The organism is Pseudomonas sp. HP_01 (assembly GCF_055284355.1).
Window position 1 is genome coordinate 1 of the sequence record NZ_JBTOPV010000067.1, and the last position, 55,557, is coordinate 55,557.

General features: G+C 60.3%; 54 protein-coding genes and 1 pseudogene (1 of these 55 only partly in view). 28 read left to right on the forward strand and 27 right to left on the reverse strand.

Annotated elements, in window-relative coordinates:
- Window positions 1-185: 185 nt before the first annotated feature.
- Entirely contained in the window at window positions 186-539 is a 354-nt protein-coding gene (locus tag ACYAR8_RS22845; protein WP_463581141.1) for a RidA family protein, read from the reverse strand.
- Window positions 511-1,812 (reverse strand): D-amino acid dehydrogenase, encoded by a 1,302-nt coding sequence (gene dadA, locus ACYAR8_RS22850; RefSeq protein ID WP_074893129.1) that lies wholly within the window; start codon window positions 1,810-1,812, stop codon window positions 511-513. The genes ACYAR8_RS22845 and dadA overlap by 29 nt, the downstream gene beginning before the upstream one ends.
- A gap of 154 nt (window positions 1,813-1,966) precedes the next feature.
- Here dadA and dadR point away from each other — a divergent pair, with 154 nt between their 5' ends.
- Window positions 1,967-2,455 carry a transcriptional regulator DadR gene (gene dadR, locus ACYAR8_RS22855; protein ID WP_065988245.1) on the forward strand — a complete coding sequence of 163 codons (489 nt, stop codon included), beginning with the start codon at window positions 1,967-1,969 and terminating at the stop codon, window positions 2,453-2,455.
- A 34-nt stretch (window positions 2,456-2,489) separates the two neighbouring features.
- Here dadR and ACYAR8_RS22860 read toward each other — a convergent pair whose 3' ends face one another.
- On the reverse strand, window positions 2,490-2,843 hold the full coding sequence (locus tag ACYAR8_RS22860; protein ID WP_074893128.1) for a YkgJ family cysteine cluster protein: 354 nt from the start codon (window positions 2,841-2,843) through the stop codon (window positions 2,490-2,492).
- Window positions 2,844-2,996: 153 nt separating this feature from the next.
- On the opposite strand from ACYAR8_RS22860, the gene ACYAR8_RS22865 reads away from it, so the two are divergent.
- Entirely contained in the window at window positions 2,997-4,307 is a 1,311-nt protein-coding gene (locus ACYAR8_RS22865) for an NAD(P)/FAD-dependent oxidoreductase (RefSeq protein WP_463581142.1), read from the forward strand.
- A gap of 35 nt (window positions 4,308-4,342) precedes the next feature.
- Here ACYAR8_RS22865 and ACYAR8_RS22870 read toward each other — a convergent pair whose 3' ends face one another.
- Window positions 4,343-4,576: a DUF1127 domain-containing protein gene (locus ACYAR8_RS22870; protein WP_074893123.1), complete on the reverse strand. Its 234-nt coding sequence runs from the start codon at window positions 4,574-4,576 to the stop codon at window positions 4,343-4,345.
- A gap of 178 nt (window positions 4,577-4,754) precedes the next feature.
- Between ACYAR8_RS22870 and ACYAR8_RS22875 the strand changes: the two genes are divergently transcribed.
- The gene (locus ACYAR8_RS22875) at window positions 4,755-6,182 is read left to right on the forward strand and encodes an aminotransferase-like domain-containing protein (RefSeq protein ID WP_463581143.1); all 1,428 of its coding nucleotides are present in this window, start codon (window positions 4,755-4,757) and stop codon (window positions 6,180-6,182) included.
- Window positions 6,183-6,244: 62 nt separating this feature from the next.
- Window positions 6,245-7,834 (forward strand): phospholipase D family protein, encoded by a 1,590-nt coding sequence (locus ACYAR8_RS22880; RefSeq protein WP_463581227.1) that lies wholly within the window; start codon window positions 6,245-6,247, stop codon window positions 7,832-7,834.
- On the opposite strand, the gene ACYAR8_RS22885 is transcribed toward ACYAR8_RS22880, so the two are convergent.
- Both ACYAR8_RS22885 and ACYAR8_RS22890 read right to left on the reverse strand, forming a co-directional pair.
- Window positions 7,831-8,976, reverse strand: coding sequence for an MFS transporter (locus tag ACYAR8_RS22885; RefSeq protein WP_463581144.1), 1,146 nt, complete (start codon window positions 8,974-8,976; stop codon window positions 7,831-7,833). The two genes, ACYAR8_RS22880 and ACYAR8_RS22885, sit on opposite strands and share 4 nt — an antisense overlap.
- Window positions 8,977-9,084: 108 nt before the next feature.
- On the reverse strand, window positions 9,085-10,578 hold the full coding sequence (locus ACYAR8_RS22890) for an aldehyde dehydrogenase (protein WP_463581145.1): 1,494 nt from the start codon (window positions 10,576-10,578) through the stop codon (window positions 9,085-9,087).
- 260 nt (window positions 10,579-10,838) lie between these two features.
- Here ACYAR8_RS22890 and ACYAR8_RS22895 point away from each other — a divergent pair, with 260 nt between their 5' ends.
- On the forward strand, window positions 10,839-11,201 hold the full coding sequence (locus tag ACYAR8_RS22895) for a cupin domain-containing protein (RefSeq protein WP_074893116.1): 363 nt from the start codon (window positions 10,839-10,841) through the stop codon (window positions 11,199-11,201).
- Window positions 11,202-11,279: 78 nt separating this feature from the next.
- Here the strand turns inward: ACYAR8_RS22895 and rpmG are convergent, their stop codons facing one another.
- Together rpmG and rpmB are read right to left on the reverse strand one after the other, a co-directional pair.
- The gene (gene rpmG, locus ACYAR8_RS22900) at window positions 11,280-11,435 is read right to left on the reverse strand and encodes a 50S ribosomal protein L33 (RefSeq protein ID WP_010225867.1); all 156 of its coding nucleotides are present in this window, start codon (window positions 11,433-11,435) and stop codon (window positions 11,280-11,282) included.
- Between the two features lie 11 nt (window positions 11,436-11,446).
- Window positions 11,447-11,683 (reverse strand): 50S ribosomal protein L28, encoded by a 237-nt coding sequence (rpmB, locus tag ACYAR8_RS22905; RefSeq protein WP_037016669.1) that lies wholly within the window; start codon window positions 11,681-11,683, stop codon window positions 11,447-11,449.
- A gap of 363 nt (window positions 11,684-12,046) precedes the next feature.
- On the opposite strand from rpmB, the gene ACYAR8_RS22910 reads away from it, so the two are divergent.
- Window positions 12,047-13,636 carry an ABC transporter substrate-binding protein gene (locus ACYAR8_RS22910; protein ID WP_463581146.1) on the forward strand — a complete coding sequence of 530 codons (1,590 nt, stop codon included), beginning with the start codon at window positions 12,047-12,049 and terminating at the stop codon, window positions 13,634-13,636.
- Window positions 13,637-13,888: 252 nt separating this feature from the next.
- Here ACYAR8_RS22910 and radC read toward each other — a convergent pair whose 3' ends face one another.
- Window positions 13,889-14,563: a RadC family protein gene (gene radC, locus ACYAR8_RS22915; RefSeq protein ID WP_108121199.1), complete on the reverse strand. Its 675-nt coding sequence runs from the start codon at window positions 14,561-14,563 to the stop codon at window positions 13,889-13,891.
- 132 nt (window positions 14,564-14,695) lie between these two features.
- Between radC and coaBC the strand changes: the two genes are divergently transcribed.
- The 4 genes from coaBC (at window position 14,696) to argB (ending at window position 19,996) form a co-directional block, all read left to right on the forward strand.
- The gene (gene coaBC / locus ACYAR8_RS22920; RefSeq protein WP_074885825.1) at window positions 14,696-15,904 is read left to right on the forward strand and encodes a bifunctional phosphopantothenoylcysteine decarboxylase/phosphopantothenate--cysteine ligase CoaBC; all 1,209 of its coding nucleotides are present in this window, start codon (window positions 14,696-14,698) and stop codon (window positions 15,902-15,904) included.
- A gap of 6 nt (window positions 15,905-15,910) precedes the next feature.
- Window positions 15,911-16,366, forward strand: a complete 456-nt coding sequence (dut, locus tag ACYAR8_RS22925; protein WP_463581147.1) for a dUTP diphosphatase — start codon at window positions 15,911-15,913, stop codon at window positions 16,364-16,366.
- Between the two features lie 1,304 nt (window positions 16,367-17,670).
- Window positions 17,671-19,068 (forward strand): phosphomannomutase/phosphoglucomutase, encoded by a 1,398-nt coding sequence (locus ACYAR8_RS22930; protein WP_463581228.1) that lies wholly within the window; start codon window positions 17,671-17,673, stop codon window positions 19,066-19,068.
- Between the two features lie 22 nt (window positions 19,069-19,090).
- Window positions 19,091-19,996: an acetylglutamate kinase gene (gene argB / locus ACYAR8_RS22935; protein WP_065988232.1), complete on the forward strand. Its 906-nt coding sequence runs from the start codon at window positions 19,091-19,093 to the stop codon at window positions 19,994-19,996.
- Between the two features lie 84 nt (window positions 19,997-20,080).
- Here argB and ACYAR8_RS22940 read toward each other — a convergent pair whose 3' ends face one another.
- The gene (locus ACYAR8_RS22940) at window positions 20,081-20,683 is read right to left on the reverse strand and encodes a DUF4124 domain-containing protein (protein ID WP_463581148.1); all 603 of its coding nucleotides are present in this window, start codon (window positions 20,681-20,683) and stop codon (window positions 20,081-20,083) included.
- 21 nt (window positions 20,684-20,704) lie between these two features.
- Window positions 20,705-21,346: an orotate phosphoribosyltransferase gene (gene pyrE, locus ACYAR8_RS22945; RefSeq protein ID WP_074885836.1), complete on the reverse strand. Its 642-nt coding sequence runs from the start codon at window positions 21,344-21,346 to the stop codon at window positions 20,705-20,707.
- A gap of 82 nt (window positions 21,347-21,428) precedes the next feature.
- On the opposite strand from pyrE, the gene ACYAR8_RS22950 reads away from it, so the two are divergent.
- The gene (locus ACYAR8_RS22950) at window positions 21,429-22,208 is read left to right on the forward strand and encodes an exodeoxyribonuclease III (RefSeq protein ID WP_065988229.1); all 780 of its coding nucleotides are present in this window, start codon (window positions 21,429-21,431) and stop codon (window positions 22,206-22,208) included.
- 84 nt (window positions 22,209-22,292) lie between these two features.
- Here the strand turns inward: ACYAR8_RS22950 and ACYAR8_RS22955 are convergent, their stop codons facing one another.
- A complete protein-coding gene (locus ACYAR8_RS22955; protein ID WP_463581149.1) occupies window positions 22,293-22,661 on the reverse strand; it encodes a DUF4870 domain-containing protein in 369 nt (122 codons plus the stop codon).
- Between the two features lie 47 nt (window positions 22,662-22,708).
- Window positions 22,709-23,431, reverse strand: a complete 723-nt coding sequence (gene rph, locus ACYAR8_RS22960) for a ribonuclease PH (protein ID WP_074885842.1) — start codon at window positions 23,429-23,431, stop codon at window positions 22,709-22,711.
- 290 nt (window positions 23,432-23,721) lie between these two features.
- On the opposite strand from rph, the gene ACYAR8_RS22965 reads away from it, so the two are divergent.
- The 6 genes from ACYAR8_RS22965 (at window position 23,722) to ACYAR8_RS22990 (ending at window position 28,982) form a co-directional block, all read left to right on the forward strand.
- Window positions 23,722-24,585, forward strand: coding sequence for a YicC/YloC family endoribonuclease (locus ACYAR8_RS22965; RefSeq protein ID WP_463581150.1), 864 nt, complete (start codon window positions 23,722-23,724; stop codon window positions 24,583-24,585).
- Window positions 24,586-24,598: 13 nt separating this feature from the next.
- The gene (gene gmk / locus ACYAR8_RS22970; RefSeq protein WP_463581229.1) at window positions 24,599-25,219 is read left to right on the forward strand and encodes a guanylate kinase; all 621 of its coding nucleotides are present in this window, start codon (window positions 24,599-24,601) and stop codon (window positions 25,217-25,219) included.
- Window positions 25,220-25,349: 130 nt separating this feature from the next.
- Window positions 25,350-25,613, forward strand: a complete 264-nt coding sequence (gene rpoZ, locus ACYAR8_RS22975) for a DNA-directed RNA polymerase subunit omega (RefSeq protein WP_025257879.1) — start codon at window positions 25,350-25,352, stop codon at window positions 25,611-25,613.
- A gap of 60 nt (window positions 25,614-25,673) precedes the next feature.
- The gene (gene spoT / locus ACYAR8_RS22980) at window positions 25,674-27,782 is read left to right on the forward strand and encodes a bifunctional GTP diphosphokinase/guanosine-3',5'-bis pyrophosphate 3'-pyrophosphohydrolase (protein ID WP_074885850.1); all 2,109 of its coding nucleotides are present in this window, start codon (window positions 25,674-25,676) and stop codon (window positions 27,780-27,782) included.
- Between the two features lie 24 nt (window positions 27,783-27,806).
- On the forward strand, window positions 27,807-28,187 hold the full coding sequence (locus tag ACYAR8_RS22985; protein ID WP_074885853.1) for a RidA family protein: 381 nt from the start codon (window positions 27,807-27,809) through the stop codon (window positions 28,185-28,187).
- A 57-nt stretch (window positions 28,188-28,244) separates the two neighbouring features.
- A complete protein-coding gene (locus ACYAR8_RS22990; RefSeq protein ID WP_463581151.1) occupies window positions 28,245-28,982 on the forward strand; it encodes a hypothetical protein in 738 nt (245 codons plus the stop codon).
- 128 nt (window positions 28,983-29,110) lie between these two features.
- Here the strand turns inward: ACYAR8_RS22990 and ACYAR8_RS22995 are convergent, their stop codons facing one another.
- Window positions 29,111-29,971: an SDR family oxidoreductase gene (locus ACYAR8_RS22995; RefSeq protein WP_463581152.1), complete on the reverse strand. Its 861-nt coding sequence runs from the start codon at window positions 29,969-29,971 to the stop codon at window positions 29,111-29,113.
- 211 nt (window positions 29,972-30,182) lie between these two features.
- Between ACYAR8_RS22995 and exbB the strand changes: the two genes are divergently transcribed.
- From exbB to ACYAR8_RS23025, 6 genes are all read left to right on the forward strand, one after another.
- The gene (gene exbB / locus ACYAR8_RS23000) at window positions 30,183-31,163 is read left to right on the forward strand and encodes a tonB-system energizer ExbB (RefSeq protein ID WP_074885862.1); all 981 of its coding nucleotides are present in this window, start codon (window positions 30,183-30,185) and stop codon (window positions 31,161-31,163) included.
- A 3-nt stretch (window positions 31,164-31,166) separates the two neighbouring features.
- A complete protein-coding gene (exbD, locus tag ACYAR8_RS23005) occupies window positions 31,167-31,592 on the forward strand; it encodes a TonB system transport protein ExbD (RefSeq protein WP_074885865.1) in 426 nt (141 codons plus the stop codon).
- Entirely contained in the window at window positions 31,589-32,332 is a 744-nt protein-coding gene (locus ACYAR8_RS23010; protein ID WP_074885868.1) for an energy transducer TonB, read from the forward strand. Before exbD ends, ACYAR8_RS23010 begins: the two co-directional genes overlap by 4 nt.
- A gap of 91 nt (window positions 32,333-32,423) precedes the next feature.
- The gene (locus ACYAR8_RS23015) at window positions 32,424-33,353 is read left to right on the forward strand and encodes a hydrogen peroxide-inducible genes activator (protein ID WP_065988216.1); all 930 of its coding nucleotides are present in this window, start codon (window positions 32,424-32,426) and stop codon (window positions 33,351-33,353) included.
- Window positions 33,354-33,361: 8 nt separating this feature from the next.
- Entirely contained in the window at window positions 33,362-35,437 is a 2,076-nt protein-coding gene (recG, locus tag ACYAR8_RS23020) for an ATP-dependent DNA helicase RecG (protein WP_463581153.1), read from the forward strand.
- A gap of 87 nt (window positions 35,438-35,524) precedes the next feature.
- Window positions 35,525-36,919, forward strand: a complete 1,395-nt coding sequence (locus ACYAR8_RS23025) for an aminoacyl-tRNA deacylase and HDOD domain-containing protein (protein WP_074885873.1) — start codon at window positions 35,525-35,527, stop codon at window positions 36,917-36,919.
- A gap of 21 nt (window positions 36,920-36,940) precedes the next feature.
- Here ACYAR8_RS23025 and ACYAR8_RS23030 read toward each other — a convergent pair whose 3' ends face one another.
- From ACYAR8_RS23030 to ACYAR8_RS23045, 4 genes and pseudogenes are all read right to left on the reverse strand, one after another.
- Window positions 36,941-37,315: a helicase gene (locus tag ACYAR8_RS23030; RefSeq protein ID WP_463581154.1), complete on the reverse strand. Its 375-nt coding sequence runs from the start codon at window positions 37,313-37,315 to the stop codon at window positions 36,941-36,943.
- Window positions 37,316-37,645: 330 nt separating this feature from the next.
- Window positions 37,646-37,915, reverse strand: a pseudogene (locus tag ACYAR8_RS23035) (HU family DNA-binding protein); the annotation flags it as partial.
- Between the two features lie 188 nt (window positions 37,916-38,103).
- Window positions 38,104-39,252, reverse strand: a complete 1,149-nt coding sequence (locus tag ACYAR8_RS23040; RefSeq protein WP_074885879.1) for an NAD(P)/FAD-dependent oxidoreductase — start codon at window positions 39,250-39,252, stop codon at window positions 38,104-38,106.
- Window positions 39,253-39,286: 34 nt separating this feature from the next.
- Window positions 39,287-39,454, reverse strand: coding sequence for a rubredoxin (locus tag ACYAR8_RS23045; RefSeq protein WP_032856748.1), 168 nt, complete (start codon window positions 39,452-39,454; stop codon window positions 39,287-39,289).
- A 406-nt stretch (window positions 39,455-39,860) separates the two neighbouring features.
- On the opposite strand from ACYAR8_RS23045, the gene ACYAR8_RS23050 reads away from it, so the two are divergent.
- Together ACYAR8_RS23050 and ubiA are read left to right on the forward strand one after the other, a co-directional pair.
- The gene (locus tag ACYAR8_RS23050; protein ID WP_463581155.1) at window positions 39,861-40,439 is read left to right on the forward strand and encodes a chorismate--pyruvate lyase family protein; all 579 of its coding nucleotides are present in this window, start codon (window positions 39,861-39,863) and stop codon (window positions 40,437-40,439) included.
- The gene (ubiA, locus tag ACYAR8_RS23055; RefSeq protein ID WP_463581156.1) at window positions 40,439-41,329 is read left to right on the forward strand and encodes a 4-hydroxybenzoate octaprenyltransferase; all 891 of its coding nucleotides are present in this window, start codon (window positions 40,439-40,441) and stop codon (window positions 41,327-41,329) included. The genes ACYAR8_RS23050 and ubiA overlap by 1 nt, the downstream gene beginning before the upstream one ends.
- Window positions 41,330-41,364: 35 nt before the next feature.
- On the opposite strand, the gene ACYAR8_RS23060 is transcribed toward ubiA, so the two are convergent.
- On the reverse strand, window positions 41,365-41,745 hold the full coding sequence (locus ACYAR8_RS23060; protein WP_074885888.1) for a COG4315 family predicted lipoprotein: 381 nt from the start codon (window positions 41,743-41,745) through the stop codon (window positions 41,365-41,367).
- Between the two features lie 170 nt (window positions 41,746-41,915).
- On the opposite strand from ACYAR8_RS23060, the gene phoB reads away from it, so the two are divergent.
- The 3 genes from phoB to ACYAR8_RS23075 all read left to right on the forward strand — a co-directional run bounded on the left by phoB (window position 41,916) and on the right by ACYAR8_RS23075 (window position 45,396).
- Entirely contained in the window at window positions 41,916-42,605 is a 690-nt protein-coding gene (phoB, locus tag ACYAR8_RS23065) for a phosphate regulon transcriptional regulator PhoB (RefSeq protein WP_065988205.1), read from the forward strand.
- A gap of 90 nt (window positions 42,606-42,695) precedes the next feature.
- On the forward strand, window positions 42,696-43,955 hold the full coding sequence (gene phoR / locus ACYAR8_RS23070; RefSeq protein WP_463581230.1) for a phosphate regulon sensor histidine kinase PhoR: 1,260 nt from the start codon (window positions 42,696-42,698) through the stop codon (window positions 43,953-43,955).
- A gap of 100 nt (window positions 43,956-44,055) precedes the next feature.
- Window positions 44,056-45,396, forward strand: coding sequence for a hemolysin family protein (locus tag ACYAR8_RS23075; protein ID WP_074885893.1), 1,341 nt, complete (start codon window positions 44,056-44,058; stop codon window positions 45,394-45,396).
- Between the two features lie 550 nt (window positions 45,397-45,946).
- Here the strand turns inward: ACYAR8_RS23075 and ACYAR8_RS23080 are convergent.
- The 8 genes from ACYAR8_RS23080 to ACYAR8_RS23115 form a co-directional block, all read right to left on the reverse strand.
- The gene (locus ACYAR8_RS23080; protein ID WP_463581157.1) at window positions 45,947-46,855 is read right to left on the reverse strand and encodes a peptidoglycan DD-metalloendopeptidase family protein; all 909 of its coding nucleotides are present in this window, start codon (window positions 46,853-46,855) and stop codon (window positions 45,947-45,949) included.
- Between the two features lie 243 nt (window positions 46,856-47,098).
- Entirely contained in the window at window positions 47,099-48,004 is a 906-nt protein-coding gene (locus ACYAR8_RS23085; protein WP_074885899.1) for a response regulator, read from the reverse strand.
- A 173-nt stretch (window positions 48,005-48,177) separates the two neighbouring features.
- Complete coding sequence (gene phoU, locus ACYAR8_RS23090) at window positions 48,178-48,936, reverse strand: phosphate signaling complex protein PhoU (RefSeq protein ID WP_037016764.1); 759 nt, start codon at window positions 48,934-48,936, stop codon at window positions 48,178-48,180.
- 49 nt (window positions 48,937-48,985) lie between these two features.
- Window positions 48,986-49,819 carry a phosphate ABC transporter ATP-binding protein PstB gene (gene pstB / locus ACYAR8_RS23095; RefSeq protein ID WP_463581158.1) on the reverse strand — a complete coding sequence of 278 codons (834 nt, stop codon included), beginning with the start codon at window positions 49,817-49,819 and terminating at the stop codon, window positions 48,986-48,988.
- Window positions 49,820-49,930: 111 nt separating this feature from the next.
- On the reverse strand, window positions 49,931-51,601 hold the full coding sequence (gene pstA, locus ACYAR8_RS23100; protein ID WP_463581159.1) for a phosphate ABC transporter permease PstA: 1,671 nt from the start codon (window positions 51,599-51,601) through the stop codon (window positions 49,931-49,933).
- A gap of 15 nt (window positions 51,602-51,616) precedes the next feature.
- On the reverse strand, window positions 51,617-53,902 hold the full coding sequence (locus tag ACYAR8_RS23105; RefSeq protein WP_463581160.1) for an ABC transporter permease subunit: 2,286 nt from the start codon (window positions 53,900-53,902) through the stop codon (window positions 51,617-51,619).
- Window positions 53,903-54,086: 184 nt separating this feature from the next.
- Complete coding sequence (locus ACYAR8_RS23110; RefSeq protein ID WP_463581161.1) at window positions 54,087-55,067, reverse strand: PstS family phosphate ABC transporter substrate-binding protein; 981 nt, start codon at window positions 55,065-55,067, stop codon at window positions 54,087-54,089.
- Between the two features lie 149 nt (window positions 55,068-55,216).
- Window positions 55,217-55,557, reverse strand: the 3' portion of a protein-coding gene (locus ACYAR8_RS23115; RefSeq protein ID WP_463581162.1) for an MFS transporter. Its footprint extends 958 nt past the window's final position; the window shows 341 of its 1,299 coding nt (coding positions 959-1,299); the start codon falls outside the window, past its right edge; the stop codon is at window positions 55,217-55,219.

Consider the following 55,557-nt stretch of genomic DNA (forward strand, 5'->3'; position numbering starts at 1 on the left):
GCGCGGGCCGCGGGGGGGGGGTGCGTGGGTGGGGGCGGGCCGTCTCGCGCGCGGCGCGGGCCGGGGTGGCGGGGCGCCCCGGGGCGGCCCCACAACCCCCCCCCTCCCCCCCCCCCCCCCCCGCTCCTACAAGAAGATGTTGCTTAAGGCTTTGGCGGCACACGGGCGTGCAACGTATAAGTGAGCTACGGCAGCGCCGCAATCACCGACAGTTCAACCAGAATCTCCGGCTCGCACAGCTTGGCTTCAACCGTCGCTCGGGCGGGGGCGAGGCCTTTCGGCAGCCACGTGTCCCAGACGCTGTTCATGCCGGCAAAGTGCGCATCGATGTCTTTCAGGTAGATCGTCACCGACAGAATGCGGCTCTTGTCCGTACCGGCAAGGTCCAGCAGTCGCTCGATGTTGTGAAGCGTCTCGCGGGTCTGTTGCTCGATCCCCGCTGCCATGTCGTCGGCCACTTGCCCGGCAAGGTAAACGGTGCCGTTATGGACGACCAACTGGCTCATGCGCTCATTGGTGAGCTGGCGCTGAATGGACATGTTTTGCGATCTCCCTGGAACTGCCATAACGAGAAATATCGAGGCCTTCAGCACTGATCTGTGGCGTTTTGCGAGCGATAAGGTCAGCCAGCAATCTGCCTGAACCGCAGGCCATCGTCCAACCCAACGTGCCGTGGCCGGTGTTGAGGAACAGATTGCGATACGGTGTTGCGCCCACGATGGGCGTCCCGTCCGGCGTCGTCGGGCGCAGACCGGTCCAGAAGCTGGCCTGCTGCAGGTCGCCGCCGTGAGGATAGAGGTCGTTGACGATCATCTCCAGGGTCTCGCGGCGACGGGGATTGAGGGACAGGTCGAAGCCAGCGATCTCGGCCATGCCGCCCACACGAATGCGGTTGTCGAAGCGGGTAATCGCGACCTTGTAGGTCTCGTCGAGAATGGTCGACGTCGGCGCCATCGCCGGGTTGGTGATCGGTACCGTCAGCGAGTAGCCCTTGAGCGGATAAACCGGCGCCTTGATGCCAAGCGGCTTGAGCAGTTGCGGCGAGTAGCTGCCGAGCGCCAGCACGTAGCGGTCGGCGGTCTCGAGCTTGCCGTTGATGCGCACGCCATTGATGGTGTCACCCGCAAAATCAATGGATTCGATGGACTGGCCGAAGCGAAACTCAACGCCCAGCTTCACGCACATCTCGGCCAGACGCGTGGTGAACAGCTGGCAGTCACCGGTCTGATCGTTCGGAAGGCGCAGCGCGCCACTGAGGATATTGCTGACACTGGCCAGGGCCGGCTCGACACGGGCAATGCCTTCACGGTCGAGCACTTCATACGGCACGCCAGCCTGTTCGAGCACCGCGATGTCCTTGGCGGCGTTATCCAGTTGCTCCTGAGTGCGAAACAACTGTGTCGTGCCCAAACTGCGGCCTTCGTAAGCAATGCCGGTCTCGGCACGTAGCTCATCCAGGCAGTCGCGGCTGTATTCGGAGAGGCGAACCATGCGCTCTTTGTTCACCGCATAGCGATTCTGGGTGCAGTTGCGCAGCATTTGCGCCATCCACAAGTACTGATCGATATCGCCCGTCGCCTTGATGGCAAGCGGCGCATGACGCTGCAGCAACCATTTAAGGGCCTTGAGCGGCACACCCGGCGCGGCCCATGGCGAGGCATAGCCCGGCGAGACCTGCCCGGCGTTGGCGAAACTGGTTTCCATGGCAGCGGCCGGTTGACGGTCCACGACAGTCACCTCGAAGCCCGCACGCGCCAGGTAATACGCACTGGTGGTACCGATTACGCCACTTCCAAGGACCAGAACGCGCATGTTGATTCCCTCATCGCGGATATCCGCTGACGTTTTCAAGTTTTAAGCAAGGATGTGCGCAGTATAAGAAGGCCCGAGCAGTGCTTTTAACTATATAAACGCCTATATTCGGCGTTTATTCTCGGCAACCGACGCTTTGGCAGAGGGCTTATTAATGCGCACCCAGCACCAGTCCAAACGAGAGCTGGACAAGATCGACCGCAACATCCTGCGCATCCTGCAAAACGACGGCCGGATCTCTTTCACCGAGCTGGGCGAACGGGTCGGGTTGTCTACTACGCCATGCACAGAACGGGTCCGGCGCCTGGAGCGTGAAGGCATCATCATGGGCTACAACGCCCGCCTCAATCCGCAGAACCTCAAGGCTAGCTTGTTGGTGTTTGTCGAGATCAGCCTGGACTACAAGTCCGGCGACACCTTTGAAGAATTCCGCCGCGCAGTCCTGAAACTGCCCCACGTGCTGGAGTGCCATCTGGTGTCAGGTGACTTCGACTATCTGGTGAAAGCCCGGATTTCCGAGATGGCGTCGTACCGAAAACTGCTGGGCGACATCCTGCTCAAGCTGCCCCATGTGCGAGAGTCCAAAAGCTACATCGTGATGGAAGAGGTGAAGGAGAGTCTGTGCCTGCCGATTCCAGAATAAGCACCCGAAGCAGGCTCACCGCGAATGGCTTCGGCTAAACCAACACCTGCCGCGTCGAGGCGATGAACTCATGCACCTGCTTCTCGGCACGAGGGTGAATCAGGACATCAGGGCGGCGCCCGTTGGGGCATGGCAGGGTTTTGGTGGTGCCAAACAGACGGCAGATCAGCGGACGCTCGTCGTAGACGGTGCAGCCATTGGGCCCCAGGTGCACGCAGTTCAACTCATTGAGCGCCGCTTCCTGCTCGGCCGGCGTCTTGCGCGGTAAACGCGACATTTCTTCGGACGACGTGGTCACCGGCCCACAGCAATCGTGGCACCCCGGCACGCATTCGAACGACGGAATCTGCCGCCGCAGATCGCGGATTTTCTCGCTGTTACAGCCCATGGCGGCAGTTTCTCCTGTGAAAGGTACTGATTGTGCCCCAGCGCCTCTGCGACTGACACCCGGATGATCATCCACCGGCATTTTCTTGCTCGGGCACCCTGACCCCGCTACCCTCCGTAAAATTTTCCAAACAGTGCTCTCGGGATATTCAACATGAATGCTCGGCCTCCCCAGCCCGGATTGTCTGATCACGCGGCCTCTTACTACGCCGCCACCCGCCATCCCCAGCCTGACTCCCCTGCCCTGCACGGCGAGGTCAAAACCGATGTCTGCATCATCGGCGGCGGGTTTTCCGGGCTGAACACGGCGATCGAGCTGGCTGAGCGCGGCTTGAAGGTGGTGCTGCTGGAGGCGCACAAGATCGGCTGGGGCGCGAGCGGGCGCAACGGCGGGCAACTGATCCGCGGCGTCGGCCATGATGTGGACCAGTTCAGCACTGTCATCGGCGAGGACGGCGTTCGTCAGCTCAAGCTGATGGGCCTCGAAGCGGTGGAAATCGTCCGTGAGCGCGTCAGCAAATACCAGATTGACTGCGACCTGACCTGGGGTTACTGCGATCTGGCGAACAAGCCCAAGGAGTTCGAGGGTTTTGCCAGAGACGCCGAAGAGCTGCGCAGCCTGGGTTACCGACACCCCCTTGAATTGATTGAAGCGGGCAACCTCGGCAGCGTCATCGGCTCACCCAACTATGCCGGCGCCATGCTGGACATGGGCTCGGGCCATCTGCATCCGCTGAACCTGGCGCTCGCAGAAGCCGCCATCGCCCGGTCGCTGGGTGTGCAGGTGTTCGAACACTCGGCAGCGACGCGGCTGGAATACGGTACAGAGGTCAACATTCATACAGCCCACGGGCGGGTGCGCGCCAGCACGCTGGTGCTGGGCTGTAATGCTTATCTCAATGATCTCGATAAGGAGTTGAGCGGCAAGGTTTTGCCCGCTGGCAGTTACGTCATTGCCACCGAGCCGCTGAGCGAAGCACTCGCCAGACAACTGATCCCGCGCAACACCGCGATGTGCGATCAGCGGGTGGCGGTCGACTATTTCAGGCTGTCGGCTGATCGGCGCCTGCTGTTCGGCGGCGCTTGTCACTACTCAGGCCGGGACCCGAGCGACATCGCTGCGTACATGCAGCCGAAGATGCTCAAGGTATTCCCTCAGCTCAAAGACGTGAAGATCGATTTTCAGTGGGGTGGAATGATCGGCATCGGCGCCAACCGCTTGCCGCAGATCGGGAGGCTGCACACGCATCCAAACGTGTTTTACGCCCAGGCGTATGCGGGGCACGGGCTGAACGCAACGCATCTGGCCGGCAAACTATTGGCTGAGGCCATCAGCGGCCAACACAGCGGCGGGTTCGAGCTCTTTGCCAAAGTCCCTCACATCACCTTCCCGGGCGGCAAACATTTACGCTCGCCGCTACTGGCGCTGGGGATGCTGTGGCACCGCTTCAAAGAGCTGGTGTAACCGGACTCGCCCTGTGAGGCCGACTGTCACAGCCCTCATTCGCGCCAGAAAGGCTTGAGCCCTTCGTAGCGCGCCTGCTCATCGCTCAAGCCAATATCCTTCAGCTGCTCGTCAGTCAGTTTCAGCAACGCGCGCCGACTGGCTCGGCGATGCTGAAAAAGCGCCCACATCCCTAGCCCTTCCGGCGCACTGATGCGCGAGCCCGCTTCATGCTCACGGACCAGCTCCCCTGCATACAGAGTCAACCGAACATCACTTATTCCGCTCATTTCCAGACACCCCATGGTGGGTTTCGAGTGAGTTCATGATGTATCTGTATGGGAAACCGTTACAGATCCAAAGAATTATTATTCTTTGCATACAGATCGGTTTCCTCTCGCGCTGAATGCTGTATTTTCCCAACATCTGTAACGGTTTGCCGATCGCATCACCTTGTGGGAGTACGCCATGACCCTCTACGTCAACCTTGCCGAATTACTCGGCACGCGCATCGAAAACGGCTTTTATCGCCCCGGCGACCGGCTACCCTCGGTGCGTGCGTTGAGTCTTGAGCATGGCGTCAGCCTGAGCACGGTGCAGCAGGCGTATCGATTGCTGGAAGACAACGGCCTCGCGCAGCCTCGGCCCAAGTCCGGTTATTTCGTACCTGCTGGCCGCAAGACGCCCGCCCTGCCTGCGATAGGCCGCCCGGCGCAGCGTCCGGTGGAAATCTCCCAGTGGGATCAGGTGCTGGAACTGGCCCGAGCCGCCCCCAGCCCTGACGTCGTTCAACTGGGTCGCGGCATGCCCGACGTCACCAGCCCGACACTGCGCCCACTGACCCAGGCGCTGGGCAGGATCAGCCGCCGCTCGGACATGCCCGGGCTGTATTACGACAACATCCACGGTCGGCGCTGCCTGAGGGAACAAGTGGCCCGGCTGCTGCTGGATTCCGGCACCAATATAGATCCGGACGATCTGGTGATCACCACCGGCGCCCAGGAAGCACTCGCCATCTGCATCCGTTCGGTCTGCGAGCCGGGCGACATCGTCGCAGTCGACTCGCCCAGCTTTCACGGCGCCATGCAGGCGCTCAAGGGGCTGGGCATGAAAGCCCTGGAAATCCCCACCGACCCGCTTACCGGCATCAGCCTCGACGCCCTGGAACTGGCCCTGGAACAGTGGCCGATAAAAGCCATACAGCTGACGCCGAGCTGCAACAACCCCCTGGGCTACATCATGCCGGAGGACCGCAAACGCGCACTGCTGACCCTGGCGCAACGCTTCGACGTGGCGATCATCGAAGACGATGTGTATGGCGACCTGGCCTACACCTACCCTCGCCCGCGCACGATCAAATCCTTCGACGAAGACGGCCGCGTCCTGCTCTGCAGCTCGTTTTCCAAGACGCTGGCGCCGGGTTTGCGCGTCGGTTGGGTCGCGCCCGGTCGATACCTTGATCGCGCCCTGCACATGAAATACATCAGCACCGGTTCGACCGCGACCCAGCCGCAGCTGGCGATTTCCGATTTTCTCAAGGCCGGGCACTACGAGCCGCACATGCGCCGAATGCGCGGCCAGTACCAGCGCAGTCGCGACCTGATGACCGGCTGGGTGACGCGCTACTTCCCGGAAGGTACCCGCGTGAGTCGTCCCCAGGGCGGATTCATGCTGTGGATCGAGCTGCCGGAAGATTTCGACTCCTTGCGCCTGAACCGAGTCTTGCAGGGACAAGGTGTACAGATTGCCGTTGGCAGCATCTTTTCAGCGTCGGGCAAATACAGAAACTGCCTGCGCATGAACTTTGCCGCCAAACCGACCACGCAAATCGAAGACGCGGTGCGCAAGGTGGGCGCGGCCACGGCACTGCTCATGCAGCGCGCGGACCCTGCATAACCTTTTTCAGCTTTTTAACCTTTTGAAGAAAAGGCGGTCATATCGCCATGACTGACTTTCGGATGATTGCGTTGACGAATTTACGGGCGGTGCCCCTCCTTCTGGCTCTCGCCCTCGGCCTCAGCGGTTGCGCACACACGCCCGCACCCGAAGGTCCGAGTCAGGCGCTGCCGGCGGCGCAATCTTCGTTCGGGCGCTCGATCATGGCCCAGGCTGCACCCCACGAAGGTCGCTCGGGTTTCCGCCTGCTGCCCAACAGCACCGAAGCCTTCATGGCCCGCGCCGAGCTGATTCGCAATGCGAAAACCAGCCTGGACCTGCAGTACTACATCGTTCACGACGGTCTCAGCACCCGGGCACTGGTTGAGGAGTTGCTCAAAGCCGCAGATCGCGGCGTCCGCGTGCGCATCCTGCTGGACGACACCACCAGCGACGGGCTGGATGAAGTCATCGCCACACTCGCGGCGCACCCGAACATTCAGATCCGCCTGTTCAATCCGCTCAATCTGGGTCGCAGCATGGGCGCCACCCGTAATCTGGGCCGACTGTTCAATCTCTCCCAACAGCATCGACGCATGCACAACAAACTGTGGCTGGCCGACGGCGCTGTGGCCATCGTTGGCGGGCGCAATCTGGGTGACGAGTATTTCGACGCCGAACCCAATCTGAACTTCACCGATATCGACATGCTGAGCGTGGGCCCGGTCGCCGAACAGCTGGGTCACAGTTTCGATCAGTACTGGAACAGCACGCTCAGCAAGCCGATCAACGATTTCCTCTACTGGCCGCCCGACCGCAAGGATCTGGCCAAGGCGCGGGTGAGTCTGGCCGAGTCGCTGGATCAGGCGCACGTGGACAAAAAGGCCCTGTATGAACGGCTGATGGACTATCGGGCTCACCCGCGCATGAAGACCTGGCTCAATGAGCTGATATGGGCGCACAACCAGGCCCTGTGGGACGCGCCCACCAAAGTGCTGTCACGGGGTGAGCCTGACCCGCACCTGCTGCTGGCGACCCAACTGAGCCCTGACCTCGGCAGCGTGCACAAGGAACTGATGCTGATCTCGGCCTACTTCGTGCCCGGGCAGGAAGGTCTGGTCTACCTGACCGGGCTCTCGGATAAAGGTGTGTCAGTGAACCTGTTGACGAACTCGCTGGAGGCCACCGATGTGCCAGCGGTGCATGGAGGTTACGCGCCTTACCGCCGAGCGCTGCTGGAGCACGGCGTGAAGCTGTTCGAACTGCGCCGCCAGCCAGGCGACCCGAGCAACGCCAAGGGCAGCGGACCTGCGTTTCTGCACACAAACCTGATCAAGGGCGGCTCGGAATCAAGCCTGCACAGCAAGGCGATGATCTTTGACCGGCAGAAGATGTTCGTGGGTTCGTTCAATTTCGACCCACGTTCAGTGCTGTGGAACACTGAAGTCGGCGTGCTGGTCGACAGCCCCGAGCTGACCGAGTACCTGCGTGAGCTGGCGCTTCAGGGTATGGCGCCGGCCATCAGTTATCAGGTCAAGCTGGAGAACGACCAACTGGTGTGGGTGACCGAGGACAACGGCAAAATCCACACGCTGTCCAAAGAGCCTGGCGACTGGTGGCGCCGGATGAACGCCTGGTTCAGCACGGCAGTCGGCCTGGAAAAGATGCTCTAAGCCGCTACCGTCTGCGTGCCAAATGCTTTGGGACGCTGGGACAGGATGACTAACCCCAGCGCCCCCGCTGCCATCAATAACGGCAGCGCCTGACCGCTGACCCATTGGCTGCCAGCGCCTGCCGCCAAGGGCCCGAGAAGGCAACCGATCCCCCACAGCTGAGCGACATGGGCATTGGCGCGCACCAGGGCGTCATCACGGTAGCGCTCGCCAATCAGGATCAGCGACAGCGTGAACAGTCCGCCCGCACTGGCGCCAAACAGAACCCACAGCGGCCAGATGGCGATTGTGTCGACCAGCACCGGGATCGCCAGGCTCGAGACCATCAGCACCAGCGCACACCCGGAGAACAGCCGCCGGCGGGACACCCTGTCAGCCAGCGCGCCAATCGGCAGTTGCAGAAGCGCATCACCCACCACCACGGTACTGACCATCGCCAGGGCGATTTCAGGCGTGAAACCCTGCTGCAGGCAATACACCGGTAGCAAGGTCAGAATCATCGCTTCAAACCCGGCGAATAACGCGATGGCCCATGCAATGGCCGGCAAACTCCGACAGAACCCGCCGAGATCGCGCAGCGTTACATGGCTGGATTCCGCGCTCGGCGCACCTGTTCTGCCCAGCAATAGAAACGGCGATACCGCCAGCAACAGGGTCCCGACCCAGAACCCGTAATCTGCTTCCGTGCCAATGAAGCCCAGCAGTACGGGCCCGCCGAGCTGACTCAGCGCATAGGAACTGCCGTACAGCGCCACCAGCTTGCCGCGCAGCCTTTCGATGACCAACTGGTTGATCCAGCTTTCGCCGAGCACGAACACAATCGTGAGGATAGTCCCGAGCATCAGGCGCAGGACCAGCCAGATCCAGTAATTGGGCAGTAATGCCAGCAATCCGACGGACACTGAGCCGGCCCACAGACACAGCCGCATCAGGTTGGCGGTGCCGAGTCTTGAAGCGAGTCGGCTGGCAAGGCTGGCACCCAGCAACACGCCGATCGCAGGCATCGCAGCCATGACGCCGATGGCAAACGCGCCGTAACCCCAGGCTTCCAGCCGCAGCGACACCAGCGGCATGCTCACGCCCAGCGCCAGGCCGACGCTCAATACCGACGCCAGCACAGCGAAATAAGTACCCCAACGCATCACCACGCTCCTGTGGCTCAAAAAGACGAAACAAAACAGCCGGGCTTTGAGGAGAGCCCGGCTGCGTTGGTTTTTTACAGCGACTGAGTGTTGAAGCGCGCGGCCTTTTTACAGCTTGATCCAGGTCGCCTTCAACTCGGTGTATTTATCGAACGCATGCAGCGACTTGTCACGCCCGTTGCCGGACTGTTTAAAGCCACCAAACGGCGCGGTCATGTCGCCGCCATCGTACTGATTGACCCACACGCTGCCCGCGCGCAACGCCTTCGCGGTCAGGTGCGCCTTGGACAAGTCAGCCGTCCACACCGCCGCGGCCAAGCCATAAGGCGTGTCGTTGGCGATCTGAATGGCTTCTTCAGCGGTATCGAAGGTCAGTACAGAAAGCACCGGGCCGAAGATCTCTTCCTGCGCGATCTTCATCGCGTTGGTCACGCCGTCGAAAATCGTCGGCTCAACGTAGGTGCCGCCGGTTTCCTGGAGAATGCGCTTGCCACCGACGACCAGCTTGGCGCCATCGGTGTGGCCGGCTTCGATGTACGACAGCACAGTGTTCATCTGCTGCGTGTCGACCAGCGCGCCAACGGTCGTTGCCGGATCAAGCGGGTTGCCCGGCTTCCACGCCTTCAGCGCGTCGATCACCATCGGCAGGAATTTATCCTTGATCGAGCGCTCGACCAAAAGACGGGAGCCAGCCGTGCAGACTTCGCCCTGGTTGAAAGCAATGGCGCTGGCCGCAGATTCGGCCGCAGCTTGCAGATCCGGCGCATCGGCGAAGACGATGTTCGGGCTCTTGCCGCCAGCTTCCAGCCAGACGCGCTTCATGTTCGATTCGCCCGAGTAGATCAGCAATTGCTTGGCAATCTTCGTCGAACCGGTGAATACCGCCGTGTCGACGTCCATGTGCAGCGCCAGTGCTTTACCCACCGTGTGGCCGTAACCCGGCAGCACGTTCAGCACGCCGGCCGGAATACCGGCCTCAATGGCTAGCTGAGCGACGCGGATGGCGGTCAGCGGGGATTTTTCCGACGGCTTGAGGATTACCGAGTTGCCACTCGACAGCGCAGGACCCAGTTTCCAGGAAGCCATCAACAGCGGGAAATTCCACGGCACAATGGCCGCCACCACGCCAATCGGCTCGCGAGTCACCAGGCCCAATTGATCATGCGGGGTCGGCGCCACTTCGTCGTACAGCTTGTCGATGGCCTCGCCGCTCCAGCTCAACGCTTGGGCGGAGCCGGGAATGTCGATGCCGTAGGAGTCGCTGATAGGCTTGCCCATGTCGAGGGTTTCGAGCAACGCCAGCTCTTCGACGTTCTCGTTGATCAGCGCGGCCAGACGAAGCATGGCGGCCTTGCGCTTGGCCGGCGCTAAACGCGACCAGACGCCGGAATTGAACGTAGCCCGGGCGTTTTCGACGGCGCGTTGCGCATCGGCAGCGTCACAACTGGCTACGTGGGCGAGGAAGCGGCCATCGACCGGACTGATGCAGTCGAACGTCGAGCCGGATGCGGCGTCTGTGTATTCACCGTTGATGAAAGCACGGCCTTCGATTTTCAAATCCTGGGCGCGTTTTTCCCAGTCAGCATGAGTCAGGGTGGTCATGAAACGTCCTCCTCTTATGAAATAGGCGCGTCTTCGCACTCGAATCGGGCTTCAGGACAGGGCCTGACGCGTCGTCGGATCGGCCGAAGGCATTCGCCACCCTAAACCAGCACTGGGCGGATTTCCAATATATTGGACATAAGCGGGCGAAATCTGGCCGGATCGTGCATTTTATTCAACAGTCGCCCGGGCTCGCATGCGCTTTCCATCCGGCCCTCGGCGAGCAACAATCACGCAGCGCCCACTTTCAGGAATCAAATATGAGCATCGAAAGCATCGTCGACTTCAGCGAAGCCACTACTGCAGCCGAGCGTTTCACGCCAGCTGCTGAAAAGATTCTCAAGGGCGAGCCGAACCAGACGGTTTACAACCATTACAACAGTCCGTGCGGGCAGCTGAATGCAGGCGTCTGGGAAGGGGAAGTCGGTCAGTGGAAAGTGAATTACACCGAGCATGAATACTGTGAAATCGTGCAGGGCGTCTCGGTCCTTCGTGACGAAGAGGGCAAGTCGAAAACCCTGCGTGCCGGTGACCGGTTCGTGATTCCCGCAGGCTTTAAGGGTACGTGGGAGGTGCTGGAGGCATGCCGCAAGATCTATGTGGTGTTCGAACAGAAGGCCTGAGGGTCAGGCGACCGACTTTATTGCACCCACAAAAAAGCCCGCATCACTGCGGGCTTTTTCGTAAGACGCAAAAATCAATTACTTGATTTTGGCTTCTTTGTAGATCACGTGCTTACGAACAACCGGATCGAATTTTTTAATTTCGATTTTGTCCGGAGTCGTGCGCTTGTTCTTGTCGGTGGTGTAGAAGTGGCCGGTGTTAGCGGTCGACACCAAACGGATCAATTCACGCATGATTTTCTCCCTTAGACCTTCGCGCCAGCACGGCGGATTTCGGCCAGAACAACCGTGATACCACGCTTGTCGATGATACGCATGCCTTTAGCAGATACGCGCAGACGTACGAAGCGTTTCTCTTCTTCAACCCAGAAGCGGTGATGCTGCAGGTTTGGCAGGAAACGACGACGGGTTTTGTTGTTTGCGTGGGAAATGTTATTCCCGGTTACCGGACCCTTACCGGTAACTTGACATACTCTCGACATGCCTCAGCCCTCTAAAACCACATGCCCAACCCGGCATGGGTTGGCCGCTTAATCTCTCAGTCATTTGGCGCCAGGCGCCGCGTTTCTTCAGGGGTCTTACCGGCCACACCTGCGGTGAAGGCAGCGGGCCCCTAGAAAAGAGCGCTGCTTTATACCAGAAAGCCCCCGGTGCAACAACACAAACCACGAATTGCCTGCCAGAAAGCACAGGCTTTGAACCCGACAAGGCCAGCGGCGTTAGGCGCGGCGGGAAATATACCACTCGTCGCGCCGCGGCGATTGTTCTGCACCAATCGATGGTCTAGGGTTACTGACTCTCCAGACTGCGCCGGCAGATGGGCTATCTCTGAAAGGAAAATCGCCATGCGCCTAGCCGTTCTACCCCTGTTGCTCGCGTCCCTGTCCACGCCATTGCTGGCCCACGCGGCAACGACGCTGAGCGTCTGCACGGAAGCCAGCCCTGAAGGCTTTGACGTGGTGCAGTACAACTCGCTGACCACCACCAATGCTTCGGCCGACGTACTGATGAATCGCCTGGTGGATTATGACGCCAAGGACGCAAAGCTGACGCCGAGCCTGGCGCAGAGCTGGAGTGTGTCGCCTGACGGGCTGACCTATGACTTCAAACTGCGCGCCGGCGTGAAATTCCATCACACCGATTACTTCACCCCGACGCGAGAACTCAACGCTGACGACGTGGTGTTCAGTTTCCAGCGCATGCTCGATCCGGCTAATCCCTGGAACAAGGTCGCTGCGCAGGGCTTCCCCCACGCGCAGTCGATGCAATGGCCATCGCTGATCAAGAAAGTCGAGGCGACCGACGCCAGCACAGTGCGCATCACCCTCGACCACCCGGACGCGACATTTCTGGCGACGCTCAGCATGGGCTTCGCTTCTATTTATTCCGCCGAGTACACCGCGCAGTTGTTGAAGGCCGGCACTCCGGAGAAACTCAACAGCCAACCAATCGGCACCGGTCCGTTCGTCTTCAAGCGTTTCCAGAAAGACTCGGTGGTGCGCTACGAGGGCAATCCGGATTACTTCGCCGGCAAGCCCGCCGTCGATACGCTGGTCTATGCGATTACCCCAGACGCCAACGTGCGCCTGCAACGTATTCGCCGCAATGAGTGCCAGGTTGCCCTGTCACCCAAGCCGCTGGATGTCGCTGAAGCCGAGAAAGACTCGAACCTGAAAGTCGAAAAAACGCCTGCCTTTATGACCGCTTTCCTGGCGATCAACAGCCAGCATCCACCGTTGGACAAGCCGCAAGTGCGTCAGGCAATCAACCTGGCATTCGACAAAGACACTTACCTGAAAGCGGTGTTCGAAGGCTCGGCGAGCCCGGCCAACGGTCCGTACCCGCCTACAACATGGGGTTACGCCAGCGACTTGCCCGGCTACAAACATGACGTGGCGAAGGCCAGGGAACTGCTGGCCAAGGCCGGCCTGAAAGACGGGTTCAAGACGACCATCTGGACTCGCCCGTCAGGTAGCTTGCTCAACCCTAATCCGAACGCCGGGGCGCAGTTGCTGCAGAGCGACCTGGCGGCGGTAGGTATCAAGGCGGAGATCAAAGTCATCGAATGGGGCGAGCTGATTCGTCGGGCCAAAACCGGCGAACACGACCTGCTGTTCATGGGCTGGGCGGGTGATAACGGCGATCCGGATAACTTCCTGACGCCGCAGTTTTCTTGCGCTGCGGTCAAATCCGGCACCAACTTCGCGCGCTACTGCGATGAAGGGCTGGACAAGCTGATCAGCCAAGGCAAGGCCGTGACCGATCAGGCGAAGCGCAGCAAGCTGTATCACCAGGCTCAGGAGCAGATCCAGAAGCAGGCATTGTGGTTGCCGCTCGCGCATCCAACAGCCTACGCGCTGACTCGCAAAAGTGTTGAGGGTTACAGCGTGAGCCCGTTTGGTCGGCAGGACTTCTCAAAGGTGACCGTGAAGTAATTCGCAAAAACCACAGGAGTGCGGCGTGACTGCCGACGCCTTCCCGGCTGAAGCCGGTCCCACTGTCGAGGTCACAGCCGATGCCGCTGGATGTACACGATGTTTTTAGCGGGACCGGCTTTAGCCGGGAAGAGACCAGCGTGTACACCGCCAACTCTGTGGCGTGACTGCTCACGCCTTCCCGGCTGAAGCCGGTCCTACAAGTCGGGGCATGGCCAGTCCACATGCGGCGACAACCCGCCGTCGCGGGCGCTACATCAACCCATACTCAACCATCGACAACGGATCGCCGTCACCGATGATCAAGTGATCCAACACCACCACGTCCACCAGCGCCAGCGCCTGCTTCAGATGCCGGGTCAGATCGATGTCGGCTTCGCTGGCGTCTTTGACGCCGGAAGGGTGGTTGTGACAGAGGATCAATCCTGCCGAGTTGTGGGCCAGTGCCCGTTTGACGACCTGCCGCGCGTGAACATGCGCCGTGTTGATCGTGCCGTGAAACAGCACTTCAAACGTCTGGACCCGGTTCTTGCTGTCCAGAAACAGGCAGCCAAAGACTTCATGGGGCTCGTGCCGTAACAGCGCCTTGAGGTAGCGACGCACCTGAGTCGGGTTTTCCAACACAGAATCGCGCTTCAAATCCTCGCCCATGTTGCGCCGGGCCATTTCCATGACCGCCTGCAACTGCGCGAATTTGGCGGGGCCAAGGCCCAGCTCGCTGCTGAACGCCGTCAGGTTTGCTTCGAGCAAAGCGCGAAGGCTGCCGAACTGATTCAAAAGGTGCCGGGCCAAGTCCACGGCACTTCTGCCCGAGACGCCCGTGCGCAAGAAAATCGCCAGTAATTCGGCGTCCGACAAACTCGACGCCCCCCGTTCCAGCAGCTTCTCCCGCGGACGCTCTGCCGCCGGCCAATCGCGAATACTCATAGCAGCTCCCTGTCTGTGGCGCCGCTGTTCCCGTGCGGTCGCTGTGCTATCTTAGCCGCTCTTTTTTGCGCGACAGTCAGGCCTGGGGAGGCGTAATGATTGCCGCGTGTTAACCGACCAAAAGGCAGGCCTATGCAGCGGCTGTATCGAAAACGCATCGTTCTCGGCGTCGGCGGTGGCATCGCGGCCTACAAGAGCGCGGAACTGGTCCGCCGTTTGCGCGACCACGGTGCAGAAGTCCGCGTCGTCATGACCAAAGGCGGCGCCGAGTTCATTACCCCGCTGACCATGCAGGCCTTGTCCGGCCATCCGGTTCACCTTGATTTGCTCGACCCCGCAGCCGAAGCCGCCATGGGCCATATCGAGCTGGCCAAGTGGGCCGACATGATCCTCATCGCGCCGGGCACCGCCGACCTCATGGCGCGTCTGGCCCAAGGCATTGCCAACGATTTGCTGACCACCGTGGTGCTGGCGACCGACGCCATCGTCGCCGTCGCGCCCGCGATGAATCAGGCAATGTGGCGCGACCCCTCCGTGCAGGCCAATCTGCAACTGCTCGAACAGCGCGGTCTGCGCATGTTCGGCCCGGCCAGCGGCAGCCAGGCCTGTGGCGACGTGGGCTACGGGCGCATGCTCGAACCCAATGATCTGGCGCAGTCTGCCGCCGATTGCTTCCAGCGCCTGACACTGACCGGCAAGCACGTGCTGATCACTGCCGGCCCGACTCAGGAAAACATCGATCCGGTTCGCTACATCACCAACCACAGCTCCGGAAAAATGGGCTTCGCCCTGGCCGAAGCCGCTGCCGAAGCGGGTGCGCGCGTCACCCTGATCACCGGCCCGGTGAACCTGCAGACGCCTGATCGGGTATCCCGCGTCGACGTCGTCAGTGCCCGTGACATGCTCGCCGCCTGCGAAGACGCCATGCCTTGCGATCTTTTCATCGCCTCGGCAGCCGTTGCGGACTACCGGCCGGAAGTCGTCGCCACGCAGAAATTGAAGAAAGATCCCACGACCGGTGATGGTCTTCTGCTGCAGATGGTCCGCAATCCGGACATTCTCGCCACCATCGCCCAGCGCCCGGATCGCCCGTTCAGCGTCGGCTTCGCGGCCGAAACCGAACACCTGCTCGACTACGCCGCTCGCAAGCTCAAGGACAAGAACCTTGATCTGATCGTCGCCAATGACGTCGCCAATCCCAGCATTGGCTTCAACAGCGAAGAAAACGCCTGCAGCGTAATCGACCGAGCGTTGCAAGCGACGCTCTTCGCCCAGACCAGCAAAGCCAAGATCGCGCGGCAGCTGGTGACTTTTATCGCCGATCGCATGAACCAGGTTTAATCACGAATGCACGCTCTACAAGCCAAGATCCTCGACCCTCGCATTGGCAGCGAATTCCCGCTTCCCGCTTATGCCACTTCAGGCTCGGCCGGCCTGGACCTGCGCGCCATGCTGAAAGAAGACACCTTGCTCGAACCCGGTCAGACCCTCCTGATTCCTACCGGACTGTCGATATACATCGCAGACCCTAGCCTGGCTGCGTTGATTCTGCCGCGCTCAGGCCTGGGCCATAAACACGGCATCGTGCTGGGCAACCTGGTGGGCTTGATCGACTCCGATTATCAAGGCGAGCTGATGGTCTCCTGCTGGAACCGCGGCCAGACCGCCTTCAAAATTTCCATCGGCGAGCGTATGGCCCAGCTTGTACTGGTGCCTGTGGTGCAGGCGCACTTTGAAATCGTCGAAGAATTCGATGAAAGTCAGCGCGGCGCTGGCGGCTTCGGTCACTCCGGCAGCCACTGATCCTGCAGCGAACACTCACTTTGGCTAGCGCATCGCTTGTGGCCTGACGGGCTTTGAGCGATGCGAGAACAACAAGAACGCGTCAGGACGACCCAGCAGGGAGAGTTAGTTTGAAAGGCATCAAACGCACAGCCAAAGCGACCCCCAACACGGAAACAACTGTCCCTGCTGGCAAAGACGCCAATCTTAGCCTGGCGAGCCCTGGTCTCATTCCTGCGCTCATCGGCCTGATCGCGGCAATGGTGCTGGTGTGGCTTGCCATTCAAAGCCAGCCGCAGCAACAGGAGCAACTGGTTCAGGCATGGGGAAGCGCGCAGGCAGGGGCCGTCAACAAGGCGCTGCGCCAGATCAACGCCGACACCCAGGCCGCGGCAATGGACGTCGGGCTAAGCCAGGCTCTGCTGAGTAACGATCCGTCGCTCATCGAAAACGCGCAGAATCAGCTGCGTTACCGAGACGGTGTGGTGGGCGCACGGCTCAATCCGGTGGGGTTCAACAACGTAGACACCCAAACCACGCTGCCGATCAGCTTCGCCACGCTGGACATGCTGGCCAAGGCCGCCAAGGGTGAAACGCCTGTGCCCGAAGCACGCAAGGTCGGCGAGAAATGGCTGATTTACAGCGCCGCGCCCCTGCGCACGGCGCCAGATGCGCCGATCACCGGCACATTGCTGCTGGCGTTCAATCCGCAGCGCCTGATCAACGCACTCCCCGAGACACCCGCCGATGTGGGCCAAGTGGTACTCGTTCAACAGTTTGGTACCGCCACTGCGCAGACTTTTCTCACCCGTGGCGAGGACGATGGTACCCGTGCGCAGGAATTCTCCACTGGCTACCCCAACTGGAAACTGACGTTTGCCGCCGGTCCCGCGCTGCAAGGCTCGACGCCCTGGTTGATGCTGCTGCTCGCCTTGATGGTCGCCGCCGGCGCAATGCTGTTGGGGTTGTATCTGAACGAGAGTGGGCTCAAGCGCCGGGTCGCGGCGGACGCGCGGCAGCTTGAGCAGCTGCTGCAAGAACTCTCCGGAGGCAAGGCCGTCAAAGCCTTCAGTTTGAGCCTGCCCGCGTTGAACGGGCTTGCCCAAAGCCTGGCGCGGTTCTCGCTGCGCAATAGCCCCACAGGCGCTGCGTCGGCTGATCACCCATCGACAAGCGGGGCACCGCTGCATGGTCCTGCACCGGGCCTTCAGGTCGTGTCGGAAGAAGACCACCTGACCGATCCGCTGTTCCAGGACACCGATATTCTTGACCTCGACTTGATCGATGATCCCCAGGAACTCACGCAGCCGGCGGCGTCCCGCGCCATGAGCAGCAGCACTTCCAGCGCCCCGCCCTTTCCCGAGACGATATTTCGCGCCTATGACATTCGCGGCATTGTTGGCGATACGCTGAGCGCTGAAACCGCCTACTGGATCGGCCGAGCCGTCGGCGCAGAAAGCCTGACACAGGGCGAGCCGCACGTGTCGGTGGGCCGTGACGGTCGACTGTCAGGCCCCGAACTGGTCGCGCACCTGATCAAGGGTCTGCACGACAGCGGCTGCCACGTCAGCGACATCGGCATGGTGCCCACTCCCGCGCTGTATTACGCCACCCACGTGCTGGCGGGCAAAACAGGTGTGATGCTCACGGGCAGCCACAACCCAAAGGATTACAACGGTTTCAAGATCGTCATCGCCGGCGACACGCTGGCAGACGAGCAGATTCAAGCGCTGCACGAACGCATCAAGGCCAATGACCTGCCATCCGCCAAAGGCAGCATCATCAAGGTCAATATTCTCGAACGTTATGCCAGCCAGATCATTGGCGATGTCGTGCTCGCGCGGCGCATGAAGGTGGTGGTGGACTGCGGCAACGGTGTTGGCGGCGTCGTCGCCCCGCAATTGATCGAAGCGCTGAATTGCGAAGTCATCCCGCTCTATTGCGAGGTCGACGGCAATTTCCCCAATCATCACCCTGACCCGGGCAAGCCGGAGAACCTTCAGGACCTGATCGCCAAGGTCCGGGAAACCGGTGCCGATCTGGGGCTGGCGTTCGACGGTGATGCCGATCGTGTCGGTGTCGTCACCAATACCGGCACCATCATCTACCCTGACCGCTTGCTGATGCTGTTCGCCCGCGATGTGGTCAAGCGCAATCCCGGGGCCGACGTGATTTTCGACGTCAAATGCACACGCCGCCTGATACCGTTGATCCAGGAATACGGCGGCCGCCCGGTTATGTGGAAAACTGGGCATTCGCTGATGAAGAAGAAGATGAAAGAAAACGGCGCGCTGCTGGCAGGCGAGATGAGCGGACACATCTTCTTCAAGGAGCGCTGGTTCGGTTTCGACGACGGCATCTACAGCGCAGCACGTCTGCTGGAAATCCTCAGCCAGGAAAAGCTCAGCGCCGAGGAGCTTTTCCAGACCTTTCCAAACGATCTATCAACGCCCGAGATCAACATCAAAGTCACCGAGACCCGAAAGTTCAGCATCATGGAAGCGCTGGAGCGCGACGCGCAGTGGGGCAACGCCAACCTCACCAGCATCGATGGTGTGCGGGTTGATTATCCGAAAGGCTGGGGCCTGGTCCGCGCGTCCAATACCACCCCGGTACTGGTATTGCGCTTCGAGGCCGAGACAGAGCTCGAGCTGCAACGGATCAAGGACGTCTTTCACACCCAGTTGAAACACGTAGCACCGGATCTAGAACTTCCTTTTTGACCCTATTTTGAGTGGAGCCCAAATGACCCTCGAACGTGATGCCGCAGCCAATGCCGCCAAGGTCCTCTCCGAAGCGTTGCCCTACATCCGACGCTTTGTCGGCAAGACGCTTGTTATCAAATACGGCGGCAACGCCATGGAGAGTGACGAGCTGAAAACCGGCTTCGCCCGCGACATCGTGCTAATGAAGGCGGTGGGTATCAACCCGGTCGTGGTTCACGGCGGCGGCCCTCAGATTGGAGACCTGCTCAAGCGTCTGTCCATCGAAAGCCACTTCGTCGACGGCATGCGCGTGACCGACGCAGAAACCATGGACGTGGTGGAAATGGTGCTCGGCGGCCAAGTCAACAAGGACATCGTCAACCTGATCAACCGCCACGGCGGCAGCGCGATAGGCCTGACCGGTAAAGACGCGCAGCTGATTCGCGCGAAAAAAATGAACGTCACGCGCCAGACCCCGGACATGCTCAAGCCGGAAATCATCGACATCGGCCATGTGGGTGAAGTCGTCGGCATCAACACCGACCTGCTGAACATGCTGGTGAAGGGCGATTTCATTCCGGTGATTGCGCCGATTGGCGTGGGCGCCGATGGCGAGTCCTACAACATCAACGCCGATCTGGTCGCAGGCAAAGTCGCTGAAGCCCTGAAGGCCGAAAAGCTGATGCTGCTGACCAACATCGCCGGCCTGATGGACAAGGAAGGCAAGGTGCTGACCGGCCTGACCACCGAGCAGGTGAACAGCCTGATCGCCGACGGCACTATCTACGGCGGGATGCTGCCGAAGATCCGCTGCGCACTGGAAGCGGTTCAGGGCGGAGTGAACACCTCGCACATCATCGACGGCCGTGTACCGAATGCCGTGCTGCTGGAGATCTTCACCGATACCGGCGTCGGCACGCTGATCAGCAACCGCAAGCGTCACTGATTGCTGCTGTAAAAAGCCCCGCTCGGCTCAATGCCAGGCGGGGCTTTTTTGTGGCCGGGTCTTAGCAACACCCGTGGGCGGTTATTACCTACCGAGAAGCTTCTGCAATCGCGCCCGATCTTGCGCAAACTCGGCCTCAGCCTGGGTTCGCGCCGTCTGGTACCGCAGGATGTCGACTTTCAGGTTTTGCTGCTGATCACGCAGATCATCCATCTGATCAAGCAGCGTCTTCGGCACCGGGTGCCCTGCCCGCTCCTGATCAGCCGCCTGTGTCTGGAGCGTGCCTTGCTGGGTAACGAGGTTCTGGATATTGCCTTGCGCCACGACGATCAGGCCGTCGAGTTCGGCGAGCCGACGATTCTTCGCCCGGTCGACGTCCTCAACGCTGCTGTAAAACCGCAGCAGATGCGCGTCGGCGTCAGACTGAAGCTTGGCGGCCTGAGCGTCGCGCAACTCATCGGCGGACGGTGCGGGCGGGACCGTCTGCACCACGCGACCGCGCTGATTGAGCACTTCATAACCCTTGCCGACGTACTCCGGAGGCACGCCCTGGCGATCGAGCACGGTCACGCCGCGACTGTCGACGTAGCGATAAAGCACGATGCCTGGGGTCTCGTCCGCATGAACGCTCGCAATGCAACCCAAACCCAGCCACAGACTAAAACCCAACGTGCCCAGCTTGAGCATAAACCGCATCCTTTTGGAGGCTCAGATTCCGTATTGGGCCCGGTACGCTTCGACGGCGGGCAAATGCTGCTTGAGCTGCGGATCGTCGGCGAGGAATTCCAGCACCTGATTCAACGAAACGATGCTCACCACCGGGATGCCGAAATCACGCTCGACTTCCTGAATGGCAGACAGCTCGCCGTTGCCACGCTCCTGGCGGTTCAGCGCAATCAGCACGCCGGCAGCGTTCGCGCCCTGGGCCTGAATGATCTGCATGACTTCGCGAATAGCGGTGCCTGCGGTGATGACGTCATCGATGATCAGCACGTTGCCGGTCAACGGCGCGCCCACCAGGCTGCCGCCTTCGCCATGGGCCTTCGCCTCTTTGCGGTTAAAGCACCAAGGGAGGTCGAGACTGTGATGCTCGGCAAGCGCTACGGCAGTCGCCGCTGCAAGGGGAATACCCTTGTAGGCCGGGCCGAACAGAACATCGAAGGAGATACCGCTTTCAACAACGGCGGCGGCGTAGAACTTACCCAGCTGGGCAAGGGCCGAACCACTGTTGAAAAGACCGGCATTGAAGAAGTAAGGGCTGGTGCGCCCAGACTTCAAAGTGAACTCACCGAAGCGCAAAACTCCGCGATCGATGGCAAAACGAATGAAATCGCGTTGATACGCCTGCATGAAAAAAGCCCCGAATACCACGGATTTAGCTAATTAGGTAGAGCTCGGGTATCATACACGCACGTGATTTTTGGGGCCATTTATGCGGATCATCAGTGTGAACGTTAATGGTATTCAGGCTGCAGTCGAGCGTGGTTTGCTCAGTTGGCTGCAAGCCCAGAATGCCGACGTCATCTGCCTTCAGGACACCCGCGCCTCCGCCTTTGAACTGGACGACCCAGCCTTCCAACTGGACGGCTACTTCCTATATGCCTGCGAAGCCGAAGTGCCTGCCCAGGGTGGCGTGGCGCTTTACTCGCGGCTGCAACCGAAGGCGGTCATCAACGGTCTTGGTTTCGAGACGGCCGACCGTTACGGGCGTTACCTGCAGGCAGATTTCGACAAAGTCAGTATCGCAACCTTGCTGCTCCCCTCCGGGATGAACGGCGATGAAGACTTGAATCAGAAGTTCAAGCTCATGGACGATTTCGGCAAGTACCTCGACAAGCAGCGACGCAAACGTCGCGAGTACATTTACTGTGGCTCGCTGTACGTGGCGCAACAGAAGCTGGACATCAAAAACTGGCGCGACAGTCAGCAATCTCCGGGCTTCCTCGCACCAGAGCGTGCTTGGATGGACGAGATCGTTGGCAATATGGGTTATGTCGATGCCCTGCGCGAAGTCAGCCGCGAAGGCGATCAGTACAGCTGGTGGCCGGATAACGAACAGGCCGAGATGCTCAATCTGGGCTGGCGCTTCGATTATCAGCTGCTGACCCCGGGCCTGCGCCGTTTCGTACGCAGTGCACGTCTTCCACGCCAGCCGCGCTTTTCGCAACACGCGCCACTGATCGTGGACTACGACTGGACGCTCACCATCTGACGTTCAGTTGCTCAAAAAAAAGCCGACGTGAAGTCGGCTTTTGTTTGTCCGCAGATCAGGCCATCGCCCGATCTCTGGAAGCGCTTACTTCAGCAACCGCCAAGTGAACGGATAGCGGTAGGCGACACCGTCATTGACCTTGACGCCCGCGATGATCGTCAGCACCAGCGCGCCGACGCCCACCAGCATCAACAGCGGAAAGCCAATGATCACCACCATCAGCAAAAAACAGATCATCGCGGCAATGGCCACCGTGATCTGAAAATTGAGGGCTTCCTTGCCCTGGGCATCGATGTACGGGTCGACTTCTTTCTTGAGCTGCCAGACGATCAGCGGCCCAAGCAAATTGCCGAACGGAAAGATCAGGCCGAAAAACGCTGCGAAGTGGCACAGCATTGCCCACTGACGGACTTCCTTGCTCGGCATTGGCAACGGCGACTGACTCTCGATCATCATGCTTTCCCTGTTTTGATGTAGTGCTCTGAGGTAATGGAAACCGCTCAGTCGGCCAGTGCCGCCTGTTGCAGTTCGAAGATTTCGTTCATGCCTTTTTGAGCCAGTGCCAGCATCGCGTTCAGGTCTTCAGGCTGGAATGGCGCGCCCTCGGCAGTACCCTGCACTTCGATGAAACCGCCCGCGTTGGTCATGACCACGTTGAGGTCGGTCTCGGCCGCAGAGTCTTCCAGGTAATCCAGGTCCAGGACCGGCTCGCCCTGATACATGCCCACCGAGACTGCAGCGATCATCTGCTTCAGCGGATCGCCGCCCTTGAGGCCGCCACGTTTTTTGATGGACTTGAGAGCATCGATAAGCGCGACCATGGAACCGGTGATCGACGCCGTGCGCGTCCCGCCGTCCGCCTGAATGACATCGCAGTCGACGTACAAGGTGATTTCACCCAGCTTGGACATGTCCAGTGCAGCGCGCAGAGAACGACCGATCAGGCGCTGGATTTCGAGGGTACGGCCGCCCTGTTTGCCACGGCTGGCTTCGCGCTGGTTACGCTCGCCGGTTGCGCGAGGCAGCATGCCGTATTCAGCCGTCAACCAGCCCTGGCCCTGCCCCTTGAGAAAACGCGGAACGCCGTTTTCAACGCTGACGGTGCAGATCACCTTGGTATCACCGAACTCAACCAGCACAGAACCCTCAGCGTGCTTGGTGTAATTGCGCGTGATATTGATCAGGCGAAGCTCATCGGCAGCGCGGCCACTTGGACGTTTCATCTGGAATACCTGTACTGGGAGACGGAAAACTGGCGTGCATTATAGAGGTGCAGGCACGGTTTGGGACATCTAATGACACATTGCTCACGGCGGGCGCCGCAGATTCACACTGCCAGGACGCAGGATCGCCGCACCGCGCATCGCTTGCGACAATGCCACATTTGGGCGCATGCCTTGCACTGAGCTACAATCCTGCGCCTTTATAGCCAGTCGTTTCCCCACGACACTTCGCCGGGCATGCGTCCCGGACCGGCTATCCGCAAATGCCTGAATTTATAGAGGTACTTCCCATGGTGCACAGCATGACGGCTTTTGCCCGCGCTGAACGAGCCGGCCCACAAGGCACGCTGAGCTGGGAAATGCGCTCGGTCAATCACCGTTACCTCGAACCCCATCTGCGCCTGCCGGAATCATTTCGCGACCTCGAAGGCGCCGTGCGTGAGGCGCTGCGCCAGGGACTTTCCCGGGGCAAAATCGAATGCACTCTGCGCTTCACCGAAGAAACCGCAGGCAAACCACTGCAGGTTGACCGCGAACGCGCCGGGCAACTGGTCGCGGCAGCGGAAATCGTCGCCAGCCTGATCAAGCAACCTGCTGCGCTCAACCCGCTTGAAGTGCTGGCCTGGCCCGGTGTTCTGGTTGCCGACGCTGCCGATCCGCAAGCGCTGAACAACCATGCACTGGCGCTGTTCAACGAGGCGCTCGAAGAGCTCAAGGCCGGTCGCGCCCGCGAAGGCGCCGATCTTGCCAGGCTTCTCGACGAACGGCTCACCTCAATCAAGACTGAAGTAGCGACCTTGCGTACCCTCGTGCCGCAGATGCTCGCCGCCCAGCGCCAGAAAGTGCTCGATCGTTTTGCCGACATGAAGGCCGAACTCGATCCGCAGCGTCTGGAACAGGAAATGGTCCTGCTGGCGCAAAAAAGCGACGTCGCCGAAGAACTCGACCGCCTGAGCACTCACGTCACCGAAGTGCGCCGCGTACTCAAGGCCGGCGGACAAGCCGGGCGCCGGCTGGATTTCCTGATGCAAGAGCTCAACCGCGAAGCCAACACACTGGGCTCCAAAGCCTTTGATCCTCGAAGCACGCAAGCCGCCGTCAACCTCAAAGTGTTGATCGAGCAGATGCGCGAACAAGTGCAGAACATTGAGTAAGGCCACCTCCGACATGACCCACAGCACCGGCACCCTGTACATCATTTCCGCCCCATCGGGCGCGGGCAAGACCAGTCTGGTCAACGCCTTGATCAACGCTCAGCCGCAAATCCGCGTGTCGGTGTCCCACACCACCCGGGCCATGCGTCCGGGCGAAGTGGACGGCGTGAACTACCACTTCGTCGATCGCGCCGAATTCGTGCACATGATCGAGCACGGTGACTTTCTCGAACAGGCGGAAGTCTTCGGCAACATGTACGGGACTTCACAGAGTCGTTTGCAGCAAACGCTGGACGAAGGCCATGACCTGATTCTGGAGATCGACTGGCAGGGTGCGGAGCAGGTTCGCAAACTGATGCCCCATGCGCGCTCGATCTTCATTCTGCCGCCGACGCAGCAGGCACTACGCCAGCGCCTGACCAATCGCGGCCAGGACAGCGACGAGATCATCGAAGGTCGCATGTGCGAAGCCGTCAGCGAGATGAGTCACTACGCCGAATACGATTACATTGTGATCAACGACGATTTCGCCACGGCGCTGGAAGACCTGAAAGCGATCTTCCGCGCCAATTTGCTGAGCCAGGAACATCAACAGCAGCGCCACACCGAGCTGTTGGCTCAACTGCTGGCCTGACCGGTTCTTACACGGCAAAACCTATCCATTCGAAATCAGCGCTTCCCTAAACGCTGGTGATTTTTTAGACTGTCGAGTCCGCTCGCCCATTCGGGCACCGCGCATATCGCATTTGCTACGAGGAATACCCATGGCTCGCGTGACCGTTGAAGACTGCCTGGAACATGTAGATAACCGTTTTGAGCTGGTCATGCTCGCCACCAAGCGCTCGCGTCAACTGGCGACCGGTGGCAAAGAGCCAAAGCTGGCATGGGAAAACGACAAGCCTACCGTAGTGGCCCTGCGTGAAATCGCTGCAGGCCTGATGGATTACGCTGTTATCGCAGAAGCCGAAATCGTTGAAGATGAACCACTGTTCGCCGCATTCGAGGACGAGTCCAGCGAGGCCGTCTAAGCCTATGCCTGGTCGACGTAGCAAGGCGCAGGGTCGAAGCCTTCGGCAAGGAGTTTTATCTTGCCGAGCATAGACGCCCTCGCCGATCGCCTGTCGACCTACCTCGGCGCAGACCAGGTCAATCTGGTCCGCCGGGCGTACTTCTACGCCGAACAAGCCCACGACGGCCAACGCCGTCGTAGCGGCGAAGCCTACGTCACGCATCCGCTGGCAGTGGCCAATATTCTTGCCGACATGCACATGGACCATCAGAGCCTGATGGCCGCCATGCTGCATGACGTGATCGAAGACACCGGCATCGCCAAAGAAGCGCTCTGCGCGCAGTTTGGCGAAACGGTGGCCGAACTCGTCGATGGGGTCAGCAAACTGACCCAGATGAACTTCGAGACCAAGGCCGAAGCTCAGGCCGAAAACTTCCAGAAGATGGCGATGGCCATGGCGCGGGACATCCGCGTGATTCTGGTCAAGCTCGCCGACCGCCTGCATAACATGCGCACCCTGGAAGTCCTTTCCGGAGAGAAGCGCCGTCGCATCGCCAAAGAAACCCTCGAAATCTACGCACCTATCGCCAACCGCCTAGGCATGCACAGCGTGCGTATCGAATTCGAAGACCTGGGCTTCAAGGCGATGTACCCGATGCGCTCTTCGCGCATCGGCCAGGCAGTAAAGCGCGCGCGCGGCAACCGCAAGGAACTGGTCAACAAGATCGAAGAGTCGCTGAGCCACTGCCTTGCGGTTGATGGCATCGAAGGCGAAGTCAGCGGCCGTCAGAAGCACTTGTATGGCATCTACAAAAAGATGCGCGGCAAGCGTCGGGCCTTCAACGAGATCATGGACGTCTACGCGTTCAGGATCATCGTCGACAAGGTTGACACCTGCTATCGCGTGCTCGGCGCTGTACATAATTTGTACAAGCCGCTGCCCGGCCGCTTCAAGGATTACATTGCGATTCCGAAAGCCAACGGCTATCAGTCGCTGCACACCACCTTGTTCGGAATGCACGGCGTGCCCATCGAGATCCAGATTCGTACCCGCGAAATGGAAGAGATGGCCAACAATGGCATCGCCGCGCACTGGCTGTACAAGTCATCTGGCGATGAACAGCCGAAAAGCACCCATGCGCGGGCCCGTCAGTGGGTCAAGGGCGTGCTGGAAATGCAGCAGCGCGCGGGCAATTCGCTGGAATTCATCGAGAGCGTGAAGATTGACCTGTTCCCGGACGAGGTCTACGTGTTCACGCCCAAGGGCCGGATCATGGAGCTGCCGAAAGGCTCCACGGCCGTCGATTTTGCTTATGCCGTACACACCGATGTCGGCAACAGCTGCATCGCCTGCCGCATCAATCGCCGGCTGGCACCGCTCTCCGAACCCCTGCAAAGCGGCTCAACCGTCGAGATCGTCAGTGCGCCCGGGGCGCGTCCGAATCCGGCATGGCTCAACTTTGTCGTCACCGGCAAGGCCCGCACGCACATCCGTCATGCGCTCAAGCTGCAGCGCCGGTCGGAGTCGATCAATCTCGGCGAGCGCCTGCTGAACAAAGTACTCAATGGCTTCGACAGCACGTTGGACAAGATTCCGACCGAACGCGTGCGCCTGATCCTTGCCGAGTACCGGGTCGAGGTCATCGAAGACCTGCTCGAAGACATCGGCCTGGGTAACCGCATGGCTTACGTGGTCGCTCGCCGCTTGCTGGCCAGTGAAGGCGATCAACTCCCGAACGCAGAAGGTCCTCTGGCTATTCGCGGTACCGAAGGCCTCGTTCTCAGTTATGCCAAGTGCTGCACGCCGATCCCGGGCGACCCGATCGTCGGGCATCTGTCCGCAGGTAAAGGCATGGTCGTGCACTTGGACAACTGTCGGAATATCGCGGAAATCCGTCACAACCCCGAGAAGTGCATTCAGCTGTCCTGGGCCAAAGACGTCACTGGCGAATTCAACGTCGAGCTGCGCGTCGAACTGGAACACCAGCGCGGCCTGATCGCCCTGCTCGCCAGCAGCGTCAACGCCGCAGACGGCAATATCGAAAAAATCAGTATGGATGAGCGCGATGGTCGTATCAGCGTGGTCCAACTGGTGGTCAGCGTGCACGATCGCGTGCACCTGGCCCGTGTGATCAAGAAACTGCGTGCCCTGGCCGGCGTGATCCGCATCACCCGTATGCGCGCGTAGTCCAACCGCAAACAGGAGTTTTTCATGAGCAAGACCGTCATCTCCAGCGACAAAGCCCCAGCCGCCATCGGCACTTATTCCCAGGCAATCAAGGCCGGCAACACTGTCTACATGTCCGGCCAGATTCCGCTGGACCCGAAGACCATGGAGCTGGTCGAAGGCTTCGAAGCACAGACCGTACAGGTCTTCGAGAACCTGAAAGCGGTGGCTGAAGCCGCAGGCGGTTCGTTCAAGGACATCGTCAAACTGAATATCTTCCTGACCGACCTCAGCCACTTCGCCAAGGTCAACGAGATCATGGGCAAGTATTTCGAGCAGCCGTACCCGGCCCGTGCCGCTATTGGCGTTGCTGCGCTGCCGCGTGGCGCGCAGGTCGAAATGGACGCCATTCTGGTCGTCGAGTAAATCCCGGTGCGGAGCTCAAGCACGCTCCGCCTCCTCAGAAAAGGAAGGACTCCACCCATGCGCGTTGCGTTTGCCCTCTCGCTGCTGGTCGCACTGCTCAGCGGCTGCGCCAGCCACTCCGACAAAAGCCCTGACGGCACCTGGATCAACCAGGCCGCCATCGATGCAGCAGCCCAGGGCGGCAATCTGCGTCAGGCGCTGCTGGCCTACGGCCCGAATCTGGAATGGAACATCAACACCAAGGCCGGACAGGCCACTGCCTCCAACGGCTTCGAGCTGAGTGAAGGCAAGATCGCCAGCAATGCCGACGGCAAGCTGCGGGTCGACTTCTACGGCAATGCGTCTGATGAGTTGACCATCAAGGGCGACGAGCTGGTGCAGCATGCCAGCGACACCGGGCCCGAGCAGCATTTCCGCTCGCCGAAAGAAGCACCTCCGACCGGCGCCCAACCCGGCACCAGCTTCGAGCGTGCGCTTTACACCGCCTACCTTGGCGGCAAGTGGACCATCGTCAGTGGCGAAGGCCAGGGCAGCGCGGTTGAGTTCCTGCCGGACGGTAGCGTCAGCGGCCTGCCGGGCAATGATCGCTATGCGCTGTGCCTCGCTGGCGACTGCGCGGCCATGAGCGGTGAATACGACAGCATGTGGCTGGAGAAGAACGAGCGCGGCAATCCGTGGATCTTCGTACGCAACGGCAAGCAGCTGGAGCTGTTCCAGGCGGTGAACAACGCCCAGGCAACCGAAATGCCGGACCTGCGCCCGGGTGAGAAGCGCTGGGTGCTTGAGAAGAACTGACTCTCGCGTACGCATGGTAGGACCGGCTTCAGCCGGGAAGAGGCCAGTACCTATAACCTCAATTTCCTGGCTGTAAGACTGACGCCTTCCCGGCTAAAGCCGGTCCTACGAATCGGCGGCAGAGCGACCTACTTCGGCTGGTCTGCCAACATCGCCTCATACCCTTCTTTATACGTCGCATAACGCGGCGTCCAGCCCAGCGACTTGGCGCGGGCGTTGCTGCAGCGCTTGCTGCCGGCCCGGCGCACGTTGTTCTCATCCGACCACTCTGTAACGCCCAGACGCTGACGCATCCAGTCGACCACTTCAGACAGCGGCGCGGGCGCATCGTCGACGCCGATATAGCAGTCTTCCAGCGCCACATCGTCGGATGCCGCTCGCAGCAAAAACGCCAGCAGGCCTGCTGCGTCATCAGCATGAATGCGGTTGCCGTAAAGCGGCGGATCGATCGCGACGCTGTAGCCCTGGCGCACCCGATTCATCAGATCACTGCGCCCCGGACCATAGAGTCCGGTCAACCTGACGATTGTCGCTGGCACCCCGCTGTCCAACGCCACTTGCTCCGCCTCGCGCATGATCTGGCCGGAGTACCCGGTGGCTTCGACAGGCGACGTTTCATCGACCCACTCGCCTTGCTGCTGACCATAAACGCTGCTGCTGGACACGAAAAATATCCGCTTCGGTCGCTGTCCGCTGCGCTCGCTCCAGCCCAATACGTGCCGGAGGCCTTCTACATAAGCCGCGCGATAACCCGCCTCATCCCGGTCAGTGGGTGTAGCGCAGTAAACCAGGTAATCCAGCCGGCCTTCCGGCCAGTGCGCAGGAATGCGGGCGTCGAACAAGTCGCCGCTGACGCCGAGCACACCGGCGGGCAATTTCTCGACGGAGCGGCGCAAGCCGTACACCGTCCAGTCGTCGGGCAACAGTTGGGAAGCCAGTCGGCTCCCGATGTCGCCACATCCAGCAATCAAAACGGATGGCGCTGACATGTCCAATCTCCACATCACTCATTGAATATCAGCCCGTCAAACGGACCATAAAACCGACCATTGGGAAGCATTCTCAAGAAAAAGAGACGCTCTTACTTTTGTTAACAAGAATTACTTGCAATAATGGCGACCCTTTGTTCTCCTCCGCTCGCCTAGCGCCAGCGTGACGCTCTCAGAACGAACACCTATTTTCATATCAGGTCGGGCCAGCATGACATCTATTCAAACCCCCGCTTCGTCACTCGCCAACCGAGGTCTGCCACGCGCAGGACGCGCCGTTGCCGCGCTGCTGTTCAGCCTGATGTTGACGCCTGTAGCGCTTGCCGACTCCAGCGCGCCTGTACAAAAACCTGCCGTACAGGCAGAGGCACCGGCCACCACACCGGTTGACCCTTCTACAGCGCCAGGCGTTCAAGAGCTTACCCCGGCATCTGCTCCGACTGATTCGCTCGACGCCGCCGCCGCGGAAGATAACAGCCTGGGGATGTCTCACGATCTCTCGCCTTGGGGCATGTACAAGAACGCGGACATCATCGTCAAAGCCGTAATGATCGGTCTGGCCATTGCATCGGTCATCACCTGGACCATCTGGATCGCCAAAGGCTTCGAACTGTTGGGCGCCAAACGTCGTCTGCGAAGCGAGATCGCTGCGCTGAAACGCGCACGCAATCTGGACGAAGCCAGCGCAGGTGCCAGGAAAGAAGGCACCCTTTCCCATTTGCTGGTGCACGACGCACTCGAAGAAATGCGCCTGTCGGTCAACACCCGCGAGCGTGAAGGCATCAAGGAGCGCGTTGCTTTCCGCCTTGAACGCCTGGTCGCCGCTTGCGGCCGCAACATGAGCATGGGCACCGGCGTGCTGGCCACCATTGGCTCTACTGCGCCGTTCGTAGGTCTGTTCGGCACCGTCTGGGGGATCATGAACAGCTTCATCGGCATCGCCAAAACCCAAACCACCAACCTTGCCGTTGTGGCACCGGGCATCGCCGAGGCCTTGCTGGCCACGGCACTGGGCCTGGTTGCGGCGATTCCAGCCGTGGTCATCTATAACGTCTTCGCCCGCTCCATCGCCGGCTACAAGGCGCAAGTGTCCGATGCTTCGGCGCAGGTTCTGCTGCTGGTCAGCCGCGATCTGGATCACCAGCCTGCGGCCGAGCGCAGCCAACCGCCGCACATGGTAAAGATGGGGTAAACCATGGGCCTGCATTTGAAAGAAGGCGATGACGATCTCGCCGAGAACCACGAAATCAACGTGACGCCGTTCATCGACGTCATGCTGGTACTGCTGATCATCTTCATGGTTGCCGCCCCGCTGGCAACCGTGGACATCAAGGTTGACCTGCCCGCTTCTACCGCCAAACCGGCGCCTCGCCCCGAGAAACCGATTTTCCTGAGCGTGAAAGCCGACCAGAGCCTGTACCTGGGCGATGAGAAAGTGGCCCGCGAACAGATCGGCCAGGTGCTGGATGCCAAAACCAAGGGCAAGAAAGACACCACGATCTTCTTTCAGGCTGACAAGGGGGTCGACTACGGCGACCTGATGGAGGTCATGAATGCCCTGCGCGGCGCCGGCTACCTGAAGGTGGGCCTGGTGGGTCTCGAGACGGTCGGCAAGAAATGATCAATACGCGCCAAAAGCTGACGCGCTATAGCGGTAGTCTGTTGTTGGTGCTGGCGGTCCATGCCGTGGCGATTGTCGTCGCATTGCGCTGGCCCTCCTCCCAGGCCATTGAGCTGCCGCCGGCCGCGATGATGGTCGAGCTGGCGCCCGTTCCCGAGCCTGCCCCGCCGCCTCCGCCAAAAGTCGTGCAACCGCCGCAGCCGCCTGCGCCTGAAGAGCAACTGCCCATTCCGCCAGTCGCCGAGGCGCCCAAGGCCGAAATCGCTGTGCCCAAGCCGGTCAAGCCCAAGCCCAAACCACAGCCGCCGAAACCTGTGAAGAAGGTCGAGCCACCGAAGGAAGAAAAGCCAGCCGACGACAAGCCGCTGGACGCACCGCCGTCTAACGCCAAACCGGAGAAGTCAGCGTCGCCGCAGCCGGCTCCGCCCACGCCGCCAAGCAATGCATTACCGACGTGGCAGGGTGAATTGCTGAGTCACCTCAGCAAGTTCAAGCGTTATCCGGAAGACGCCCGACGTCGGGGCATGCAGGGCACCAGTCGTCTGCGCTTCGTGGTCGATGGCGAAGGCCGCGTGTTGTCCTATGAACTGGCCGGAGGTTCAGGAAGCGCCTCACTGGATCGAGCGACGCTGGAAATGATCCGCCGCGCGCAGCCATTGCCCAAGCCGCCGCCGGAATTGCTGAAGAACGGGTCGCTGGAAGTGGTCGCTCCCTTCGTTTATTCCCTGGATAAACGCTGAAACCAGAATTTTGTCAGCCGCGACGGGTTGATAACGTGCGTCTATCGATTGCACCCGCTATGCTGGGGCCGCAACTTCATGGACGCACGTTATGACCCTCACAGAATTGCGCTACATCGTTACCCTCGCTCAAGAGCAGCACTTCGGCCATGCCGCTGAACGTTGTCACGTCAGCCAGCCGACCCTGTCGGTGGGCGTCAAAAAGCTGGAAGATGAACTCGGCGTGCTGATTTTCGAGCGCAGCAAGAGTGCTGTACGTCTGACACCGGTTGGCGAGGGCATCGTGGCCCAGGCGCAGAAAGTCCTCGAACAGGCCCAGGGCATTCGTGAACTGGCACAGACCGGCAAGAACCAACTGACCGCGCCGCTCAAAGTCGGCGCGATCTACACCGTCGGCCCGTACCTGTTTCCTCACCTGATTCCCCAACTGCACCGGGTCGCCCCGCAGATGCCGTTGTACATCGAGGAAAACTTCACCCACGTGCTGCGCGACAAGCTGCGCAATGGCGAGCTTGACGCGATCATCATCGCGCTGCCGTTCAACGAAGCCGATGTCCTGACGCTGTCGCTTTACGACGAGCCGTTCTACGTGCTGATGCCGGCCGATCATCCATGGACCCAGAAAAAGACCATCGATGCTTCGGCGCTGAACGACAAGAGCCTGTTGCTCCTGGGTGAAGGTCACTGCTTCCGCGATCAGGTGCTCGAAGCCTGTCCGACGCTGGTCAAGGGCGGCGACGCTGCCAAGCACACCACAGTGGAATCCAGCTCGCTGGAAACCATTCGGCACATGGTTGCGTCGGGGCTGGGTATTTCCATCCTGCCGATGTCCGCCGTCGACAGCCATCACTACGCGCCGGGCGTGATCGAAGTCCGTCCACTGTCGCCTCCGGTGCCGTTCCGCACCGTGGCAATCGCGTGGCGTGCCAGCTTTCCGCGTCCGAAAGCCATCGAAATCCTCGCTGACTCGATTCGTCTGTGTTCCGTCGCTCGCCCTAAAGCTCAGGCTGAAGCGAGTTAAGGGACGGTATGACGGAGCTGTCTCATGTCTCGGTCACGGCGCTAAAGGGCGTCGGTGAGGCAATGGCTGAAAAGCTGGCGAAAGTCGGTCTTGAGAATATTCAGGACGTACTGTTTCACCTGCCGTTGCGTTATCAGGACCGCACTCGCGTCGTGCCCATCGGCGAGCTGCGCCCGGGCCAGGACGCCGTAGTCGAAGGAGTGGTCAGCGGCGCCGACGTGGTCATGGGCAAGCGCCGCAGCTTGCTGGTCAGGATTGGCGACGGCACCGGTGTGTTGAGCCTGCGTTTTTACCACTTCAGCAATGCACAAAAGGACGGTCTCAAGCGCGGTACCCACGTGCGCTGTTATGGCGAAGCCCGGCCCGGCGCTTCGGGGCTTGAGATCTACCACCCGGAATACCGTGCGATCACCGGCGATGAGCCGGTGGCTGTAGAGCAGACGCTGACGCCGATCTACCCCACAACTGAAGGCCTCACCCAGCAGCGCCTTCGGCAATTGTGCCATCAGAGCCTGTCGATGCTCGGCCCCAAGAGCCTGCCTGACTGGCTGCCGGATGAGCTGGCGCGCGACTATCAACTCGCGCCCCTGGCTGACGCCATTCATTACCTGCACAACCCGCCTGCCGATGCTGACGTCGAAGAGCTCGCCCTGGGCCATCACTGGGCGCAGCACCGACTGGCATTTGAAGAGCTGCTGACGCATCAGCTTTCCCAGCAACGCCTGCGTGAAAGCCTGCGCTCGCAACGCGCGCCTGCACTGCCACCGGCGAAACGCCTGCCGAAGAAATTCCTCGCCAACCTTGGTTTCCCGCCCACGGGTGCGCAGCAGCGGGTCGGCAACGAGATCGCTTACGACCTCAGTCAACACGAGCCGATGCTGCGTTTGATTCAGGGTGATGTAGGCGCAGGCAAAACGGTCGTCGCAGCCCTCGCGGCCTTGCAGGCCCTCGAAGCGGGCTATCAGGTCGCACTGATGGCGCCCACCGAGATCCTCGCCGAACAGCATTTCATCAATTTCACCCGCTGGCTGGAGCCTCTCGGCATTGAGACGGCGTGGCTCGCGGGCAAACTCAAAGGTAAGGCGCGGGCGGCCTCACTGGCGCAGATCGCCGGTGGCACGCCCATGGTGGTCGGCACCCACGCGTTGTTTCAGGACGAGGTGCAGTTCAAGAACCTCGCGCTGGTCATCATCGATGAACAGCACCGTTTCGGCGTTCAGCAACGTCTGGCGCTGCGCAAGAAGGGCGTCGGCGGCTCGATGTGTCCGCATCAGTTGATCATGACCGCCACCCCCATCCCTCGCACCCTGGCGATGAGCGCCTACGCCGACCTCGACACGTCGATTCTCGACGAACTCCCTCCCGGGCGTACGCCGGTGAATACCGTGCTGGTGGTCGACAGCCGACGCATCGAAGTCGTCGAGCGCGTACGCAATGCATGCGCCGAAGGCCGGCAGGCGTACTGGGTCTGCACGCTGATCGAGGAGTCTGAGGAGCTGACGTGTCAGGCCGCTGAAACCACGTTCGAGGAGCTGACCAGCGCGCTGGACGAGCTCAAGGTCGGCTTGATTCACGGACGCATGAAGCCCGCCGAAAAAGCAGCCGTCATGGCCGAATTCAAGCAGGGCAACCTGAACCTGTTGATTGCCACGACGGTGATCGAGGTCGGTGTGGACGTCCCCAATGCCAGCTTGATGATCATTGAAAACCCGGAACGCCTGGGCCTGGCTCAGCTTCATCAATTACGCGGTCGGGTCGGCCGGGGCAGCGCGGCCAGTCATTGCGTGCTGCTGTATCACCCGCCGCTTTCGCAGATCGGTCGTCAGCGCCTGGGCATCATGCGTGAAACCAACGACGGCTTCGTGATCGCCGAAAAAGATCTGGAACTGCGTGGACCGGGCGAGATGCTTGGCACGCGCCAGACAGGGCTGCTTCAATTCAAGGTTGCTGACCTGATGCGCGATGCAGATTTGCTGCCGGCAGTCAGGGACGCGGCGCAGGCGCTGCTTGAGCGCTGGCCGCAACATGTCAGTCCTCTGCTGGAGCGCTGGCTGCGCCATGGCCAGCAATATGGCCAAGTGTGAAGCAGTCAACGCAATAACAGGGTGTCTCACCTCTATAACAACTAAGCTGGTTATACTTCAGCGATTGTAGGAATCTGGATTCAGGCCATGACAGAAGTTGCCCACATCGACGCAACCCCACACTGCCCTTCTATCATTCGGCAGTTGCTGGGCAAAGCTGCCATCAACTTCCGTGAAGTGACTGACGACGAGTCTCTTCCGCTTGATCGGAAAGTGCAGGCCATTCTGGTCGACGACTCAGTCGGCGCGCTGTTCATCCTGTTCCCGCAGAACCATTTGCTCGACCTCAATCGCATTACCGAGTTGACCGGCCGCAAGTTGAAAGCGGTTCCGAAAGAGTCGCTCGAACTCATGCTGCAAAAACATAAACTGGGCACGTTGCCCGGTCTGCCCTCGCTGACCAGCTCGCCTTGCCTGTATGAAGAGCGGATTCTGTCCGGCACTACTGTGCTGATCGATTCCGGTGAGCCCGGCCTCTTGCTGGAAATCAGCAGCGAGGACTTCAGGACGCTGTTGACCAAAGCCAGCGCTGCCCGCTTCGGCGAACCAGTGACGTCCGTCACGCCCAACCTCACGCGTCCCCATGACGACCGCGAGGAGATCACCAAGGCCGTACAGAATTTCACTGCCCGGCGCATCCAGCAGCGTCTGGAATCCACGGTGGAAATCCCGCCACTGGCCGACACGGCGCAGAAGATTATCAAGCTGCGTGTCGACCCCGACGCAACCATCGACGACATCACCGGCGTGGTTGAAACCGACCCGGCACTGGCGGCACAGGTAGTGAGCTGGGCGGCTTCGCCGTACTACGGTTCGGCCGGCAAAATCCGCTCAGTAGAAGATGCCATCGTCCGCGTGCTGGGTTTTGATCTGGTGATCAATCTGGCGCTGGGCCTCGCGCTGGGCAAAACCCTGGCGCTGCCGAAGGATCATCCGCAGCAGGCAACCCCTTACTGGCAGCAGTCTATCTACACAGCTGCGATCATCGAAGGCCTGACCCGCGCCATGCCCCGTGCCGAGCGCCCGGAAAGTGGCCTGACGTACCTCGCCGGCTTGCTGCACAACTTCGGCTATCTGTTGCTGGCGCATGTGTTTCCGCCGCACTTTTCGCTGATCTGCCGCCAGATTGAAGTCAATCCGCATCTGCATCACAGCTACGTCGAGCAGCACCTGCTGGGCATCAGCCGCGAGCAGATCGGCTCCTGGCTGATGCGCAACTGGGACATGCCGGAGGAGTTGGTCATTGCCCTGCGCTTCCAGCACGACCCGCACTACGCAGGTGAGCATTACAAGTATGCAAACCTGGTGTGCCTGGCGGTGAGACTGCTTCGCAAGGAAGGCATCGGCTCAGGCCCTATGGAAAGCATTCCAGACGAGCTGCTCGAGCGCCTGAAGCTGTCCCGCGAGAAAGCTCAGGATGTCGTGAAGAAAGTGCTGGAGGCCGAAGTGCTGTTGCGCGAACTGGCCGCGCAGTTCAGTTAATCTAGAAGTGTCCGGGGAGGACTACTTCTTCTTCCTCGGCTTCAAATACTTTGTCAGGCCCTGAAACCACATCACCAGACCCGCGTTGCCGGTAACGAGGATGTTCTTGTCCTGAATGCCCTGCATGAACGCGAGCTGCTTGTTCCGGGCCTGCATTGTGGCGAAGCCGTAATCGGCATCCTTGAAAGAAATTACGAAAGCCGGCGCCGCAAAGGTGCCGGCGCGGCTCTTGACGCGTTGATCGCGCACGATGAAATGCCGGGCGATCTTGCCGTCAGCCGTCTGCAACTGGAAAGCCAGATCCTTCCCCGCGAGTTGCTGCTGAAACGCAGGGTTATTGCGACTGGCACGGGCCATCAACAGGCCCAACATCCAGAGTAGAAAACGAAACTTCATGCGTGGGCCTCACAGGATCAGCGGCGGTCAGGGTGACCAGCCGCAGTGTAGCGAGCTTGATTGGCCGGTGAGCAAGCAGAACCGGCCGGTCGCAAAGTGGCGGGCTAGGCGGAAACGCGCAGGTTAGCGGGGCTCGATTCATCGCGCATAAAAAAATGGACATGCCGACTGATCGGCATGCCCATCTCCGTGCTGCTCGCCCTCCGCAGGGCGCTCAGCGAATTACTTTTTCTTTGCTGCGGGTGCCTTGGCGGCTGCCGCCTTGGCTGGCTTGGCCTCTTTCGCGGCTGCAGCCGGCTTGGCTGGTTTCGCTGCCTTGGCCGCGTCCGGATTAACGCTGTCTTTGAGAAACTTGCCCGGCTTGAATGCCACCGTGTTGCTGGCCTTGATCTTGACGGGCTCGCCGGTCTGAGGGTTTTTACCGGTACGGGCGCCACGATGGCGTTGCAAGAAAGTACCGAAGCCAACCAGCGTGACGCTGTCCTTCTTGTGCAGCGCGTTGGTGATTTCGTCGAGCACGGCGTTGAGGACGCGGTTAGCTTGTTCTTTGGTGAGATCTGCTTTCTCGGCAATAGCCGCTGCGAGTTCTGGTTTACGCATATGAAGCCTCTTTTACGGTTTTTTGTTTTTATGTCCCGTGCAGCCCTTGCGGACAGCGAGCAGGTGCCGCAACAGCTCTACGTTGCGGCAGACCGGAATGAGAATGGCACGCCACCGGGACCCGCGCCAGTACGTGGGCCACGTTTGTTTCAACTAAAAGATGGCTTATCCGACAGAACGACTGTTAATCATGCCAGCAGCGGTGGCAAAGCCTTGTTCAGAGCGAGCTTATCCATCACGGCAGCGCCCGTCAGGGCGTAACCCAGCAGATTGCCGTCGCCGTCGCGGCACAGTGCCTTGATGTCGGCGCCCTCACCTTCCACGGTCCAGACACCTTCCGAGCCCTTGGGCGGCGGGGACACTACCAGCGGGCAAACCGGCGTTTTTACCGTGACCGGCATCGGGCCATATTTGACGGGCGTGGGTGTGCCGGCGAGCGTCTGCGCCAATGCTCGGGCGCAGTTCATCAGCGGCATGACGTAAAGCAGGCTCAGCCCATCTACTTCAGCGCAGTCGCCCAGCGCATAGATGTTTGCGTGGGACGTCTGCAAATGCCGGTCGACCACAACGCCACGCCCGATTTCCAGGCCCGCCGCTGCGGCGAGATCAGTGCGGGGACGCAGGCCAATGGCCGACACCACGAGATCGCAGTGCAGCACCTCGCCATCGGATAGATGCGCCTCGAGCCCGTTGTCGGCACGATCAAGGCGAGTCAGCAAGGGGCCGAGGTGAAAACGTGCGCCCAGGCTTTCCAGCCCGGCCTGCAGTGCCGCGGCAGCCGCAGGGGGCAGCAACGTGGGCATCACCTGCTCGCACGGCGCAACCAGGTCGATCTGGTGGCCGCCGAGAATCAGATCATTGGCGAACTCGCAGCCGATCAGGCCCGCGCCGAGGATTAGCACGCGCTTCTTGCCAGAAGCTGCGGCGCGGAAACGCGCATAGTCTTCAAGATCGTTGATCGGGAATATGGCGTCGGCAGCGTCACCCGCCACCGGCACGCGCACCGTTTCCGCGCCCCAGGCCAGAATCAGGTCGCGATAAGGCACCGCTTCCTCCCCTATCCACAGACGCTTGTGACCCGGATCGATGCCGCTGACGCGGGTGTGTGTGCGCACTTCAGCCTTGAGTTGATCGGCCATGGCGCCAGGCTCGGCCATGCTCAGTCCGTCGGCTTCCTTGTTTTTGCCAAAGCCGGTGGAGAGCATGGGTTTGGAGTACGAACGGCCGTCATCGGCGGTGATCAGCAACAGCGGCGTCTCGCCATCCAGCTTGCGAAATTCGCGGGCGAGGTTATAGCCCGCCAGCCCGGTACCGATGATCACGACAGGTGCGTTCATTCATTTCTCCAGAGGGGTCGTGGAAGTCGGCGGATCAGCCGATTTCGATCATTTCAAAATCCATTTTGCCGACGCCGCAATCAGGGCACAGCCAGTCTTCCGGCACATCCTGCCAGAGCGTGCCCGGCGCGATGCCGTCATCCGGCCAACCGTCGGCTTCGTTGTAAATCAGGCCACAGACTACGCATTGCCACTTTTTCATCGCTCGGTTCTCTTGGTTTCAGGCTAGACATCCCAGACGCTCCGCTGTCGTCGCGAAGTTTAGCGAATGGGTCAGGCCTTTTACTGATCACAGCGCGATGACGCAAGTTTCATTGATGTTCAACGCGTGTACTTTCTAGTGGGACTGGCTTTAGCCGGGAAGGCGCCAGTGGCTACGCCGCGAAATCGATGGCGTTCGCACTGGCCTTTTCCCGGCTGAAGCCGGTCCCACTAACACCGCATATCCAGTAGGACTGGCTTTAGCACCGCATATCCCCTGTGGGACCGGCTTCAGCCGGGAAGGCGTCGGGGGCCCCAACGCTTAAATGGCGGGGGCTCCGGTCGTCGGCCAAAAATCGCAATCATGCTAAGCTCGCCGCCTCGATTGCCGCCTGTGTTTGTCTCCCGTGATCCAGCAAACCCCTTCAGTTCCAGCGCCCGAGTGGCTATTGCGCGATCAGTTGATCGAAGCACCCTCGCCTCTCGCTCTTGAGTGGCTGTTCCACGAAGATTCCCTGACCCGGCGCCTGACCTGGCTCTCTGACGACCGCTTTTGCGTCAAGCCGCAGTTCGAAGGCTGGCAGCGCCTGCGTGAAGATGAATGCGCCGCGCTGCACTTGCCAGAGGACAGCGAAGGCTGGGTGCGTGAAGTCTATCTGCTGGGCCGCGATGAAAGATGGGTGTTTGCCCGCAGTGTCGCCGCCCGCAGCGCACTGGAGCATGACGGCCTGCAAATGGACGAACTCGGCACCCGTTCGCTAGGCGAATTACTGTTCAGCGATAAAGCCTTCGCCCGCGGCCCGCTGCAGGTCTGCCGCTATCCTGCGCAATGGCTGCCCGAGACTGACGCACAGCAGGGCTTGTGGGGGCGCCGCTCCTGTTTCAGCCGGGGGGCCTTGAGCATTCTGGTAGCGGAAGTGTTTCTGCCCACTGCATGGCGCGCCATCGAAGCCAGCCCGCCACTGCTCGCCCAGGAGGGCCGCTGATGTACCTGTCGCTGCTCAAATCCCTGAACCGTCTGAACCCGCGCGCTTGGGACTTCATTCAGCTCACGCGTATCGACAAGCCCATCGGCATCTATCTATTGTTGTGGCCAACCTTGTGGGCCGTGTGGATTGCCGGCAAAGGCTCGCCGTCTCTGAGCACGCTGCTGATTTTCGTCGTTGGCGTGTTCCTGATGCGCGCGGCGGGTTGCGTGATCAACGACTTTGCCGACCGCAAAGTGGACGGCCACGTCAAACGCACCGAGCAGCGGCCTTTGGTCAGTGGCAGGGTGACGTCAAAAGAAGCGCTGGTTCTGTTTGCAGTGCTGGTGACGCTGAGCTTTGTGCTGGTGTTGTTCACCAACGCGACGACGATCTGGCTGTCTTTCGGCGGGCTGGCCCTGGCAGCGTGTTACCCCTTCATGAAGCGCTACACCTACTACCCGCAAGTGGTGCTCGGTGCGGCGTTTTCGTGGGGCATGCCGATGGCGTTCACCGCCGAGACCGGCGAGCTGCCCGCTGCCGCGTGGCTGCTGTATATCGCCAATCTGCTGTGGACAGTGGGATACGACACGTATTACGCGATGACGGATCGCGAGGACGACTTGAAGATCGGTGTGAAATCGACCGCTGTGCTGTTCGGCGACGCGGATCGGGTGATTATCCTGACGCTGCAATGCCTGGCGTTGTTCTGCCTGATGCTGGCGGGTACGCGCTTCGAGCTGGGCCTGTATTTCTTCATCGGCCTGCTGGTTGCGGCGGGATGCTTCGCCTGGGAGTTCTGGTCGACGCGGGACAAAGACCCGCAAGCCTGCTTCAGGGCCTTTCTGCACAACCATTGGGCAGGACTGGCGATCTTTGTCGGTATCGTAGTGGACTACGCACTGCGCTGACCGAGTCGGACCAACGCAGCGCTCAAAGCCTCAGTTCACGGCTTGGCGATGTGCCAGACATCACCCTTGCCGTCGCCGGTTTTATCACCAGCGGCTTTGTCATTTTTGAAGGTGTACAGCGGCTTGCCCTTGTAAACCCACTGCGAAGCACCGTCATCGCGCTTGATAATGGTCCAGTCGCCCTCAGGCTTGTCGCTTGCTGTGGCAATCAGCGGCGGCCAGTTGGTTGCGCATTGGTCGTTGCAGACGGATTTGCCCGCCGACGTGTCTTTGTCGTAGGTGTAGAGGGTCATGCTTTTATGATCAGTGAGCATGCCGTCACTGGTCATCGCGGGCGCCGCAGCGAATGCCATGCCGGAAGATGCCAACGCTGCTGCCGCCAAAAGGCGCATCAGAGCGGAAGAAATTTTAGCCATGGATGAATCCTCTTCTTGTTTGTCGTTGTATGGACATTTCTTGTAGGACAAGTCCCCAGCTTAGCCCTAGACCGGCGAATACGCCTAGCCCGAACTAACCTGTCACACGACTGCAATAATTCCGTTATCTAATGCGCCCCAAGACAGTTAAATGACATGAGGTTCGAGGCATGGCTGGCAGAAGCATTCTGATCGTCGACGACGAAGCACCCATTCGCGAAATGATTGCCGTCGCACTGGAGATGGCCGGCTATGACTGCATTGAGGCTGAGAATTCGCAACAGGCCCACGCCGTTATCGTCGACCGCAAGCCGGACCTCATCCTGCTGGACTGGATGCTGCCCGGCACATCCGGCATCGAGCTGGCCCGTCGTTTGAAGCGTGACGAGCTGACCGGTGACATCCCGATCATCATGCTCACGGCCAAAGGCGAAGAGGACAACAAGATCCAGGGTCTTGAAGTCGGCGCCGACGATTACATCACCAAACCCTTCTCTCCCCGCGAGCTGGTCGCCCGGCTCAAGGCCGTGCTGCGGCGAGCTGCCCCCAACGACGGCGAATCGCCGATCGAAGTGGGCGGTCTGCTGCTGGACCCGATCAGCCATCGCGTGACCATCGACGGCACACCTGCCGAGATGGGACCAACCGAATACCGCCTGCTGCAATTTTTCATGACCCATCAGGAACGTGCCTACACCCGTGGGCAGTTGCTCGATCAGGTTTGGGGCGGAAACGTCTACGTGGAAGAGCGCACCGTGGATGTCCATATCCGGCGTCTGCGCAAAGCCCTCGGCGAGGCTTATGAAAATCTGGTACAAACCGTCCGCGGTACTGGCTACCGTTTCTCCACCAAAAGCTGAAAAAGCTTTTGGCAGCGATTCAGACCGCTGAAGACAAGGACGCGTTAATTGAATCACAACTGGCATGGCACCCTGATCCGGCACTTGCTGATGTTGGTCACAGCCTCGTTGCTGGCCGGTTTGATCAGCGGGCATTACGGTGGGTGTCTGGCAATCGGTCTGGGGCTTTATCTGGCCTGGACCCTCAAACAGCTGCTGCGCCTGCATGACTGGCTTCGCCATCACAAACCCGACGAGCCGCCACCCGATGGCTATGGCTTGTGGGGTGAAGTATTCGACAGCATTTACCATCTCCAACGGCGCGACCAGCGCGTGCGTGGCCGCCTGCAAGCGGTTATCGACCGTGTCCAGGAATCCACCGCCGCGCTGAAAGATGCCGTGATCATGCTCGACAGCGACGGCAACCTCGAATGGTGGAACCGCGCCGCAGAAACCTTGCTGGGCCTGAAGACCCCACAGGACAGCGGTCAGCCGGTGACCAATCTGGTACGCCACCCGCGGTTCAAGGAATACTTCGAGCACGCCAACTACGCCGAGCCGCTGGAGATCCCTTCGCCGGTCAATGATCGCCTGCGCATTCAGATGCTGATCACCCGCTACGGCAACAACGAGCATCTGATGCTGGTCCGCGACGTGACGCGCATGCATCAGCTGGAGCAGATGCGCAAAGACTTCGTCGCCAACGTGTCCCACGAGCTGCGTACACCGTTGACGGTCATCTGCGGGTATCTGGAGACGCTGCTGGATAACGTTGAAGAAGTGAACCCGCGCTGGGTCCGTGCGTTGCAGCAAATGCATCAGCAAGGCGGACGCATGCAGACGCTGCTCAACGATCTCCTGCTGCTGGCCAAGCTGGAAGCCACCGATTACCCCTCCGACAACCAGCCCGTGGCCGTGTCGTCGCTGCTGCAAAGCATCACCAATGATGCTCAGGCACTGTCAGGAGACAAGAACCAGCAAATCACCCTGGAGCTGGAAAGCGCTGCCAGCCTCAAGGGCAGCGAGGCGGAGCTGCGCAGCGCGTTCTCGAACCTGATCTTCAATGCCGTCAAATACACGCCGGCCGAGGGCAAGATCCGCGTCCGCTGGTGGAGTGACGGCCGTGGCGCGCACCTGAGCGTGCAGGACTCCGGCATCGGCATCGACAGCAAGCACATTCCGCGCCTGACCGAGCGCTTCTACCGCGTCGACTCCAGCCGCGCGTCAAACACTGGCGGGACAGGCCTGGGCCTGGCGATCGTCAAGCACGTGCTGCTGCGCCATCGCGCAGCACTGGAAATCAACAGCGTCCCCGGCAAAGGCAGTGTGTTTATCTGCAACTTTGCACCGGCCCAGATGACCAAAGCCTAGGCAAGCCTGTAGATAGCCGCTAAATTGCGTCCCTTGTGCCCTCCAATTGTGAGGGCTTGTTTCATTTCACACTTCAAAACGGAACCTGCAAAACCCCATCATGGACCCTTCCCCTGGTATCAGCCTGGCTTCACTCTTCGCCGATTTCGGCATGATTCTTTTCGCAATGGTGTTGGTTCTGCTCAACGGATTCTTCGTTGCAGCGGAATTCGCCATGGTCAAACTGCGCTCCACCCGCGTCGAGTCCATCGCCGACAACAATGGCTGGCGCGGACGCATTCTGCGCACCGTTCACAGCCAGCTGGATGCTTATCTGTCGGCTTGCCAGCTGGGTATTACGCTGGCGTCGCTGGGTCTGGGCTGGGTCGGTGAGCCGGCGTTCGCGCACTTGCTGGCCCCTTTGCTCGAGACGGTGGGCGTGGAGTCGCCTGAAGTCGTCAAAGGCGTGTCGTTCTTCAGCGCCTTTTTCATGATTTCTTACCTGCACATCGTGGTGGGTGAACTGGCCCCGAAATCCTGGGCCATTCGCAAGCCCGAGCTGTTGTCGCTGTGGACGGCGGTGCCGCTGTACCTCTTCTACTGGGCAATGTATCCGGCCATCTACCTGCTCAACGCCAGCGCCAACGGCATTCTGCGCATCGCAGGCCAGGGCGAGCCCGGCCCGCATCACGAGCATCATTACAGCCGTGAAGAGCTCAAGCTGATCCTGCACTCAAGCCGCGGTCAGGACCCGAGTGACCAAGGCATGCGCGTGCTGGCGTCGGCTGTGGAAATGGGCGAGCTTGAAGTGGTGGACTGGGCGAACTCCCGCGAAGACATGGTTTCGCTGGAATTCAACGCCCCGCTCAAGGAAATCCTTGCGATGTTCCGCCGGCACAAGTTCAGCCGGTACCCGGTGTACGACTCGGACCGCAACGAGTTTGTGGGTCTGTTGCACATCAAGGACCTGCTGCTGGAACTGGCGGCGCTGGACCACCTTCCCGAATCCTTCAACCTCGCCGAGCTCACGCGTCCACTGGAGCGTGTGTCCAAGCACATGCCGTTGTCGCGTCTACTGGAGCAGTTCCGTCAGGGCGGCGCGCACTTTGCGCTGGTCGAAGAAGCCGACGGCAAGGTCATCGGCTACCTGACGATGGAAGACGTGCTGGAAGTGCTGGTGGGCGACATTCAGGACGAACACCGCAAGGCCGAGCGCGGGATACTGGCCTATCAGCCGGGCAAGCTTTTGGTACGTGGGGACACGCCGCTGTTCAAGGTCGAGCGCCTGCTGGGCATCGATCTGGACCACGTTGAAGCCGAAACCCTGGCAGGCCTGATCTACGACAGCCTCAAGCGCGTGCCCGAGGAAGAAGAAGTCATGGAAGTCGAAGGTCTGCGCATCATCATCAAGAAGATGAAAGGCCCGAAGATCGTGCTGGCGAAGGTGTTGAAGCTGGATTGACCACGCCGCTGGCGGGATCCTGGATGTGCCCTTTTGCTGCCGCTGCGCGCCAGATCGCGGGACAAGCCACGCTCCTACAGGTGTGTGGCCATTCATCAATCGCTGTGAGACTGTCTCCTTCCGGGCTGGCACAAATCCCGTAAGAGCCGGCTTGCTGGCGAACGCGGTGGGTCAGTCAGAGCTGATTCCACAGGCAGATCGCATTCGCGGGCAAGCCACGCTCCTACAGGTGCGTGGCCGTTCATTAATCGCTGTGGGACTGTCTCCTTCCGGGCTGGCACAAATCCCGTAGGAGCCGGCTTGCTGGCGAACGCGGTGGGTCAGTCAGAGCTGATTCCACAGGCAGATCGCATTCGCGGGCAAGCGCGCTCCTACAGGTGTGTGGCCGTTCATAAATTGCTGTGAGACTGTCTCCTTCCGGGCTGGCACACATCCCGTAGGAGCCGGCTTGCTGGCGAACGCGGTGGGTCAGTCAGAGCTGATTCCACCGGCAAATCGCATTCGCAGGCAAGCGCGCTCCTGCACTATGCGGCGCCTTGCTGGCAGATGATCAATTCCCGCCAATCGCGAAGTTGGGCAGGCTCTGGACCGGTTGCGAGAATTCGTACGGGATAGACTCCAGTGCCAGCCCGACATTGCGCTGCACCACGAAGTGCAAATGCGGGCCGGTGCTGTTGCCGGTATTGCCAGACCGTCCGAGCGGCGCGCCCACTGCCACATGCTGCCCTTCCTTGACGCTCACTGATCCTTGCTGCAGATGCAGATACACGCCCATCGTGCCGTCGTCGTGCAGGATGCGCACGAAGTTGCCCGATGGGTTTGCGCCTCGGCCTGATTGCGCATTCTCGGTCTTGATCACGGTACCGCCCCGGGCAGCGATGATCTGCGTGCCTTCGGGCATGGCGATGTCGATCGCATAGCGGCTCTTGGCCCCGATGTGGCTGTAGGACCCATTGGCACCCTGACTGATACGAAACGGCCCGCCCACCCACGGCAACGGATAGCGATAGGCAAATCCACTCGCCGAGACGCGCCGCTGCGGGTCGCCCACGATGGATCGCAGGCTGGGCTTGTAGGTCATGGCCTTGCTGGCGACTTGCGGGCTGAGGGCGATGAGGCGTTCATTGCTGCGCGCCGCAATGGTGCGGCGAATGACTTGGTCCGACACGCCCACCACGTTCTTCACCCCGGCCAGACGCAGCTCGACTTCCACGGGAGCGTAAAGGTCGTTTCGCACGTAAAGGCTGTCGCTGCCATTGGCTTTCTTGACGCTCAGGCGCACCTGGCTATCGATGCGCTCGACCATCCGCTCGCGAAGCTTCATCACCTGGGCGCCACGCACCGGCTGGTCGGTAAACGACACCACGCCGTTGGCATCAGTGAACCGATAAATCGTGACTGCCCCGGCGGTCTGCGTGGCCAGCAGCAAGGCACAGACAACCAGCACGCGCTCTAACATCGGGATAGACCTGGTGAGTGGACGATTAGCGCCCAGCCTAACAGTGATGCCAACGCAATTGGACTCATCCGAATCAATCGGTAATAGACGGAGCGTCAAGGAAATCGCGTCAGCACGGTGCGCGATCGGAATTGCAATTTCTATGCAGGCCAGGCGTGCGTTTCGTCAGGCCGCTACCCGCCTCGGTTGAATATGACCCGTCGTCCAGACGCTGCGCTGGCGCGCAGCGAACTGGCTGGCCAATCAGGCACCCGGTACGAAGTGCTTCTGCGCTGTACCACGGGCAATCAGGCGCGAGAGGTAATCAAGCTTCTGGGTGTCCTTGTCGACGAATCGGAAGGTGACCTGCAGCCAGTCACTGTCCGGCTTCTGCTCGAATGCGGCAATCGCGTGAAGATAGCCATTGAGACGCGCGACCTCGGCGTTATCACCCTGCTCCAGATCGAGCACGGCGCTTTCGAGGATCTGCGGCAGCACCTCGCCACGTCGGACCAGCAGCGACGCTTCCTTGAGCGTCAGCGCTTTGATCACGCAGGGCTGGTTCCCGCTCGGAAGACGCAACTGGCCCTGGCCACGACCCGCAGGTGCCGCAGCTGGAGCCGCCTTGGCCATAGGCTGGACCGGAGGCTGAGCCGCTTGCGATGCCGCCGAAGCAGCGGGTGCCGTGTTGACGACTTCAGGGCGATTACCCGTCAAGGCGCTGAGCGAATCATTGGCAAACGCCGCATTGACGCGGGCCGGACCACTGGACATCAACGCGTCGAGCTTGCCGACCTTGTGCAGCGCTTTTTTGACCTTGGTCAGCAGTTGCTCGTTGGTGAACGGCTTGCCGATGAAGTCCGATACGCCGGCCTGGATCGCCTGAATCACGTTTTCCTTGTCGCCACGGCTGGTGACCATGATGAAAGGCATGGTCTTCAGGCTGTCCTGCTGACGGCACCAGGTCAGCAATTCCAGCCCGGACATCTCGGGCATTTCCCAATCGCACAACACCAGATCGAATACTTCACGGCTCAACAGCACTTGCGCTTTGCGGCCGTTGACTGCGTCTTCCAGCGCGATTCCTGGAAACGCGTTGCGCAGGCCTTTCTTGACCAGATCACGGATGAACGGTGCGTCATCCACCACCAATACACTGACTTTACTCATCGACGCTCCTGATGGCGTGTTCACCGTAAATGGCGAGCATTCGCTGGCGGATGACCAGCTGCCAAACTGTTTGACGACACCGGGACTTTTACTCGCGGGTGACTTGAAAAATACGGGCAGACCGGAGAAATAAAAACGCCCGGCGGTCGCCAGGCGTTTTTTCTCAGGCAATCTTATTTATCGTCAGGCGCGTCCAGAACATTAATCCTTTCGGCGGTAAGGCCTTTGACCTCTTCCTGCATGCGTTTGAGGCCCAGGTGGCGGACGTCGGTACCGCGCACGAGGTAGATGACCAGTTCGGAGATGTTCCGCGCGTGGTCACCGATGCGCTCCAGCGAACGCAGTACCCAGATCACATTAAGCACGCGGGAGATCGAGCGCGGATCTTCCATCATGTAGGTGACCAGCTCACGAAGCGCCGTCTTGTACTCGCGGTCGATGTTCTTGTCGTACTGCGCAACCGACAACGCCAGATCGGCATCGAAGCGGGCAAACGAGTCCAGTGCATCGCGTACCATCTTGCTGACCTGATCGCTGATATGGCGCACTTCGACGTAACCGCGGGGCGACTCACCCTCTTCGCACAGCTGAATCGCACGTCGGGCGATCTTGGTGGACTCATCGCCGATGCGCTCAAGGTCGATGACCGACTTGGAGATGCTGATGATCAGACGCAGGTCGGAGGCAGCAGGCTGACGACGGGCCAGGATGCGCAGGCACTCTTCGTCAATGTTGCGCTCCATCTGGTTGATGCGGTCGTCCACCTCACGCACTCGCTGGGCCAGGCCCGAGTCGGCTTCGATCAACGCAGTGACCGCGTCGTTGACCTGCTTCTCGACCAGACCACCCATTTCCAGCAGGTGGCTGCGAACTTCTTCCAGTTCAGCGTTGAACTGCTGGGAGATGTGATGTGTATGGCTGTCTTTGATCATGAGTGTCCGTCCAATTGATTGCGGTGGTTCAAGGCTGACGAAACACGTGCTAGCCGTAACGACCGGTTATGTAGTCTTCAGTCTGTTTTTTGGTCGGATTGGTGAACAACGTATCGGTGTCCCCGTATTCGACCACCTTGCCCATGTGCAGAAACGCGGTGTAATCCGACACGCGCGCCGCCTGCTGCATGTTGTGGGTAACGATCACAATGGTGTATTTGGATTTCAGTTCGTAGATCAGCTCTTCGACTTTCAGGGTCGAAATCGGGTCGAGCGCGGAGCACGGCTCATCAAGCAGCAGCACTTCAGGTTCGACGGCGATAGTGCGAGCGATCACCAGACGTTGCTGCTGACCACCGGAAAGCCCGAGCGCCGACTCATGCAGGCGGTCCTTGACCTCGTCCCACAATGCAGCGCCACGCAACGCCCACTCGACGGCTTCATCGAGGACACGCTTCTTGTTCACGCCTTGAATACGCAGCCCGTAGACCACGTTTTCATAAACGGTCTTGGGGAACGGGTTGGGCTTCTGGAAGACCATGCCGACCCGACGACGCAGCTCAGCGACGTCCTCGCCTTTAGTGTAGATGTCGTGGCCATAGAGCTTGATCTCGCCCTGTACGCGACAGCCATCCACCAGATCGTTCATGCGGTTGAACGTGCGCAGCAAGGTGGACTTCCCGCACCCGGACGGCCCGATGAACGAGGTGACGCGTTGTTTCGGGATGTTCATGCGAATGTCGAACAGCGCCTGCTTCTCGCCATAGAAGAGATCCAGCCCCGGCACTTCCAGCGCAACGGCTTCGTTCGCCAGATCCAGCACCTGGCGCTTGCGACCCAGGGCCGACATATTGATGCCGTGGGCGTGGGGTTCGTGTCGCATGGTCTCTCTCCGTTCGTAGCTGCAAGCCTTTAGCCGCAAGCTGCAAATGTGGTGCTGATACGGTATGCGGCTTTTCAGCTCGCCGCTTGAAGCTTGGAGCTTGTCGCTGACTTAGTCTTCAAACGCCTTGTACTTGTCGCGCAGGCGGTTGCGAATCGTTACCGCCGACAGGTTCAGCAGCGCGATTACCAGCACCAGCAGCAGCGCCGTGGCGTACACTAGCGGGCGCGCGGCCTCGACATTGGGGCTTTGAAAGCCGACGTCGTAAATATGGAAACCCAGGTGCATGATCTTCTGGTCGAGGTGCAGGTACGGGTAATTGCCGTCCAGCGGCAGCGACGGCGCCATCTTGACCACGCCCACCAGCATCAGCGGCGCCACTTCACCCGCTGCCCGTGCCACGGCCAGAATCAGGCCGGTCATCATGGCCGGGCTGGCCATCGGTAGAACAATCTTCCACAGCGTTTCGGCCTTGGTTGCGCCCAAGGCCAGCGAGCCCTCGCGCAACGTCAGCGGGATACGCGCCAGACCTTCCTCGGTAGCGACGATCACCACCGGCACCGCGAGCAGTGCGAGGGTCAGTGACGCCCACAGCAAGCCTGGCGTGCCGAACGTCGGCGCCGGCAGGGCCTCGGGGAAGAACAGTTGATCCAGAGAACCGCCCAGCACGTAAACAAAAAAGCCCAGCCCGAACACCCCATAGACGATCGCTGGAACGCCCGCGAGGTTGTTCACGGCGATGCGGATCAAGCGCGTCATTACGCCCTGGCGTGCGTACTCACGCAGATACACAGCCGCGAGCACGCCAAAGGGCGTCACAATGACGGCCATGATCAGCGTCATCATCACGGTGCCGAAGATCGCCGGGAAAATCCCGCCCTCCGTATTAGCCTCGCGCGGGTCGTCGCTGAGGAACTCCCAGAGCTTCTGGAAGTAGAACCCCAGCTTGGTCATCGTGCCCATGGCGTTGGGCTGATACGCGTGAACCACCTTGCCGATACTGATCTCGATCTCTTTGCCGTTGGCGTCACGGGCCGTCAGGCTGTCGCGATTGTATTCGGCGTGCAAAGCGCCCAGCCGCGACTCGACTTCCTTGTAGCGCGCGTCGTATTCGGCGCGCTCAGTGGCCATGTCGGCCTGGGCGGCGGCATCGAGTTCGCCGTTGAGCTCAAGCTTTCGCGCGTGCAGACGCAGCCGCTCGATGCCGTGGTTGATCGCGCCGATCTCGCCCTTCTCCAGGTCGTCCAGCTGATCGGAAATGCCCTGCACCCGCTCGATACGCGCCTGCAGCTGCGGCCATGCAGCTTCGCCTTCCGCGACGACCTTGCCGTCTTCCTTGACGTTGACCAGATAGCCGTAGAAGTTGCCCCACTCGCGGCGCTCCAGTGTCATCAACTCCACGGGCTTGCGCTGGTCCTTGAGCCACTCGCCAATGACCCAGTTAAAATCGCTGGGGCTGATATCCCGGTTGCCGACCTTGAACAGATCGCGGGTCATGAACTCGGGCCCCTGATCAGGGACTGGCAACCCGGCGGCCTTCAGCCTGGCGCGCGGCACTTGTTCAGACTGAACCAGTTCGCCCACCAGTACGTGGTTTTCCTGCCCGGGAACGTCGTACCGGGCGGAAATGACATCGGCGGGCCAGAAGTGTCCCAGCCCGCGCACCGCGATCACCGCCAGCAGGCCGATGGTCATGATCACTGCGATAGATACCGCACCCGCGCTCAGCCAAACGCCGGGGCCGCCACTGTTGAACCATCGTTTGAGGGAGGTCTGTTTCATCGGTTTCAACCTGCCCTAGAGAGACGAATACTGCTTGCGCAGGCGCTGACGAATCAGCTCTGCCAAGGTATTCATGACAAATGTGAACATCAGCAGCACCAGGGCGGCGAGGAACAGCACGCGATAATGACTGCCGCCCACTTCCGACTCGGGCATCTCCACCGCTACGTTGGCCGCCAGGGTGCGCATGCCTTCGAACAGGTTCATGTTCATGATCGGCGTATTGCCGGTGGCCATGAGCACGATCATGGTCTCGCCCACAGCACGTCCCATGCCGATCATCAGCGCCGAGAAAATCCCCGGGCTGGCGGTGAGAATCACCACGCGAACCAGCGTCTGCCACGGCGTAGCGCCGAGGGCCAGTGAGCCGAGCGTCAGACCCCGCGGCACGCTGAACACGGCGTCCTCGGCGATCGAATAGATGTTGGGAATGACCGCAAAACCCATGGCGATTCCCACCACCAGTGCGTTGCGCTGATCGTAAGTGATGCCCAGGTCGTTGGTGATCCACGAGCGCATGTCGCCGCCGAAGAACCAGTTCTCCAGGTGCGGGCTCATGCTCAGTGAGGCCCAGCCGATCAGCAGAATGACCGGAATCAGAATCGCGCTTTCCCAACCGTCGGGCACCCGCAGGCGAATCGAGTCGGGCAAGCGCGTCCAGCCAAACCCCGCCAGCAAGATGCCGATGGGGGTGAAGATCATGAGGCTGAAGATGCCTGGCAGGTGCCCTTCCAGATACGGCGCCAGGAACAGCCCGGCGAAGAAGCCGAGAATGACCGTCGGCATCGCCTCCATCAGTTCGATGATCGGCTTGACCTTGCGACGCATGCGCGGCGCCATGAAGTAAGCGGTGTAGATAGCAGCGGCGACGGCAATCGGCGCAGCCAGCAGCATGGCGTAGAACGCGGCCTTGAGCGTGCCGTAGGTGAGCGGCGCAAGGCTGAGCTTGGGCTCGAAATCACTGTTTGAAGCGGTGGATTGCCAGACGTATTTGGGTTCGTCGTAGTTCTCGTACCAGACCTTGTCCCACAGCGCGCTCCAGGAGATCTCCGGGTGCGGATTTTTCAGGCTCAAGGGCAGCAGCTTGCCGTCGTCTTCAACGATGATGCGATCTGCCCGCGGCGACAAACCCATTACGGCCGGGCCGCTGGCAATCGGGTCGATCAACAGCGTGCGGTGAGCGGTGCTGTGGAACACGCCGAGCTTGCCGGAGGTGTCCATGGCGATGAAGCCTTTGCGGCGCTGCTCGCTGGTGATCTGGGAGATCGGCGCGCCACTCATTTTGAAGTCACGAATGTGCTGCAGACGCATCTCGCCATCGACGTCCCGCGCCATGAACCACTGCGCAATATTGCCTCGGGAGCTGCCGATCACCAGCGAGATGCCACCCACCAGTTGCGTACTGGCGGTGGTTTCGGCGTTGGCGTCCTCGAGCAGCTTGTAGCGACCGTTCAACGTGCGATCGCGCAGGTCGAATACATCCGCCAGCGCACGACCATTAATCACGTACAGCCATTGCTGACGCGGATCGATATAGATGGCTTTGACGGCCGCTGACAGCTGCGGCAAGTCGATGCGACTTTGCTCGCGGTTGGTCTCGCCCGTCATCAGGTTTTCGGACTGGGTCAGCGACAACACATGCAGCTGGGTACCGGTTGCACCGGCCAGAATCAGCGTCGTGTCGCTGGCGTTCAGACTGACGTGCTCGAGCGCCCGCCCTTCCTCGTCCAGTGCCAGCGGCGTCTCGCCGTAGGGATAGGTAATCGTGGGGGTGATGGTTTTTTTGCTGTCGGGATAGCTGATCGGGTACGCGTGCTTGAACACCAGCACTTGGCCGTTGGACAGGCCAACCGCGATCAAGGGCTTGCCGGGCTGATCCTGCGCCACCGCCGTCACCTTCGCGCCAGCAGGGATCGGCAAGGCCACGCGAGAAATCTCGTCGCCGTCCTTGAGGTGGAAAAACAATGCTTCGCCCTTCTCGGACACACGCATGGCGACCTGGTTCTGCTCTTCGATGACCAGCACCATTGGTTTGCCGCCATCCTGCAGCCAGGCAGGTGTTTGGGCATCGCTGCGTGTCAGTTTCGCACCCTGAAACAACGGCGCGACGACGTAAGCCAAGTAGAAGAAGATCAGGGTGATGGCGGCCAACACGGCAAGACCGCCCACTAACACGTACCAACGCGTCAGGCGGTCTTTGAGCGCACGGATCCTGCGCTTGCGTTGCAGCTCGGGCGCATTGAAATCGATGCGCTCGGGACGGGGTTTTTCGGTCATTGATGAATTGGCCAAATCATTCATGCGCACACCGTAGTCGCTGTGTATGACAAATACGTTACAGCGAGGTGACGCAAAAAAGCCCGCCGCCCCTGAATCGGGGCAACGGACTGTTCAGTGTTCTGCGAGCCTCGTTCCATAAGGCCTTTTCGTGTAGGGCGGGACGAACCTGTCACCCCGCATCAGGGTTGTCTGGGCAGCGCGCTCGCTACCGTTCTTGTAGTCCCAGATCAGCCAAGGCTTTGCTAACGACCTTGGCTGGTAACGGAATGTACCCGTCTTTCATGACAACTTCCTGACCTTGTTTTGACAGGATCAATCTGACGAACTCGGCTTCGAGCGGATTCAGCGGCGTGTTAGGCGCCTTGTTGACGTACACATAAAGGAAGCGCGCCAGCGGGTAGGTGCCATTCAGCGCGTTGGCTTCGTTGTCTTCGACAAACTCGCCGCCCTCTTTTTTCGCGAGGGGTACGGTGCGCACGCTGGAGGTTTTATAACCAATGCCCGAGTAACCAATACCGTTCAGCGAGTTGCTGATCGAGCTGACCACCGAAGCGGAGCCGGGCTGTTCGTTGACGTTGGGTTTGAAGTCGCCTTTGCACAGGGCCTCTTCCTTGAAGAAACCGTAGGTGCCGGAAACCGAATTACGCCCGAACAGCTGGATGGCCTTGCCGGCCAGATCCCCCGTAACACCTGCATCGCCCCAGGTTTTCGCGTCGGCTCTGGCACCGCACAGCCGGGTCGCGGAGAAGATCGCGTCAACCTGCTGCAGCGTCAGGCCCTTGATAGGGTTGTCCTTGTGGACGAACACTGCCAGTGCATCGACGGCCACGGGAATCGCCGTCGGTTTGTAGCCATGCTTCTGCTCGAACGCCGACAATTCGCCGTCTTTCATCCTGCGACTCATGGGCCCCAGCGTCGCAGTGCCCTCCGTCAATGCGGGCGGCGCTGTCGAGGAGCCGGCGGCCTGAATCTGGATGTTCACGCTTGGGTATTCTTTCTTGTAGGCCTCGGCCCACATCGTCATCAGGTTGGCGAGGGTGTCGGAGCCCACGCTGGACAGATTCCCGGAGACACCGCTGGTTTTGATGTAGGGCTTGATTGCCGGATCGACGGCGGCAACCGCAGCCGCAGTGGTTAAGCCAGCAGCGGCAAAAGTCAGTGCAGTCATCAAACGTCTGAAGGTCATGCCTTGCTCCTGGCGAGGTCGATAGTCGGCCGAGGTCGGTGCTGGCCATGTGACTAATCTATGACCGGATTGTGACAATCAAATGAAAGGCCGCCAGTCATTACGACTGGCGGCCTCGGTTTCAGCGGGAAGTTTTGCCTTCAGCTCGATCAGGACTCGACCGGCTTTCTTCTCATCAGGAAAACACCGATCCCCATGCCCATGGCGCAAAGAATCGCCACATACCACGATGGGCCCATCGGGTTGGCAGCGAACATCAGGCTGACGACCATTGGCGTTAAACCACCAAAGATGGCGTATGCCAGGTTGTAGGAAAACGACAGCCCGGTGAAGCGAATCACCGGCGGGAAGGCCTTGACCATCACGAAGGGCACCGCGCCGATGGTGCCGACGAACAAACCGGTGATCGCGTACAGCGGATACAGCAGATCCGGGTGCGTGCCGATCATATGGTAGAAGGTCCACGAACTCACCAGCAGACCGAGCGAGC

What these genes read in the sequence shown, in the direction of transcription:
- ubiA (WP_463581156.1), top strand. Translation starts at nt 40,439, where the DNA reads ATGTACCTGTCGCTGCTCAAATCCCTGAACCGTCTGAACCCGCGCGCT.
- phoR (WP_463581230.1), top strand. Translation starts at nt 42,696, where the DNA reads ATGTTGGTCACAGCCTCGTTGCTGGCCGGTTTGATCAGCGGGCATTAC.
- ACYAR8_RS22940 (WP_463581148.1), bottom strand. Translation starts at nt 20,683, where the DNA reads ATGCTCAAGCTGGGCACGTTGGGTTTTAGTCTGTGGCTGGGTTTGGGT.
- rpoZ (WP_025257879.1), top strand. Translation starts at nt 25,350, where the DNA reads ATGGCTCGCGTGACCGTTGAAGACTGCCTGGAACATGTAGATAACCGT.
- ACYAR8_RS23030 (WP_463581154.1), bottom strand. Translation starts at nt 37,315, where the DNA reads ATGAAGTTTCGTTTTCTACTCTGGATGTTGGGCCTGTTGATGGCCCGT.
- ACYAR8_RS23105 (WP_463581160.1), bottom strand. Translation starts at nt 53,902, where the DNA reads ATGAATGATTTGGCCAATTCATCAATGACCGAAAAACCCCGTCCCGAG.
- ACYAR8_RS22990 (WP_463581151.1), top strand. Translation starts at nt 28,245, where the DNA reads ATGCGCGTTGCGTTTGCCCTCTCGCTGCTGGTCGCACTGCTCAGCGGC.
- ACYAR8_RS22880 (WP_463581227.1), top strand. Translation starts at nt 6,245, where the DNA reads ATGATTGCGTTGACGAATTTACGGGCGGTGCCCCTCCTTCTGGCTCTC.
- rph (WP_074885842.1), bottom strand. Translation starts at nt 23,431, where the DNA reads ATGAAACGTCCAAGTGGCCGCGCTGCCGATGAGCTTCGCCTGATCAAT.
- ACYAR8_RS22950 (WP_065988229.1), top strand. Translation starts at nt 21,429, where the DNA reads ATGCGGATCATCAGTGTGAACGTTAATGGTATTCAGGCTGCAGTCGAG.
- ACYAR8_RS22995 (WP_463581152.1), bottom strand. Translation starts at nt 29,971, where the DNA reads ATGTCAGCGCCATCCGTTTTGATTGCTGGATGTGGCGACATCGGGAGC.
- ACYAR8_RS22895 (WP_074893116.1), top strand. Translation starts at nt 10,839, where the DNA reads ATGAGCATCGAAAGCATCGTCGACTTCAGCGAAGCCACTACTGCAGCC.
- rpmG (WP_010225867.1), bottom strand. Translation starts at nt 11,435, where the DNA reads ATGCGTGAATTGATCCGTTTGGTGTCGACCGCTAACACCGGCCACTTC.
- ACYAR8_RS23110 (WP_463581161.1), bottom strand. Translation starts at nt 55,067, where the DNA reads ATGACCTTCAGACGTTTGATGACTGCACTGACTTTTGCCGCTGCTGGC.
- ACYAR8_RS23060 (WP_074885888.1), bottom strand. Translation starts at nt 41,745, where the DNA reads ATGGCTAAAATTTCTTCCGCTCTGATGCGCCTTTTGGCGGCAGCAGCG.
- ACYAR8_RS23010 (WP_074885868.1), top strand. Translation starts at nt 31,589, where the DNA reads ATGATCAATACGCGCCAAAAGCTGACGCGCTATAGCGGTAGTCTGTTG.
- ACYAR8_RS23025 (WP_074885873.1), top strand. Translation starts at nt 35,525, where the DNA reads ATGACAGAAGTTGCCCACATCGACGCAACCCCACACTGCCCTTCTATC.
- dadR (WP_065988245.1), top strand. Translation starts at nt 1,967, where the DNA reads ATGCGCACCCAGCACCAGTCCAAACGAGAGCTGGACAAGATCGACCGC.
- ACYAR8_RS23015 (WP_065988216.1), top strand. Translation starts at nt 32,424, where the DNA reads ATGACCCTCACAGAATTGCGCTACATCGTTACCCTCGCTCAAGAGCAG.
- ACYAR8_RS23080 (WP_463581157.1), bottom strand. Translation starts at nt 46,855, where the DNA reads ATGTTAGAGCGCGTGCTGGTTGTCTGTGCCTTGCTGCTGGCCACGCAG.
- ACYAR8_RS22965 (WP_463581150.1), top strand. Translation starts at nt 23,722, where the DNA reads ATGGTGCACAGCATGACGGCTTTTGCCCGCGCTGAACGAGCCGGCCCA.
- ACYAR8_RS22845 (WP_463581141.1), bottom strand. Translation starts at nt 539, where the DNA reads ATGTCCATTCAGCGCCAGCTCACCAATGAGCGCATGAGCCAGTTGGTC.
- rpmB (WP_037016669.1), bottom strand. Translation starts at nt 11,683, where the DNA reads ATGTCGAGAGTATGTCAAGTTACCGGTAAGGGTCCGGTAACCGGGAAT.
- phoB (WP_065988205.1), top strand. Translation starts at nt 41,916, where the DNA reads ATGGCTGGCAGAAGCATTCTGATCGTCGACGACGAAGCACCCATTCGC.
- recG (WP_463581153.1), top strand. Translation starts at nt 33,362, where the DNA reads ATGACGGAGCTGTCTCATGTCTCGGTCACGGCGCTAAAGGGCGTCGGT.
- phoU (WP_037016764.1), bottom strand. Translation starts at nt 48,936, where the DNA reads ATGATCAAAGACAGCCATACACATCACATCTCCCAGCAGTTCAACGCT.
- ACYAR8_RS22930 (WP_463581228.1), top strand. Translation starts at nt 17,671, where the DNA reads ATGAGCAGCAGCACTTCCAGCGCCCCGCCCTTTCCCGAGACGATATTT.
- ACYAR8_RS22885 (WP_463581144.1), bottom strand. Translation starts at nt 8,976, where the DNA reads ATGCGTTGGGGTACTTATTTCGCTGTGCTGGCGTCGGTATTGAGCGTC.
- ACYAR8_RS22910 (WP_463581146.1), top strand. Translation starts at nt 12,047, where the DNA reads ATGCGCCTAGCCGTTCTACCCCTGTTGCTCGCGTCCCTGTCCACGCCA.
- ACYAR8_RS22860 (WP_074893128.1), bottom strand. Translation starts at nt 2,843, where the DNA reads ATGGGCTGTAACAGCGAGAAAATCCGCGATCTGCGGCGGCAGATTCCG.
- dut (WP_463581147.1), top strand. Translation starts at nt 15,911, where the DNA reads ATGCACGCTCTACAAGCCAAGATCCTCGACCCTCGCATTGGCAGCGAA.
- ACYAR8_RS23040 (WP_074885879.1), bottom strand. Translation starts at nt 39,252, where the DNA reads ATGAACGCACCTGTCGTGATCATCGGTACCGGGCTGGCGGGCTATAAC.
- pyrE (WP_074885836.1), bottom strand. Translation starts at nt 21,346, where the DNA reads ATGCAGGCGTATCAACGCGATTTCATTCGTTTTGCCATCGATCGCGGA.
- ACYAR8_RS22985 (WP_074885853.1), top strand. Translation starts at nt 27,807, where the DNA reads ATGAGCAAGACCGTCATCTCCAGCGACAAAGCCCCAGCCGCCATCGGC.
- ACYAR8_RS23045 (WP_032856748.1), bottom strand. Translation starts at nt 39,454, where the DNA reads ATGAAAAAGTGGCAATGCGTAGTCTGTGGCCTGATTTACAACGAAGCC.
- ACYAR8_RS23075 (WP_074885893.1), top strand. Translation starts at nt 44,056, where the DNA reads ATGGACCCTTCCCCTGGTATCAGCCTGGCTTCACTCTTCGCCGATTTC.
- exbD (WP_074885865.1), top strand. Translation starts at nt 31,167, where the DNA reads ATGGGCCTGCATTTGAAAGAAGGCGATGACGATCTCGCCGAGAACCAC.
- ACYAR8_RS22890 (WP_463581145.1), bottom strand. Translation starts at nt 10,578, where the DNA reads ATGACCACCCTGACTCATGCTGACTGGGAAAAACGCGCCCAGGATTTG.
- gmk (WP_463581229.1), top strand. Translation starts at nt 24,599, where the DNA reads ATGACCCACAGCACCGGCACCCTGTACATCATTTCCGCCCCATCGGGC.
- ACYAR8_RS22955 (WP_463581149.1), bottom strand. Translation starts at nt 22,661, where the DNA reads ATGATCGAGAGTCAGTCGCCGTTGCCAATGCCGAGCAAGGAAGTCCGT.
- dadA (WP_074893129.1), bottom strand. Translation starts at nt 1,812, where the DNA reads ATGCGCGTTCTGGTCCTTGGAAGTGGCGTAATCGGTACCACCAGTGCG.
- pstA (WP_463581159.1), bottom strand. Translation starts at nt 51,601, where the DNA reads ATGAAACAGACCTCCCTCAAACGATGGTTCAACAGTGGCGGCCCCGGC.
- exbB (WP_074885862.1), top strand. Translation starts at nt 30,183, where the DNA reads ATGACATCTATTCAAACCCCCGCTTCGTCACTCGCCAACCGAGGTCTG.
- coaBC (WP_074885825.1), top strand. Translation starts at nt 14,696, where the DNA reads ATGCAGCGGCTGTATCGAAAACGCATCGTTCTCGGCGTCGGCGGTGGC.
- argB (WP_065988232.1), top strand. Translation starts at nt 19,091, where the DNA reads ATGACCCTCGAACGTGATGCCGCAGCCAATGCCGCCAAGGTCCTCTCC.
- pstB (WP_463581158.1), bottom strand. Translation starts at nt 49,819, where the DNA reads ATGCGACACGAACCCCACGCCCACGGCATCAATATGTCGGCCCTGGGT.
- ACYAR8_RS22865 (WP_463581142.1), top strand. Translation starts at nt 2,997, where the DNA reads ATGAATGCTCGGCCTCCCCAGCCCGGATTGTCTGATCACGCGGCCTCT.
- ACYAR8_RS23085 (WP_074885899.1), bottom strand. Translation starts at nt 48,004, where the DNA reads ATGAGTAAAGTCAGTGTATTGGTGGTGGATGACGCACCGTTCATCCGT.
- ACYAR8_RS22870 (WP_074893123.1), bottom strand. Translation starts at nt 4,576, where the DNA reads ATGAGCGGAATAAGTGATGTTCGGTTGACTCTGTATGCAGGGGAGCTG.
- ACYAR8_RS22875 (WP_463581143.1), top strand. Translation starts at nt 4,755, where the DNA reads ATGACCCTCTACGTCAACCTTGCCGAATTACTCGGCACGCGCATCGAA.
- radC (WP_108121199.1), bottom strand. Translation starts at nt 14,563, where the DNA reads ATGAGTATTCGCGATTGGCCGGCGGCAGAGCGTCCGCGGGAGAAGCTG.